This is a genomic window from Fibrobacter sp. (assembly GCF_045131395.1).
GTDB lineage: Bacteria > Fibrobacterota > Fibrobacteria > Fibrobacterales > Fibrobacteraceae > Fibrobacter.
This window is the reverse complement of the sequence record NZ_JBGUQY010000002.1, coordinates 1-57,671: the sequence shown is the minus strand read 5'-3', so window position 1 is coordinate 57,671 and position 57,671 is coordinate 1. Positions and strand designations below refer to the sequence as shown.

At 49.9% G+C, this 57,671-nt stretch carries 42 protein-coding genes, 1 rRNA gene and 1 pseudogene (1 of these 44 running past the window's edge); 11 read left to right on the top strand and 33 right to left on the bottom strand.

Features of this window, described 5'->3' with window-relative positions; genetic code table 11:
* From ACJMNB_RS00225 to ACJMNB_RS00190, 8 genes are all read right to left on the bottom strand, one after another.
* Nucleotides 1-40: the 5' portion of a glycosyl hydrolase family 8 gene (locus tag ACJMNB_RS00225; RefSeq protein WP_405337598.1), read on the bottom strand. 1,340 nt of this gene lie to the left of the window's left edge; 40 of the gene's 1,380 nt are visible here — the first part of the coding sequence; the start codon lies at nt 38-40; its stop codon lies beyond the left edge, outside the window.
* Between the two features lie 299 nt (nt 41-339).
* Nucleotides 340-1,329, bottom strand: a complete 990-nt coding sequence (locus ACJMNB_RS00220; protein ID WP_405337595.1) for a T9SS type A sorting domain-containing protein — start codon at nt 1,327-1,329, stop codon at nt 340-342.
* Nucleotides 1,330-1,435: 106 nt separating this feature from the next.
* Nucleotides 1,436-2,485 (bottom strand): glycoside hydrolase family 18 protein, encoded by a 1,050-nt coding sequence (locus ACJMNB_RS00215; protein WP_405337592.1) that lies wholly within the window; start codon nt 2,483-2,485, stop codon nt 1,436-1,438.
* A 14-nt stretch (nt 2,486-2,499) separates the two neighbouring features.
* Nucleotides 2,500-3,576, bottom strand: a complete 1,077-nt coding sequence (locus ACJMNB_RS00210) for a hypothetical protein (protein ID WP_405337589.1) — start codon at nt 3,574-3,576, stop codon at nt 2,500-2,502.
* 13 nt (nt 3,577-3,589) lie between these two features.
* Nucleotides 3,590-5,719, bottom strand: a complete 2,130-nt coding sequence (locus ACJMNB_RS00205; protein ID WP_405337586.1) for a hypothetical protein — start codon at nt 5,717-5,719, stop codon at nt 3,590-3,592.
* A gap of 12 nt (nt 5,720-5,731) precedes the next feature.
* Nucleotides 5,732-7,999: a hypothetical protein gene (locus ACJMNB_RS00200; protein ID WP_405337583.1), complete on the bottom strand. Its 2,268-nt coding sequence runs from the start codon at nt 7,997-7,999 to the stop codon at nt 5,732-5,734.
* 12 nt (nt 8,000-8,011) lie between these two features.
* The gene (locus tag ACJMNB_RS00195) at nt 8,012-10,243 is read right to left on the bottom strand and encodes a hypothetical protein (protein ID WP_405337580.1); all 2,232 of its coding nucleotides are present in this window, start codon (nt 10,241-10,243) and stop codon (nt 8,012-8,014) included.
* A gap of 11 nt (nt 10,244-10,254) precedes the next feature.
* Entirely contained in the window at nt 10,255-10,980 is a 726-nt protein-coding gene (locus tag ACJMNB_RS00190; protein ID WP_405337577.1) for a sugar-binding protein, read from the bottom strand.
* Nucleotides 10,981-11,196: 216 nt separating this feature from the next.
* Between ACJMNB_RS00190 and ACJMNB_RS00185 the strand changes: the two genes are divergently transcribed.
* Complete coding sequence (locus tag ACJMNB_RS00185; RefSeq protein WP_405337574.1) at nt 11,197-12,369, top strand: glycoside hydrolase family 5 protein; 1,173 nt, start codon at nt 11,197-11,199, stop codon at nt 12,367-12,369.
* A gap of 183 nt (nt 12,370-12,552) precedes the next feature.
* Here ACJMNB_RS00185 and ACJMNB_RS00180 read toward each other — a convergent pair whose 3' ends face one another.
* Both ACJMNB_RS00180 and lpxA read right to left on the bottom strand, forming a co-directional pair.
* Nucleotides 12,553-14,742, bottom strand: a complete 2,190-nt coding sequence (locus ACJMNB_RS00180; RefSeq protein WP_405337571.1) for a glycoside hydrolase family 5 protein — start codon at nt 14,740-14,742, stop codon at nt 12,553-12,555.
* Between the two features lie 179 nt (nt 14,743-14,921).
* Nucleotides 14,922-15,689, bottom strand: coding sequence for an acyl-ACP--UDP-N-acetylglucosamine O-acyltransferase (gene lpxA / locus ACJMNB_RS00175; protein ID WP_405337568.1), 768 nt, complete (start codon nt 15,687-15,689; stop codon nt 14,922-14,924).
* A 33-nt stretch (nt 15,690-15,722) separates the two neighbouring features.
* On the opposite strand from lpxA, the gene ACJMNB_RS00170 reads away from it, so the two are divergent.
* Nucleotides 15,723-16,826, top strand: a complete 1,104-nt coding sequence (locus tag ACJMNB_RS00170) for a glycosyltransferase (RefSeq protein ID WP_405337565.1) — start codon at nt 15,723-15,725, stop codon at nt 16,824-16,826.
* On the opposite strand, the gene ACJMNB_RS00165 is transcribed toward ACJMNB_RS00170, so the two are convergent.
* The 5 genes and pseudogenes from ACJMNB_RS00165 to ACJMNB_RS00145 form a co-directional block, all read right to left on the bottom strand.
* Nucleotides 16,827-18,119, bottom strand: a complete 1,293-nt coding sequence (locus ACJMNB_RS00165; RefSeq protein ID WP_405337562.1) for a CCA tRNA nucleotidyltransferase — start codon at nt 18,117-18,119, stop codon at nt 16,827-16,829.
* Between the two features lie 14 nt (nt 18,120-18,133).
* On the bottom strand, nt 18,134-18,574 hold the full coding sequence (locus ACJMNB_RS00160) for a hypothetical protein (protein WP_405337559.1): 441 nt from the start codon (nt 18,572-18,574) through the stop codon (nt 18,134-18,136).
* A 16-nt stretch (nt 18,575-18,590) separates the two neighbouring features.
* The gene (locus tag ACJMNB_RS00155) at nt 18,591-20,732 is read right to left on the bottom strand and encodes a gliding motility-associated C-terminal domain-containing protein (protein ID WP_405337556.1); all 2,142 of its coding nucleotides are present in this window, start codon (nt 20,730-20,732) and stop codon (nt 18,591-18,593) included.
* Between the two features lie 9 nt (nt 20,733-20,741).
* Nucleotides 20,742-21,128 carry a hypothetical protein gene (locus ACJMNB_RS00150; RefSeq protein ID WP_405338561.1) on the bottom strand — a complete coding sequence of 129 codons (387 nt, stop codon included), beginning with the start codon at nt 21,126-21,128 and terminating at the stop codon, nt 20,742-20,744.
* A pseudogene (locus tag ACJMNB_RS00145) lies at nt 21,129-21,362 on the bottom strand (RNA polymerase sigma factor); the annotation flags it as partial.
* Between the two features lie 180 nt (nt 21,363-21,542).
* On the opposite strand from ACJMNB_RS00145, the gene ACJMNB_RS00140 reads away from it, so the two are divergent.
* Entirely contained in the window at nt 21,543-23,330 is a 1,788-nt protein-coding gene (locus ACJMNB_RS00140) for a thioredoxin family protein (protein WP_405337553.1), read from the top strand.
* 79 nt (nt 23,331-23,409) lie between these two features.
* Here ACJMNB_RS00140 and glgA read toward each other — a convergent pair whose 3' ends face one another.
* From glgA to ACJMNB_RS00095, 9 genes are all read right to left on the bottom strand, one after another.
* The gene (glgA, locus tag ACJMNB_RS00135) at nt 23,410-24,639 is read right to left on the bottom strand and encodes a glycogen synthase (protein ID WP_405337550.1); all 1,230 of its coding nucleotides are present in this window, start codon (nt 24,637-24,639) and stop codon (nt 23,410-23,412) included.
* A 268-nt stretch (nt 24,640-24,907) separates the two neighbouring features.
* The gene (locus ACJMNB_RS00130) at nt 24,908-26,218 is read right to left on the bottom strand and encodes an alpha/beta hydrolase (protein WP_405337547.1); all 1,311 of its coding nucleotides are present in this window, start codon (nt 26,216-26,218) and stop codon (nt 24,908-24,910) included.
* Nucleotides 26,219-26,528: 310 nt separating this feature from the next.
* Entirely contained in the window at nt 26,529-27,098 is a 570-nt protein-coding gene (gene folE, locus ACJMNB_RS00125; RefSeq protein ID WP_405337544.1) for a GTP cyclohydrolase I FolE, read from the bottom strand.
* A 19-nt stretch (nt 27,099-27,117) separates the two neighbouring features.
* Nucleotides 27,118-29,259, bottom strand: coding sequence for an InlB B-repeat-containing protein (locus tag ACJMNB_RS00120; protein WP_405337541.1), 2,142 nt, complete (start codon nt 29,257-29,259; stop codon nt 27,118-27,120).
* A gap of 121 nt (nt 29,260-29,380) precedes the next feature.
* Nucleotides 29,381-29,971: a nitroreductase family protein gene (locus ACJMNB_RS00115; RefSeq protein ID WP_405338553.1), complete on the bottom strand. Its 591-nt coding sequence runs from the start codon at nt 29,969-29,971 to the stop codon at nt 29,381-29,383.
* A 28-nt stretch (nt 29,972-29,999) separates the two neighbouring features.
* Nucleotides 30,000-32,789, bottom strand: a complete 2,790-nt coding sequence (locus ACJMNB_RS00110; RefSeq protein WP_405337538.1) for a hypothetical protein — start codon at nt 32,787-32,789, stop codon at nt 30,000-30,002.
* 8 nt (nt 32,790-32,797) lie between these two features.
* Nucleotides 32,798-34,495 (bottom strand): hypothetical protein, encoded by a 1,698-nt coding sequence (locus tag ACJMNB_RS00105; RefSeq protein ID WP_405337535.1) that lies wholly within the window; start codon nt 34,493-34,495, stop codon nt 32,798-32,800.
* Nucleotides 34,496-34,628: 133 nt separating this feature from the next.
* Entirely contained in the window at nt 34,629-35,987 is a 1,359-nt protein-coding gene (gene argA / locus ACJMNB_RS00100; protein WP_405337532.1) for an amino-acid N-acetyltransferase, read from the bottom strand.
* A 214-nt stretch (nt 35,988-36,201) separates the two neighbouring features.
* A complete protein-coding gene (locus ACJMNB_RS00095; protein WP_072800367.1) occupies nt 36,202-36,594 on the bottom strand; it encodes an NADH-quinone oxidoreductase subunit A in 393 nt (130 codons plus the stop codon).
* Nucleotides 36,595-36,662: 68 nt separating this feature from the next.
* Here ACJMNB_RS00095 and ACJMNB_RS00090 point away from each other — a divergent pair, with 68 nt between their 5' ends.
* Nucleotides 36,663-37,601 (top strand): FISUMP domain-containing protein, encoded by a 939-nt coding sequence (locus tag ACJMNB_RS00090; protein ID WP_405337528.1) that lies wholly within the window; start codon nt 36,663-36,665, stop codon nt 37,599-37,601.
* Between the two features lie 67 nt (nt 37,602-37,668).
* Here the strand turns inward: ACJMNB_RS00090 and ACJMNB_RS00085 are convergent, their stop codons facing one another.
* On the bottom strand, nt 37,669-37,983 hold the full coding sequence (locus ACJMNB_RS00085; RefSeq protein ID WP_405337525.1) for a hypothetical protein: 315 nt from the start codon (nt 37,981-37,983) through the stop codon (nt 37,669-37,671).
* Between the two features lie 43 nt (nt 37,984-38,026).
* On the bottom strand, nt 38,027-38,893 hold the full coding sequence (locus ACJMNB_RS00080) for a hypothetical protein (protein WP_405337522.1): 867 nt from the start codon (nt 38,891-38,893) through the stop codon (nt 38,027-38,029).
* A gap of 98 nt (nt 38,894-38,991) precedes the next feature.
* On the opposite strand from ACJMNB_RS00080, the gene uvrC reads away from it, so the two are divergent.
* Nucleotides 38,992-40,851: an excinuclease ABC subunit UvrC gene (gene uvrC / locus ACJMNB_RS00075; protein ID WP_405337519.1), complete on the top strand. Its 1,860-nt coding sequence runs from the start codon at nt 38,992-38,994 to the stop codon at nt 40,849-40,851.
* 398 nt (nt 40,852-41,249) lie between these two features.
* Here uvrC and ACJMNB_RS00070 read toward each other — a convergent pair whose 3' ends face one another.
* From ACJMNB_RS00070 to ACJMNB_RS00055, 4 genes are all read right to left on the bottom strand, one after another.
* Entirely contained in the window at nt 41,250-42,014 is a 765-nt protein-coding gene (locus ACJMNB_RS00070) for a hypothetical protein (RefSeq protein ID WP_405337516.1), read from the bottom strand.
* 71 nt (nt 42,015-42,085) lie between these two features.
* Nucleotides 42,086-44,005: a glycoside hydrolase family 30 protein gene (locus ACJMNB_RS00065; RefSeq protein ID WP_405337513.1), complete on the bottom strand. Its 1,920-nt coding sequence runs from the start codon at nt 44,003-44,005 to the stop codon at nt 42,086-42,088.
* A gap of 180 nt (nt 44,006-44,185) precedes the next feature.
* Entirely contained in the window at nt 44,186-44,941 is a 756-nt protein-coding gene (locus ACJMNB_RS00060; protein ID WP_405337510.1) for a DNA alkylation repair protein, read from the bottom strand.
* The gene (locus tag ACJMNB_RS00055) at nt 44,938-45,846 is read right to left on the bottom strand and encodes a bile acid:sodium symporter family protein (protein ID WP_405337507.1); all 909 of its coding nucleotides are present in this window, start codon (nt 45,844-45,846) and stop codon (nt 44,938-44,940) included. Before ACJMNB_RS00055 ends, ACJMNB_RS00060 begins: the two co-directional genes overlap by 4 nt.
* Nucleotides 45,847-45,913: 67 nt before the next feature.
* On the opposite strand from ACJMNB_RS00055, the gene ACJMNB_RS00050 reads away from it, so the two are divergent.
* From ACJMNB_RS00050 to ACJMNB_RS00040, 3 genes are read left to right on the top strand one after another with little or no spacing between them, the layout of a single operon-like run.
* Nucleotides 45,914-47,305 carry a TrkH family potassium uptake protein gene (locus ACJMNB_RS00050; protein ID WP_405337504.1) on the top strand — a complete coding sequence of 464 codons (1,392 nt, stop codon included), beginning with the start codon at nt 45,914-45,916 and terminating at the stop codon, nt 47,303-47,305.
* Between the two features lie 28 nt (nt 47,306-47,333).
* Nucleotides 47,334-47,972 (top strand): FISUMP domain-containing protein, encoded by a 639-nt coding sequence (locus tag ACJMNB_RS00045; protein ID WP_405337501.1) that lies wholly within the window; start codon nt 47,334-47,336, stop codon nt 47,970-47,972.
* Nucleotides 47,973-47,985: 13 nt separating this feature from the next.
* The gene (locus ACJMNB_RS00040; RefSeq protein ID WP_072800294.1) at nt 47,986-48,642 is read left to right on the top strand and encodes a TrkA family potassium uptake protein; all 657 of its coding nucleotides are present in this window, start codon (nt 47,986-47,988) and stop codon (nt 48,640-48,642) included.
* A gap of 74 nt (nt 48,643-48,716) precedes the next feature.
* Here the strand turns inward: ACJMNB_RS00040 and ACJMNB_RS00035 are convergent, their stop codons facing one another.
* Nucleotides 48,717-49,304 (bottom strand): hypothetical protein, encoded by a 588-nt coding sequence (locus tag ACJMNB_RS00035; RefSeq protein ID WP_405337498.1) that lies wholly within the window; start codon nt 49,302-49,304, stop codon nt 48,717-48,719.
* A gap of 105 nt (nt 49,305-49,409) precedes the next feature.
* Here ACJMNB_RS00035 and aroC point away from each other — a divergent pair, with 105 nt between their 5' ends.
* The 3 genes from aroC to ACJMNB_RS00020 all read left to right on the top strand — a co-directional run bounded on the left by aroC (nt 49,410) and on the right by ACJMNB_RS00020 (nt 52,922).
* A complete protein-coding gene (gene aroC, locus ACJMNB_RS00030) occupies nt 49,410-50,492 on the top strand; it encodes a chorismate synthase (RefSeq protein WP_405337495.1) in 1,083 nt (360 codons plus the stop codon).
* Nucleotides 50,493-50,516: 24 nt separating this feature from the next.
* Entirely contained in the window at nt 50,517-51,392 is an 876-nt protein-coding gene (locus tag ACJMNB_RS00025) for a tetraacyldisaccharide 4'-kinase (RefSeq protein ID WP_405337492.1), read from the top strand.
* 63 nt (nt 51,393-51,455) lie between these two features.
* Nucleotides 51,456-52,922, top strand: a complete 1,467-nt coding sequence (locus ACJMNB_RS00020; protein ID WP_405337489.1) for a hypothetical protein — start codon at nt 51,456-51,458, stop codon at nt 52,920-52,922.
* A gap of 22 nt (nt 52,923-52,944) precedes the next feature.
* Here ACJMNB_RS00020 and ACJMNB_RS00015 read toward each other — a convergent pair whose 3' ends face one another.
* Complete coding sequence (locus tag ACJMNB_RS00015; RefSeq protein WP_405337486.1) at nt 52,945-57,222, bottom strand: fibro-slime domain-containing protein; 4,278 nt, start codon at nt 57,220-57,222, stop codon at nt 52,945-52,947.
* A gap of 330 nt (nt 57,223-57,552) precedes the next feature.
* Nucleotides 57,553-57,667, bottom strand: a 5S ribosomal RNA gene (gene rrf, locus ACJMNB_RS00010).
* Nucleotides 57,668-57,671: the final 4 nt, after the last annotated feature.

The following is a 57,671-nucleotide window of genomic DNA, read 5'->3' as shown; positions in this document are numbered from 1 at the left end:
TCAGGGCCAAACCGAGCATGGAAAGAATATACTTTTTCATAAAAATCCTTGTGAGATTTTGACAAACACTCACCCTACAATTTAATTAAAAAATCCAAAAAAATAAAGTAAAAACCCATTTGCATGTACACAAACGGAACCAATGTGAACTAGAACACAGCAATTATTGCACTGCGGAACTTTATGGCACATAAAAAAATGTTCACGCTTTGTTCTCGACGATTCGAAGATAAACAAAGCTTTTTTCAATGTACACTTCGACAAGCTCGGTGTTCTTTTACGCATATAAAAAAACCCTGTCCAAAGGACAGGGTTTTAAAAATCTACTTCAAGTAGAAATTACTTGAGGAGAATCTTCTGAGTGAGGTTGGCACCGGCAACGCGAACCATGTACACACCAGCGTCGAGGCTAGCGAGGTTCATTGCGGAAGCGGTAGAACCGCTCATAACAACCTGACCCTGGAGGTTCAGCACTTCAGCCTTGGCAGCCTTAACGCCAGAGAAGGAGAGGGTGCGACCAGAGAGGGTAGCCTTGGCAGAGGCAGCCTTGGCGATGCTACCGATAGCCTTAGTTCCACCTTCGCCGCATTCACCCGTCCAACCGAATTCCTTAATGGTAAGAGTACCCTTAACTTCAGCGGCGGTAGCGTTCTTCAAACGAATCTTAACAGACTTAGACTCTGCCTTAGCTTCGTCGAGAGTGTGCTTGTTGGTCTTGTCCCAGCCATCCTGCTTGAACACAGACCACGGGAGGTCGAGCGAAGCGAAGTTTTCTTCAGCCGGCAGAAGGGTGAACCAAGAGTCATAGCCCATGACAGAGCCATTTTCACCTTCTTCCCAACCGAGTTCCAACTGGAGAGACTGAGAACCGGTCCAGGAGTACACAATGCAGTAACCCGGATGTGCAGAAATGTCAATAGTAGTTTCTGCCTTGGTCCAGTTGAAGCCGATACCAGCGATAGCCGGATCAGAGGATGCACCACCAGCAGCAGACATCGTCACCTGAAGACCAACACCTTCAATGAGGTTGCCGTTCGGGATGATGGAACCATCTTCTTCATTGGTAGTGATGAGCTTGTAGGTACCGTCGTCGTTCGTGGTAATCGGGTCGAAAGACATGGTCTGGCCCTTGTTTTCGTCACCGACGTAAGCGAACCACCATCCACCAGTGTTCTGGTAGCAGTAGCTATAGTCATCTTCAGCAGGTGCTACGCAAGTAGCAACTTCAGGAACCTGAACCTGATATGCGTCAACATCCATGTTCCACAGAGAACCTGCAGCCATGGAGACGCTAGCGGCAGCGAGGCCAAAAATAGCAAGATTTTTCATAATTCTCTCTCTTTTTTAAGGTTTATTGTTTATGTGGCTATAATATAATTCAAAAAATGACATTTGTCTCGCAAAAAAAACTTTACAGATATTTCTGTGGGCAATATCACTTCTTTTTAGCATTGTACTTGATTGCAGGTCTCAACACCTGGCCGACCGTCACCAGCAAAGAGACAATCGGTTCCTTGTGATCGCCAGCAATATCATACAAAGCTATTCCGCCAAAATCGTTGTCCTTGACAAAAGTCGCCAAAGACTTCATTGAAGGAATTCCGTTGAAAACGATCGTTTCCGAAGAGCTCACGGCCACTTCACTCTGGGTAGCCTCGTCAAAGGTCACCTGGTAGTCCGGCGTATCGAAAACAGTCATCAATTCTTTATAGGTCAGGTAACCTTCGTTACCGCTACCCGTGCCTTCGTGGCTGGAGCCAAGACCTTTCGCATTCAAGAAGGTTTTACCGTACAGGGGCACCACAGGCACCAACTTTGCAGAAGAAACTCCCGCATCGGCATATGCCTTGAGAACTTCCTGAGCAAAGGCAAAGTCGGAATTCGGCTTCACAGTAGATTCCTCGGCACTCATCTGGTCTGTGAGCATGACCATCACGTTAGCGGCCTTACCGAGAGCTTCGCTAGAATAGGACTTAGCGGCATCTACAGAACCGATTACAGAAACCGAGACGTTTACGCCGGCATCGGCCACGGCAGAAACCAAAGCGCCATGAGCGGCAAATTCCTCTTCTTCAGCCGGCATCCAATCGATTTCGATAGAAGAAACACCGTTGCCGTCGACAAAAGACTTAATCGCTTCGGCAAAGGCACTACGAGCTTCTTCGCTCATGGCGACTGCCTTCATGGCTTCTTCGTTACCCGAGCCACCGACAACAACCTGAAGGTTCACCTTCTTTTGCTTAGCCAGAGAAGCCAAGGCGTCAAAGTTTGCATTGTCGTTTTCATCGGCGTTGGCAATAGAAGAACCGTCTTCACTAGGAACAAAATACCCGTAATGGATATCCGTCAAGAAATCATAACGGACATCTTCAGGGGTAAACTGGGAATACTGCAACCAGTTCGGGTAATAGGCACCGACCTGAAAATCTGCCGCAAAAAGTAACGCGGCCGAGCATCCCAATGTAGTAACAAACTTCTTAAACATATCGTCACCCTTTCTTAATTTTCAGGAGTTTCATTAGAAGGTTCTGCAGGAGCAGCTTCTTCGGGAGCAGCTTCGCTAGGAGTTTCGCTGGCAGCGGGTTCTTCGCTTGCAGCCTCGGCAGGTTCAGTCGTTTCACCTTCTGCAGGTTCAGTTGCAGCGGGTTCTTCGGCAGAAGCTTCGGGTTGTTCCGCTTCAGCAGCCGGAGTTTCAGACTTTTCAGCCTCGCCAGAAGGTTCGCTAGCAGCAGGCTCTTCAGCAGGGGTTTCTGCAAGGAGGCTATCCTTGACAGTACGAATCCTGTCAAGGCGTTCCGCACCAGCCTCATTCCAAATAGGATAAGTACGGCCATCGGATTCGTTCTTGCAGAAGTAATAGGCGCTGTAGTCCATCATTCTCGGCCTTGCACCCAGCGTATCCGCCAGATTCACAATCGTCACCAAAGGCTTGGCGTCAGATTCTTCCTTCGAAACAACCGTCTTACCGGCATTTGCATACCCGGCCGGGATCGTGATGTCATTCTTAGCGCAACTGCGGTAGGCACGACCTTCAAGAATACCAAAGGCGGCGTAATGCATCAGGTACAGTTCCGGATCATACTGGAAGTTGTCAATATAAGCCTTGTCGTCAGCGCTATTGGGAGCACCACCAATCTGTTGCTTATTGAAGCGAAGAATGACAGCCTTCTGTTCCTTGTTAAGCGCTTCGGAACCAGCCCACATGGATTCTGAATACCCAGCCATCAAGAAAGCCTTTTTCGCCAAAGCCTCATCGGCAAGGAACGCATCATTGTCGGCGTTATACAGAGCAGTGGCTTCGACCTTGGTCTCAGCATTCTGCATCGAATCCAGGCGGGGCTTATTATCCTGATTGCGAAGCTTATTGATGATCTGGTAATATTTCACATCCGGATTCAACTTTAGATAAGCATCCAAGTCGTAATCTTCGGGCAAGGCATAATAAGCGATATCGCGTGTACCATTACCCGCATTGGACGTCTTGACCATCATGTCATCGGAGTCTACAGAATAATCTGCGCAAGCACCCATTATCAGGGAAGCTCCGATCAGTGCGAATTTTACTTTTGTATTCATTTGAAAATTCCCCTTAGAAATTGACCGTCACGTCAGCCATGATGATGTTCTTGGAAATGTCAAGCGAAGCGGCCTGTGCAGCCATATCGCGGAAGTCAATGGTATTCTTCATGCGACCGTATTCCACGGTGGCGTAGGCACCGGCACCAAGCTTGTAGCGAAGTCCCGTCAGGAGCAACATTTCGGAGGATTTGTCCAGAATACCAAGATAGGGATTACCGAAATCAAGAGACAGCATCTGGAAACCCGTGAGCAAGGAAAGCTGCTTCCAGGAGAGATCCAAGCCGGCCATGATACGGGAGCTAGAACGTTCCAAGCCTTCCTTTTCTTTAGTCATTTCAAAGGAACCACCCAGCTTGACACCGAAATCCTTGGCAAGATTGGCCAAACGAGCTACATCCACGTTAACACCACCGCCAGCACGCATGTACTGAGTTCCAGTCACAAACATAATCGAATCAGTCATCGGGTCGTACTTGTCGGCATTGTAGAAACCAAACACGACGCGAAGGGCCACGGCATCGTTCCACTTGCCATTCAAGTCAATATCGCCACCCTTGCGGTTCGGTGTTGCATAGCCATAAGGCAAGGCAATATTGGTAGACGGATCCAACACCGTTGTCGTTCCAAGCAACTCGGCACGTTTCAATGTAACATTGTTGTAGCCGTTACGATAATACTGGGCGTACTTATAGTTGTTGTAAAGACGGTAGAACTCAGATTCGTACTTGGACGGATCGGTGAGCATCATATTCGAGGAGTTCAGCGGAACCGATTCGTACATCGTAAAGTACAAGTTTTCCAAGGAACCCGAGCGAACGCCCGACAACAAGACATCCAAGGCAGAAGGTGCAAAAGAAGCATCGCTATTAAGGACCGGGATATTACTCAGCACGGCAGGCGTCATAGCCTGTTCTGCCTGGTAATCCTTATCTACCATGACCCCATGAGCCTTGGCATCAAAATCGATGGAACCAATCGTCGCGTCGGCAAACAAGTCGACCAACAAAGCGCCCTTATTATGAGCAGCTGCAACCTGGTTCATTTCCGGATTAGATTCGGTAGTGGTCTTGTAGCTGAAATAGCCACGGTCCGTAAGCAGTTCACCTTCGGAATTCACGTAAGCCGACGTATCAACCACCATGAGCTGCGATTCCGTCTGCACAAACGCATCACGGATATAGCTCCAATAGGATAAGGCATATTCAACATTGGCTCCGAAATGGAACTTACCGGGCATCAGACGCTTGGAATCAAACCCAAGTTCAAAGCTCAACACGTTGTTACGATCATAATAAAGGGTGTCAGCATTTACGAACATGTTGATCGTGCGGGAACTGCGAACGCGATCGAACGTATAAACGTCATTCACGCCGAGAGTAATGCCAGCCAGGTCAACACTTCCTGCAATACCCGTCAAGTAACGGTCGGAATTGTCAAAGTCAAAGAAGACCTGACCTGTTTTCTTACCCACGTTGCGAATGCGGGCCAACGTTCCATGGAACTTCAGGTCGTCCAGAGCACCGAGCTTTCCCGTGGTCACTTCCACGTTAGCACCCTGCATCAAGCGGCCATTGGATCCATCCAGATTCTTGTCGGCCATGACTTCTTGACGGTGTTCGGCAAGAATCGTGGGTTCAAAGATGAAATCCGGCATCGGCTGGTACACGGTCAACGGGGTGTAGGCGACGCGCATGTGGCCCAAATTGAACTTCATGTGCTTATTGACGCCATAACCATCGTAAGACCACCAGGTCGTAATGGGAGAATTGTTGCCTTCGCGGTGGGCATTCTGCCAATCCTTGTGGAAGCGCAAGTCAAACCTGGCAACGCTTTCGGAACTGGGCCTTACCGAGAACACCATATTCATGCGGGTATAAGCAGAAGCTTCACTCAACTGGGAATCGTCCGTCAGAGCATCAGAAGAAATCGAAGAGTGCAAGTAACCGGCCTTGGCATTACCGTTAATGGCAAAACCTATGGCGTTGGCTTCGTAATTTGTCAGCTTTTCCAGCAGACTGAGCTGACGGCTTTCAACAGAAGTAGTATCCTTGACTTCTTCTTGAGCGAATGCCACAGAAGCTGCAAGCAGCGAAGAAAGGAGGATTGTTTTATAACCCATAAACTTCAAATCGTTATTCATTGTTAGCCTCCCTTAGAACTCTACGTTGATTGTAGCCTGAAGGACGCTACGGGTGAATTCATGTTCAACTTGACTTGCGGTAGACTCACGATTTTCGATAGCTACGTAGTCAGGAAGGTTGGTTTCGGTTGCCGGAACAAAGGAATTGTCGGAAACGCTATATTCGCCTCCCAGCAAGGAACCCTCGAGACCCACGACCGAGTAGGTATTCTTGACGGTTGCCTGTCCATAGTTGATCGCCAACCAGGCATGGGGTGCAAGCGTATAGTCAAGACCGACCATCCACTGCATCTGCTTACCCTTCATCACCGGAGCCATAGAGACTTTCAGGTTGCTCATCGACATTTCTTGCAAGAGAGCACCACTCTCATTAAGTTCCGCGTTAATCATCTGGAAACCGGCCGAAACACCGAGACGCTTCCAGTAGCGGGCATAGATGCCGGCATTAATGAAGTCCGTCTTGAATTCTGCACTAGAAATAGAACGTTCGGCATGCTTGTAGCTACCGCTCAGTTCCAGCGGCAAGCTGAATCCGAGCAGGCCAAGGACATCCACCTTGGCACCACCGCCAAATTCCGTATAGGAAATCTTATCCGAACCAATAATAGCCGCGACCTGATCCATCTTGGTGAACAAACCCTGGACTTCAATCATGTTGTCCTTGCCGTAGCCAGCCACCACATTGGCACGGACACCGGTACGGTTCGTCGTTGCAAGGCCATTGGGCAAAGCCATCTGGACATTGGCATCGGACAGTTCGTCGATGAGGGCCAGTTCCTTACGGGTGTAAGTAGCCGTAGTGTAAGAAGTCTTGGAATAGGGAGCGATGTTATAGCTCTTGGTCTGACCGTTTTCCATACCAGCATCATCGTTCGTCATGTACTGGGATATGGGAGCATGTTTCGGCGTAAAGAAGTAGAGAGCGTCGAATGTGGAGTACAGCGGAGCGTACGGGCCATATTTGGTCAGGTTACCATCCTTGTCAGAGTTCATGACGCGAGTAGCGATGAACGAGGGAGACTGAGCCAAGGAGTTGTACCAGCTAGAATCGTTGCGGATGTAATCCACAGAGACCTTTGCCATCCAGCGATCCGTCTTGTAACCCACATTCAGGTTTGCGTTAAGTGCAAGGCCCTTTTCGATTTCGTCTACCGATGTAACGGTACGAAGCGTATCATAGGCGAATCCGGCTTCATCAGCCAAGACTGCAATAGAACCGTCTTCAGCAGTAACCGGGATTGCCGATTCCGCATAAATCTTGTCCATCGAATAAGCAACTTCACCCGTCAAATCCGCAATCAAGCTCTTATTGCCCATGAATCCGGCGACATCGGCACCGAATCGGCCTGCAAACACTTGAGTGGACTGGGGAAGTGAATCGAGGAAGTTCACCGGTTTCCTGATGTAGTTATAGGTAGGATCGGTTCCGCCGACAGCGATATAGCCATCGTTCTTATAGTAGGTGTAAGCCTTGGAATCCTTGTCGTCCCAGACATCCAAGAAGGTCACGCCAACCATCAAGTTCTTGTTCAGCGGATACAATTCCAAGTTGGCGGCCACGGCATACTTGTCAAAGGTTCCTGCCTGAGAAGCACCCCAGATGTCTTCGCCCGGGAGGAGGTTACCCTCGGCACCGGTCGTATCGAGGCGTTCGGCACGGCGGAGTCTTGCAAAGAAACCTTCGGCGCGAAGTTCACCCACAGTGGGGCCCAAGTCTGTACGGAACTGCAAGTTGAGACCCTGCAAATTGCGCTGGTTGCCTTCAATAAAGGCTTCCTTCTGGGCCATTTCGCGGTTGCGGGCAAAAATCATGGGTTCATACATGATGTCAACACCAGGCATGTACACAGTCAGCGGAGAATACTGCTGACGGAAGTCTCCGGCCGTCCAGTGGAACTTATTGCCGATATTGCCTTCAAGGTTAATCCAAGGAGCATTTACCGTAGTGGCCGAATTCGCAAAGTAGTCCTGCATACCTGCACCCAGGCGCAGCACGATATTTGCACCGACAAAATCCCAGGGGCGGAAATGCATATCCAAGTCCAACTGGACAAATTCAGCAATTTCGCGATCCGGAAGCGTATTGAAGGCGTTGACGTCTTGCTTTGCATCCACATTGGACTTATTGTAAACGGCACGGACCGTACCGCCAATATCGACACCCTTTCGGGATTCGATGGCATCTACGGTACTATCTATCTTAGCCTGATTGTCGGCAATTGCGGTAGCAGAAGCGATTGCGGAAACAGAGAGCAAACCAAAAATGAGTCTTTGTAACATACTTAACCTCTACTAGAACCACATCTTTGTTTCAACAGCGAAGTAATGGCCTTTCCAGTCGTTTTCCGGAAGGAATTCGTCGGAACTGGTCATCCACTTGTAGCGGAAGTGCAGACCTGCACGGGGAGTGAAGTCCCAATCGAGGCCGAAACCAAGAGCTGTCTGGGTGATATCAATCGGAGCCTCTTCATAAATGAAGGCACCCTTCTTATATGCAGCCGGATAGGCCGAGCCCGAAACCGGCAAGCTAGCATTAATAGTGCGAATCACATAAGCGTTAGGAGCGCAAATCTTTTCGAGACCCAAAATCAGCAAGCCATGAATGGTAGAAGTAATGGCCACGGCCGGTTCAGACTGGACGAACCAATCCCAGGCAAGCATATCCTTCTGGTTCGGGCTATAGGCAAGCGGAGAGAAGGTGGTCGACACACCGGACAGGGCCGTGTAGACAGACATCATGATATTGCGCTGGATTCCAAAGAAGTGACCCACTTCGTAACCGGCATCAAGAACCAGGCTGACGTTCCACTTGGCATGCTGGGGAGCATCTTCTGCAGCAGCCTCTTCGGCGCTGTTGTACGGGACAAAGCCTTCCCACAATTCCCAGGTACCACCACGGAGACCACCTTCACGGTTGTTGAGCTTGTCCGTAGACTTGGCACCCACACGGGCCACATTACGAGCCTTGTCGCTACCGTTACCGGAGTCAGCCGTGAAGAGAGTCTTGAACTTGGTCCAGGAATTGGAAGATTCCCACATGGCGCGACCATTCAAGTTATACTTGAAATCAATCATGTCATCGCCCTTTTCAAGCTGGCGATGGATACCGTACTGCACGTCAAAGCGACCCAGTTCAATCTGCGGTTCCACCTTGATGTTGGCACCAACCATGTTCGGACCGTAACGGAAGGTACCGGCACCCACATAGAACTTATCCTGGCGCCAAGTACGATAGCGAGACGGATCCGTCATGCCAAAGGGTGAATAGAAATCCGGAGTTAAGTAGACAGCTTCAAGAGTAATGGGTTCCCAGTGCTTGTCCTGAGCCTTGATATACAAGCCGAAAGCCGGAGTGGAATTGCTGCTGGAATAGAATTCCTTTTCGTTCTTGGCGTAAATTTCTTCGCTTTCAATCGGCTTGAACCTCGTAGAGTCATCCCAACTCAAGGCGAGATCCATCATCAAATAGAACTTGGGAGTCAAGTTACCCTTGATGTCGATAGAAGCCACATGGTTGTCAACAATGTAAGGATTTCCGTCGGCATCCTTGAATGTATATTCAGGTTCGTAGATGGCAGTGTTTTCAAAGGTCACGCCCAAGTAGTTTGCACCAACCGTCATGTCGGCGCCGGCCACCTCGATTTTTTCCTTAGCAACACGGCCATGATAAACCATACCGTCAAAGTCATAAGTACCGACCATTTCCAGTTCACCCGGCTGACCGCCCAACATTCTAGTACCGTCACGGGTAGCAATGTCGGCATCCATGGGCTGGGACAGCATGAACTGAGCCTTCATGTTATACGGAAGCGTGTGGACATCCAGGAACAGGCCACCGAAGGAGCGGTTCGTCCAGAAAGCACGGCCACCTTCCTTAACAGGGTGGAAGTTCTTTTCTTTATAGTAGGTACTCACGACCTTTTCGTCTTCGAAGGTTTCGTACTGCGAAGCGAAACGGGCCATGGTTTCACGTTCCCACATGGTGAGAGGGCTACTGTTGGCCCAGATAACGCCACCGGCCTGGAAGGTAGCACCGAAACCGCCTGCACGGACATCAATACCGGCTAGCATATTTTCATTGGTCGCAATACCATAGTAGTCTGTCCAGTGACCAAACGGGACGCGTTCAGCGTGGTTGAATTCACCAGAGTTGGGCTGTGTTGCATTCGAATTCTGGAAATAACCGGAGAAGTCGAAGGGCAAGTACAAGTTGGAGAACACCGTCAAGAAAGAAGACGGAGAAACAACGATACCCACATTCAATGCAGACTGAACAATCGTGCGTTGCTGGTCGCTCATCTGCAAATCGGACGATTCGTAATAATCAAAATGCTTGAGACGCATGGTCAGGTCACCCGAGATGGCAACCGGACGGTCATCTTTACCGACAACGGTAGATGCGGCATATTCAGCCAGGGAGTCCATGCGGGCGTCCACACGTTCCAGTTGTTCTTCGGGGGTTTCAACAGCCCATGAAGCTGCAGTCAACAAGCCCAAAGCTAAGTAGCTTATTCTTTTATGCATGAACATCCTCATTAAAACTCATTACGGAACGGATAGTTTGCCGGACCCATGTATTCAGGCTTAGTCTTCTTGATGACGATATCATCGAGCCAAACCTTAAATGCAGTATTTTCGTCTTTACGGACTTCGATACGGAAACCCTTGAAGTTTGCCCAGCTGAAGGGAAGCATGACTTCACGGGTGTTCTTGGCATCCCAGTACACACCGGTTTCACCGAATGTCTTGAGGGGGATGCTGAAGTGTTTCCATTCCTTGGTGATATCACCAAAGCTCTTGGAACGAAGCTTCACCTGGAGGGATTCGCCGTTGCTCTTGACACCGTCATCCAACAACACGAACAAAGCGTTTTCACCACCTTCGGCCCCCTTAATCCAGAATTCCAGGGCACCGTCTTCGAAATACGGGGTCAAGTCCACAGAACCCGCAATACAGATAGCCACACCGGAGTAGTCGCTAGCAATAAGTTCGACCTGCATTGCCAGATCGCCTTCCATGGCGCCGGCGGCGTCGGTCATAAAGGGTTCGGGGTTTTCACGGGGGTACTGGTAGGTGTATCCACCACCGCGAGGAATGCCTTCGCGCATCACAATCGAGGCAACGTCCTTATTCTGCTGGAACGGCTTAGGTTCCTTGGGGGTAAAACGCAACACGTCACGGTCACGATAATCACTAAAACTAGCCGAAGCAATGGACACAGATGCCAAGACTGCAGCGATAGCAAAAGATGGTATTCGCATAGAAAATCTCCAATCATGCGGAAATTTAACTTTTTTTTTGACGAAAGAATGTTAAATTCGCTTAATATGCTATGATTCCGCACTTTTAGCAAAGGTAAGTATAGATTTTTAAAGCAATATCATCGTATCTTACCGCCCAATAATCGTTTACACACGTAAACCCGAAAAAAGAAAAACAGCAATTCTCCTTGGTAAAAATAAATCTAGATTAGGGGCATGAATATCAAAAAGACACCTTTTATTTTACTTGTCGCGCTCGCGTTCTCGCTGAACGCCTGCGGCGGTTCCGATAGCGAAGGCAACATTACCACCCCCACGACGAATTCCTCGGCCGAGGAAGCCGCCCCTACATCGTCGGGATCATCGACACCAGCCGTAGCCATCGACTATACCAAGGGAAAGTTGATGAACGCACGCATCGGCAAGGGCATCAACATGGGAAACACCTTCGACGCCACCTGTGAAGCCTGCTGGGGCGCCGGTCCCGTAGAACTCGAACAAGTTCAGACTATAGCCGCAGCTGGATTCAATTCTATCCGCCTCCCCGTCCGCTGGGACGACGAAACGCTCCTAGGCGAACCCTACACCATCTCCGCCACCTATCTGGCTCGCGTCAAGGAAGTGGTCGGCTGGATTAACGCGGCAGGCCTTGTCGCCATCATCAACATGCACCACCACCAGTCATTCCTGACAGATGTCGCCAATCCCGATGCCGAAGTCAAGAACCAGAAGCCGAACCTGGAAAATGCCGAAAAGCACCTCGCCCGCATTGACGCCATCTGGACACAAATCGCCAACTACTTTGCAGACGTTTCAAGTGAAAAGCTCGTCTTTGAGCTGTTTAACGAGCCGAGAGGAGGCGTCTCTGCCGATCTCCACAACCAGATGATCGCACAAGTATTCCCCATTATCCGTGCTACGAGTCCAGATAGAACCGTCATGTTCGGCTGTAACGACTACAACGTCTACACGGGAATCCGCACCCTGAAGCTCCCCGCCGACGGCAACATCATCTTTACCCCGCATTACTACCGTCCCACCAACTACGCCTTGCAGGGAGAAAATTACAACTGCCCCGCCACAATAACGACATGGGAAGGAACAAAGGCGGAAAAAGAGACCATGGAGAAAGAGTTCGACGAAATGGTCAAGCTAGCGAACGAGTACTATCCGGGAATCCCTATCAACATCGGGGAATTCGGAGCTACAGAATGTGGCGGGATTCCTTCAAGAGTCAAATGGGTAACGAATTTTGTGAAACTGGCCAAGGAACGCGGAATCAGCTGGAACTACTGGGGATTCACCAATGTGGGCGGCTACGAAATCTACGACAAGGACGTCACCAAAACGTGGTCTGACACCGAAACCCTCAACGCCCTACTCAAGTAAAAGAAAATCTCCTATTTACACGCACCCAGGCTATCGCCGGGGTGTTTTTTTTCGTTGTGGATTGCTTCGTCGCTTCGCGCCTCGCAATGACGTCCTTTGGGAGTTTCCCATCATCGTTGTTTACCTATAACAAAATAAGGCTCCCCGAGGGGGAGCCTTCGCAGAAAAGTCTTTAAGGACCAATTAGCGGTTCACGAACCACTGGGATTTGACGGTAGAGCCCTGGCGCATACGCACGATGTAGGTGCCAGCCGGAATGGTCGAAGCATCGAAGCCGACAGTATGCACACCAGCCGAGAGATTCTGGTCAAGGACAGTCTTGACACGGAGACCCTTGACGCTATAGATGTCCACAACGACACGGCCAGACTTGACAAGGCCCAAGGTCACATTTTCGCGGCCAACCTTCAAGCTAGAGCTGATAGCCGGAGCAGCAAGCTGCTTGATAGCAACAGGCGGAGTATAGCCGGGAATAGTCGTCGGGGCAGTCACAGAAATCGGAGATCCACTACCCGTCAAGTTAAACACCGCAATACCAATCTTGGAATCGGCAATGCCATCGGTCAAAACGCACAAAACAGTGACACTACCCGTATGAGCGCCATCAGGGGTATATGTCAATGTCGTGCTGTCACTGCTCAGTTCCAATTTACCCGGATAGTCGGGGGCCAAATAGCCTGTTCTGAACTTGACAACATCGCCATCAGCATCGCTTGCACGCATCGTCGTAAGGGAAATATCGATAGGATTCGTATTGGGCTTGTTGCCCATATTCGCCTTGGCATAGATGTTCGGAGCCATATTCTGGCAAAGAAGCTTTATCGTAGCGGTCGCCGTACCATTTACATTCTTGACGGTATAGGTCAAAGTAACTTCACCCTGACCGGCAGGAGTAAAGGTAAGGGAATCTTCCTTACTCGTGACAGTACCGGCAGAAACCTTAGCGTCTGTCACAGAAATGGACTTTGCCTCTCTAGATTCCGGGTTAGAAGCACCCAGCTTAGCCAAGGTAAACTTAGTCGGGTTCTTGTAACTTACCGCAATAGTCGTATCTTTAAGAATCGGCTTACGCTTGGTCATCTTGACCACGATACGTTCCTTGACAGTGACATCACCCTTCTTAACACTATAATTAATAACAACCTTTTCGGGAGAGCCATATTCAGCGCTCTGGAAGGTAATGGAATTATCGGTCTTGGTCACCGTACCAGAATTGGACGTAACTTCAGAAATAGCACCGCTGATTCCCAGTTCCGAGGAGAAGGTCTTGGAGGAACCTTCATCGAGGCTCGTGGTAATAGAATTACCCATCGGATGAGAAGAAGGAACAAAAGAGGTCCACTTGTTGGTGCTCATGTATTCAGCGAAAACGCCTGCGGTCGAGTTGGTTCCCGAGAATTTGGACTTGGCAGCATCCAAGTTCGTCGTATTGGTGCCTTCGGGGAACATGGCAGAAGACTGCTTATCCGGACCGGCAAACCACATACAGCCGCTAATCTTGTTCTGGTCCATCCAAGAACGCCAATCAGAAGCACTGCTCACGCCGCCATCGCCATTAGCACCGGTAGCGCCCCATTCCGTGACGAAAGTCGGCGTACTGGTAGCCTTGTTACTCTTGTAACTGCTGTGAGCCCCCTCTCCAGCGTAAAAATGCAGGGTATAGGCGATATTCTTATAAGTGTTATGCAAGCCCTGTGCTTCCTGTTCACTGGGCTTGGACGAGTAAAAATTCGTACCGACAACGATCAAGTTCTCATTGCCTGTGCCACGGATAGCGCCAGCCACGGTCTTTGCATAATTATTAATATCACTAGCAGAAGCACTGACAGGTTCGTTATAGATTTCCCAAATCAGGTTCGGGACATCCTTGTATTCCGAGGCCATTTCCTTGAAGAAATTGGCCGCTTCGGAGGTTTCGGAATGGGCGTTATGGGAATGCCAGTCCACAATCACGTAAATATCGTTTTCGATAGCAGCATCTACAATTTTCTTGATCAGGGCCTTGGTCAAACCCTTGTATTCAGAACCCGTAGAAAGGTAGCCATAACTGGTCACACCCTGGTTGCCATCAGACTGAGAAATCGGCTCCTTGTTTTCGCCATAGTACTTAATGGCCATCGGGGCACGGATAACGCCAATATTGAAGTTGAGAGCAAACCATTCAACTGTAATGGGGTCGAACAAAACGGCCGGATCACCCGTAGACCAGAAAAGGCTAGGTCCCTTGAGCTGAATAGGAGTACTTGTACCCGTCTTTTCACCACAAATATTGGCCCCGCAAGAAACGAGCTTGCCAAAATGGCTTACTGGTCCCGCAAATGAGCACAGGGATGCAGTCAAAAGAATCCCGGTCAATTTTTTTGCTATCGACATAAAAACCTCATTAAAAAATTTTCTCAGTAAAAATAATCACTTATTTTTCAATTAAAAGCCTTTTTTTGTAAAAACTCTGTTTCTTACTGTAAACAGCAACCTATTTTCCGTTTTCAAAGTGTTCCCCGTGATATAAATCACCCCGGTTTCCGGGGCATACTTTTTCAAAAGTTTACAATTCACGGGCGCACAAGGGATCCACCCCAATGCTCGTCGAAGAAGGAACGGAACAATGTTTCCGGCCCATTTTTCAGTTCTTCGATAACTTCGGCCACGGGGCGGCCACTACGGTAAAGTTCGCGGTAGGCACGAGAAAGGGCCTGGATGCGTTCTTCAGGGAAATCTTCAGGATGCAGGCGCAGGGCATGCAAGTTCAAGGCTCCATAGCGGATGGGGTTTCCCGATGCCTTGGTGCATGGGGGAACGTCGCGGTCCACCTTGTGGGTACCGCCCACAAAGGCGTAGGCGCCCACCTGGTTTCGCTGCTGAATGGCGGTCACGCCCCCGATGGTCGCGTATTCGCCGATGCGCACATGACCACCCAACTGGCAGCTGTTTGCAATGACAACACCCTTTTGAATATCGCAATCATGGGCAATGTGGGAGTAGGCCATCACCAACACTTTGTCTGCAATACGGGTGCAACCACCCCCTTGCACCGTTCCCCGATTGAGCGTACAATATTCGCGAATTGTGCAATTTTCGCCAATTTCAAGACGGGTGGGCTCGCCCGCATACTTCAAATCTTGGGGAGGACCCCCGAGAATAGCTCCATCGTAAACATGGGTGTTTTTACCGATAGAAACGCCACCATAAACGTGCACCCTGGATTCCAAAACAACTCCTTCGGCAATTTCAGCACCAGAATCGACTAAGCACCAGGGGCCAATAACGGCCGTTTCGTGGACTTTAGCTTGCGGGTGAACAAATGCGGAAGGATGAATCATGGCCCAAAGATAGTTTTTTCTAAATTTCCAGACATGGGTGGTATTATCATTGCATGCCTTACCGCACTATACGTGCTGTTGTTCCTATTCTTCATAATAGGGGTCATTCGCACACACCGATACAGGGGCCCCAAAGCCACGCCCAGCGTTACGGTGGTAGTCCCCATGCGAAACGAAGAAGAATTCGCGCAACGCACCCTGGAAGCCCTTGCCGAACAGGATTACGCTGGCGAATGGGAAGTAATTTGCGTAGACGACCGTTCCACCGATTCTACCCGCGAAATTCTTGAAAAATTCGCAACCACCCATCCGAAATTCAAGGTTCTCGCCCTTTCGCCGGACTTGCCCCAAATTGCAAGCCCCAAGAAACGCGCCCTGGAAAGCGCCTTCAAGATTGCAAAATACGACGTGCTTTTAACCATGGACGCTGACTGCATTCCACGCAAGAGCTGGATTACGGCCATGGCCGGCCGATTCACCGACGGCATTTGCATTGTACAGGGCCCCAAGCAGAACAACGGCAGCCGTACGCTCCCCCATCTTTACCAGAAACTGGAAACCCTGGGCTATACAGCTATGGAAGCAGCCGGATTCAGCTGGGGTCACCCCATTGTGGCAAGTGCAGCCTGCCTGGCCTACAAGAAAGACCTGTTCTTTGCAGTGGGCGGCTTTGGCGACCTGGTGAACCTTTCCAGCGGCGATGACGACATGCTCATCCACAAGATGATGAAGATTCCCGGTACCAACGTCTGTTACAACCTGGACAAGGATGCCGTAATAGAAACCGCCCCGGTACACACTTGGAAGCAACTCTTCAACCAGCGCGCCCGCTGGAGCAGCAACGGCACCAACTACGAGAGCAAGGCGTACATCCTGATGCTCACGCTGATTTACACCTACTACATCTGGATGTTCATCAGCCCCTGGTGCGTGCTCTTTCTGGATTGTCCGTGGCAGTGGTGCGTTTTCAGCATTCTGCCCAAGATTCTAGTGGACTTCGTATTCCTGATGATCGCATCCTGGAAGCTGCATGCCAAGCGCAAGATGCTTGCATTCTTACCCACCGAAATCATTCAAGTCCCGATGATCGTGTTTGCGGTGCCCGCAGGGATTACAGGAATGTTCCGCTGGAAGTAATTACGACAGGCGCGATTTCGCCCAGGCGATTGCTTCTTCAGTGTTGTTGATTTTGCCATCAAGCTGTAGCTCGAAACTCTGCTTGATGATTTCGCCCATCTGCTTACCCGGCTTTACGCCCATATCCATAAGCATTTTACCCATCAGGTAAGGCTGCGGGGCGGCCTCCATCAAATCCAGTTCACTGGCTGCGCTCCACAACTTTTCGGCGAAGTTTTCACCTTCTGCGGAACCGGCATAGAATTCACTGGGTGTGCACTTCACTAGCAGACACAGAAGCTTTAATCCGCCGAGTTTTACGGCAAGGCGACGGAGCGCAGGGGCATTATTCACGATGGCCGTATCAAGTTCCTGGTAGACTTTCAGCAATAGCGGGACCACCTTGAGCAAATGGGTTTCGTTGGTGATTCTTTCCAGAAACTTGAGCGAAGTTTCCGCACTTCCGCAAAGAAGGGCGGCAAAGGCGAATTCCATGGCCTGAGCTTCGGAAAGGCCGGAACCGTCCCGCAAGGGGACCATGTTGTCGAGAATTGCACCAAGGGTTTCCCATGAATTCTTGAAAGGTTTGATTTCAGGGAAATATTCGTCCAACTTGATATCTAAAAACGCCTTAAGGCCCAGCGAAGGCTTACCCGGCTTCAGGAGCCACTTCTTGAATTCTTCGAACAGGCGTTCTACGGAAAGATCGTCCAACGAAAGGGTGCGGCAAAGCTCCACCGTAGAAGGTGCCAGCGTGCAACCGAAACGGCTAGCAAACTGTACCCCGCGCAAAATACGCAGGGAGTCTTCAGCGAACGCCGGACCCACATGACGCAGAGTATGGGTTTTCAAATCATCGATTCCGCCATAGGGGTCGCAAAGCGTGAGTTCCGGCAGCTCCATGCCCATGGCATTGATGGTAAAGTCACGGCGAAGGGCCGCTTCTTTAAAACTCAACTTCTCGTCGGTATGCACCACGAATCCGCGATGGCCATAGCCCACCTTACTTTCGGTACGGGGAAACGAGAAATCCAAGGAAAGGCCCTTCATGGCCAAATGAATGACGCCGAATGCCTTGCCCACCAAGTTGGTGCGGCCGTACTTGGAGAGTATGGGCACAAGGGCGTCTTGGGCCATGTCGTAGACTTCCACGTCGTAGTCGCGACAGGACTTTCCTAAAAGGGCGTCGCGTACCCAACCGCCCACCAAAAAGGCGCGACCGCCCGCTTCGCGGATATCGCCTGCAATTTTGAGGAGGCGTCCCGGCAAATCCGGTTCGAACCATTCACCCGAAAGCGTCTGAATTTTTGCCATCTACAGAGACCGCCTTACTGGAAACTTTCCGCATCTGCAGCGGAGGTGTCTACCGGAACTTCGGCAGCCGTATTTTCAGCCGCAGGTTCAACAGCCTTGTAGCGGTCATAAATGCTGGTCGTCTCGACACCAGAAGAATCTTTTAGCGCCTCCGAAACAGAAACGTCCTTGCTGGTAGAATCCGCAGCCGCGGGCTCCTTCTTGGAATCCCCATTAGATGTCATATAACGGTCATAAATGCTCTTGCGGGCCGCAGCGCCTTCCGCTTTCTTTTGTGCTTCCTGCTCACGGCACACGCGCAATTCTTCCTCGGCGTAGGCTCGCTGGTCCGGGGAATAGGTCATGGTATTCAAGCGATATTCCATTTCTTCGCACACAAAGCCCTGGCGTTCACCGGCACAACCAATGAATGCTACAGCGATGCCCAAAAACAAAAGCGTCACAGCACGATTCATTTAAAACCTCAATACATTAATGGATAATGATGAACTTGCCCTTCTTGACCTTGGAGCCACTCTTGACAACATAGTAGTAGACGCCAGGGGCCACAAGCTTACCGGATTTTTCATAGCCATCCCATTCAATCTTTCCACCCAGGACATCCTGGTTGCTGAAAGATCTAATGAGAGCTCCGCCCCGGTTGAAAATACTCACCACCGAATTCTCTGCAATGCCATCTATCGTGAACAAGGCATGGACCTTCGGCCTAAACGGAATCGGGTACGCACGTACATCCACCTTGGCAGAATCCGTCATATTGTCACGGGCATCCTTGAGGTCATTGCGGCGATAGTAACTCACTCCTTTTTCGTGAGCAAACCATGCCACACCAAGCACCGGATCAATGGCCACATCGGAAACATTGTTGTCTAGCAAGCCGTCTTTTGTGGTAAAGCGCTTTACGGTCAAGGTATCCGGGGAACCCTTCCTGGGAGTCAAGCGGAATACGCCCTGGTTGGTCGTGCCCACCCACAAGTTTCCATGAACATCGACATCGATAGACGTGAATTCAGTTCCAAGCAAACCATTTGTAGAAGACGGGGTCAGAAGCGTGTCTGATTCTTCGTCCAAATAGGCAAGGCTCGACATGGAAACAAGCCACAACCTCTGGCCCACGGAATCATACACCATATCGATGGGAGCCGGACTAATTCCACGATATGTTTTCAGGACACCGTTGGAAAGTTCGCCGCCATTGGACTTCGGCGAGGGGAACCTTATGACATCAAGCCCACCTTCGTGCGCAAGAGCCGTACCGATTCTGCTAGCCACATATACAAGCCAATCGTTTCCATCAATTCTGGAATACATGACGCCGGGCACCGGATTTTCACCGATCCGATTGGCACAATGGACTTCACCGTCCTTGGTAAAGTAAATCACTCCATAACCATTGTTGCTACCCGTAGACGTCAGGAAACCGGAATTGTCGGGAGCGGCAATTGTCGCAACAGAGATGACATAGTTTTCTATATAGTTTTCAAAGCAGTGACCGTCTGAAACCGCAAAAGTGTAATCAACGTTTGCACCCCATCCTGAATACATCAAATAGGCAAAGCCCCAAACATGGAAAAACAGGTGACCATCGGGCAAATAGGACAAAGCTTTGATTCTTGACGAATAACCGCTACCGCCACTTGCAATTGTACCATAAGCATACTGGGATACACCCCACCCGCCAAGATTGCCGTAACTCAGCTTACCATCGACAGTGGCCGCAAAAACACCTCCGAGAGGGATTGCACGCAATTCATAAACCTCTCCGGGAGTATCGCCTGGGGTCTTTGTAAAGTCGCTAACCTTCTTTTCACCATTCCTGCAAAAGAAAATATACTCTGACCCCACCAAATAAACACCATCTTTAGTCTTAACTTGCCACTTGACCTTGCTGGTTCCGTCGTCATGATACAATACAGGGTCCGTCAAGGTAGTGGATCCTACCACCACCTTTGAAACGGGCTTCTCGAAACCATCTACCGCCACATCGTTCGGGACCTGGGCCCAGGAATTGGGATCGCTCAAGCGTTTGTCTGCAGGAAGCCCCTTCCAATCCATTTTGCGAACATAGACAGCATTATCCATTCTGACATAGAGGGAATCCCCATGCACCAAAAGTTCACGAATAGGCGAAATCAACAGAGACTTGGAACCGATACGATCAATCGTCAACACGGAACGATTCTGCGACAGGTCAAAAAAAGCCAAGCGGTCTTCAAAGACGATCGTCAGAATTTTTTCGTTAATGACCGTGCCACGAGGTACCACGCGAATATTGTTCTTTACATAGGAACGGTTCAAAACATTCCAGGATTTCTGACCGCTGCCCACAAAAGATGCAATAAGGCCGTATTCCGAAATGGCATAAAGTCCCGCATCCGAAGAAACCACAGCAAAGAACCTGGACGTTTCTAGCCCATGTTCAGAATGGAACACATTGTCTTCGGTGGGAGAGCGATAACGAATACCCCCGTCTGTCGCAAGAACAATGCCATTGTCGCCCCAAGGAGCCACATCTCGAATAGGGAACGGGTCCGAAAACGCGCCCCATTGATCGGTTGCGCCAACGAATACTGCCAAAAGCAGCAAGCATAAAACAAGAGATTTAAACTTCACCTCCTAAAATTACGAAAATTCACTGGCCCGCGTTAGCAAATCGTCCAATTTCAAGCAGGAACTTTCATTTTTTTTAAACTTTGACATATAGACTTCCTTCTTTTTTCGCATCTTTTTCAAGGCGACCTTTTTACGGCTCAAAAAAGTACCCCGGTTGACACCGCAATAAAGACAGGCCTCGGCAGCGCGAATTTCGCCAATGCAGTGGAATTCCACGGCCATGCGCTCGGCAGCCGTAAGGTCTTTCATCAGGTAATCCAATTCCTGGCGGACAAAGAGGCTCTTGCGCTGTTCCTGCAATTCCTGGGCAATATTTCTTTTACCGTTCATGTCGTAGGGCACATTGGCATCTGACAACTGCGAAAGGGGAATCACAGGCAGTAACCTTCGATTCATATCGAAATAGGTATTATGGACTACTGCCCGTAACCACGGATATATAGGCTTGCTCATGTCCAAAGAGCTTGCAGACCGGCATAAACGGAGTGCAACCTCTTGAAAAAGGTCTTTTGCTCCGTCGTCATCGCTACTCTGGGTCTGGCAGAGTTTGTAAATTTGTGAGGCATTCTTGCGCCACACTTTTTCAACCCATTCGGGAGGTTCTTCTGTTAAAATTCTTGATTTTGACATATTACAAACAGGAACTTTGACAGCGAACTTTCAGTTGCGATAAAATTTATGAAAATAAAAGCGAAAAAACGGATTTTGGGAAATTTTGCAAACAGTTGTTTGCAGCTATCAACAGTTTTTTTTAGTCTGGCTCTATTTTTAGTAGTTTATCCACAATCTGTCAACGCGCAAGAGTTCAATATGAACTCCATGCCGCCCCCGGAAATGCAGATGCAATATAGCGCGGGCGCATTGAAAGACGGCGGAAAGCTTACTGTATGGGTAACCATTCCCGAAAAGTGGCACGTGAATGCCAACGAAGTTACCGACGAATTCTTGAAGCCCTCTTCAATCGTGGTGAAGGCCGAAGGAATTGAATTCGGTGATGTGGTGTGGCCCCAGCCTATCAAGGAATACAACGAAGCCCTTGAACTTGAAATTTTGACCTTCCGCGGAGAATTCAAGATTGAAATTCCGGTGAAGGGTATTGCCAACAAGTACGATAGCCTTGGAACCGAGGCGACCTTCCATTACCAGGCCTGCGACAACTCGATTTGCCTTGCTCCTGCAAGCAAGACAATTTCACTCAAGGAGAATTCCGCTTCGGCAAAAAACGCTTCGGTCATCGGGAGCGCAAAAAAAAACGATTCTGAAACTGAAGTAGCCACAAGTACGGCAGACAACGAAAACTTAAATGCAAACGCCGCAAGCGCTGCGGAAAACAGCGCCGCGTCAGCGGGGATTATCGCGCTCCTCTTTTTCGCCTTCCTCGGCGGAATGATTCTGAACTTGATGCCCTGCGTGCTGCCGGTGCTTTCGCTCAAGCTATTCAGCTTGATTAAGCAGGCAGGAGAAAGTCGCGGACGGCTCCTCGCTTTGGGAGGAGCCACGACGGCGGGCATCTTGTGCAGTTTCTGGATTTTGGCCGCCGTCGTCGCCGCCGTCAAGGCCGGCGGCGGGTCCGCGGGCTGGGGCATGCAATTCCAGAGTGCAGGCTTCATCGCCTTCATGGCAGTTATCCTGACCGCCTTCGCCATGAGCTTCTTCGGTGTCTTTGAAATTTGGCTCCCGTGGAGCGCCACCACCAAGATGGATGAAGCCGGTCATAAGGCAGGCTTTGCAGGCGCCTTCTTTACCGGTGCTTTGTTGGTGCTTTTAAGTACGCCCTGCTCCGCCCCCTTCCTCGGCACCGCCATGGGATTCGCCTTTACCGCAAGCACCCCAGTGCTATTCCTGTTCTTTACCGCGGCAGGCATCGGCCTAGCGCTGCCCTACATGCTGGTGAGCGCCTTCCCGAGCGTGCTCAAGGTATTCCCCAAGCCGGGCGCCTGGATGGTAAAACTCCAGAAGGTCATGGGCGTACTCTTGCTCGCTACCGTGGCATGGCTTTTGTGGATCGTGAATGAACAGGCCGGAATGGCAGGCGTCGGGCTGTTCGCCGTCATCGTGACCGTAAGCATCGCCGGAAGCTTCGTCGTCGGCAAATTCGCGCCGCCGGGAGTCGCCTTCGGTCGCGAAATCGCAACCCTCGGCGGAAGCATCGTTGTCATTGCAGTCGTCTGGTTTGCAGCCATCGCCCCGCAATACGAAAACGCCGCTACGGAACATTTTAACGCCCGCATGCAAGAGCAAATCACTGCCGACGGCTGGTACCGTTACAGTCCCACACTCATCAAAGAATTTGCAAAGGCCAAGCGCACAGTATTCATTGACGCTACTGCCGACTGGTGCCTCACTTGCAAGACGAATGAAGCCGCCGTGCTCAACCGCGACGAATTCCGCCGCGCCATGGATAGCCTCGGCGTCGCTCTGGTAAAAGCCGACTGGACTCGCGAAACTCCCGAAGTGAATGCACTCCTCAAGAGCATGGGCAAGTCAGGCGTTCCCGCTTACGCCATCTACCCTGCCGGCGATGCATCCAAGCAAATTGTATTGCCGGAATTGCTGACGACAAACGCAATCACTGAGAAAATTTCTTCTGCAAGGTAAAAGAAAACCTCCCCAAAGGGAGGTTCAAGAATCTTTAATTTATCACAAGAATTGAAGGAAACCAAACGGTTTCCTTTTTTTATCTCTTGCCTTCGCGCTTGTAGCGTTCAATGCATTCCTGGTAGAAGTCGTAGGTCTGCTTGGCGATAGCCTTCCAGCTGAACACGTCAATGGCGCGCTTGCGGCTGACTTCACCCATCTTCTTTGCCAGTTCCGGATTTTCGAGAACCTTGTTAAGCTTGTTAGCGAAGTCGGTCTGGAATGCCTTCGGGTCGGCCGGTTCGAAGTCCGTTTCGGACTTAGCCTTCAACGGCACCAGGAATCCGGTTTCGCCGTCCACGATAATTTCGGGAATGCCGCCAACCGCGGAACCCACCACCGGAGTGCCGCAGCTCATGGCTTCGAGGTTAATGATACCGAAAGGTTCGTAGAGCGAAGGCGTTGCAAACACAGTGGCATGGCTGTAAAGCACGCGGAGTTCTTCATGCGGCACGGCTTCTTGAATCCAAACCACGCCGTCACGAGTCTTCTGCACATCTTCAATCAAGGCCTTGCATTCATCGGCAAGTTCAATGGTATCGGGAGCGCCGGCGCAAAGCACCACTTGGGCGCCCTTGTCGATCTGCGGAATCGCCTGGATCAGCTGGCTGATGCCCTTCTGACGCGTAATGCGGCCCACGAACAGCACATACGGACGCTTCGGGTCAACACCCCACTTGGTGAGAATACTTTCATCAAAAGTCGGTGCGTAGAAATCCGGATCGATACCGTTGTAAATCACCTTCACGCGGTCTTCGGGGACACCATAAAGCTTCATCACGTCGCGCTTCATGCCCTCGCTCACGGCGATCACGCCGTCGGCAGCCTCGTAGGCGGTGCGTTCAATCCAGCAGCTCATGGCGTAGCCGCCGTCACCCAGCTGTTCAGCCTTCCACGGACGGTGCGGTTCCAACGAGTGAGTCGTGAGAATCAACGGACACTGCAAAAGACGGCTAGCGAGAACGCCGCCAAAATGGCTATACCACGTATGACAATGAATTACATCAATGTTGTCGAGCGCAGCAGCCCACTGGAGGTTGATATCCAGCGGCTTGAAAATTTTCTGGAATCGGTCGTCATGGGGATTCAATCCCAACTTGCGGGAAAAACCCAAAGCGCGAATATTGTCCTTGTCTTCGTCTTGCACGCCAAAGCAACGTGCTTCCACATGACAAAGCTTTGCCAATTCCTGGGTAAGGAACTTAACATGGATACCTGCGCCGCCATAAATTTCCGGCGGGAACTCATTCGTCAAAATTGCTGCGTTCATGGAACTAAACTCCGTTTACTGTATTAAGATAGCTTTGTTTTGTCCACCGGACAAACCCATAAGAAAAATGTATGCTGAATCTTCGAGAAAAATGAATTGTCTCCGTTATGCGGCATAACCGAAGCCAATATTCAAAAAAAACACCCAAGCCGAGAGTCGCGGGCAAGCTTGCTTGCACATGACTGAGGCACAGTGTTTTGAAATGACTCCGTCATTAAAAAACACCCCGCCCATTCGGACGGGGTGTAAGGAGTGAGTGTGGAGTATCTTAGAAGTTCTTGCACTGGCCTTTCCACTTGCCCGGCTGGCCAATGATGGCGCCGTCAATGTACTTGCCAGTAGAACCTACAAAATCAGCCTTGCGGAAATCTTCGCCACCGAGGTGCCAACGCATCCATGCCACCGTAGCAGCCATGCCGCCCCAAGGACCAGAACCATGGCCCCAGCCGCATTCGCCCATCTGGCATTCTGTGCCCTGGCCACCCGTCATCTTGAGGAGGCATGCGGGAGCCCTGACACCCTGATTATTGTAATCTGCTTCGGCGTTCGGGCGTTCCATGCCGCCTTCACCGTAGACAACGCCGATAGTCTTATTCGGAGAAACCTGACTCATTGCCGTATGTCCAAGGTCACCGCTGTTGTTGAGCATAGCCGTAATCACACGGTTGTCCTTGATCACCATCTGTTCGGATTCGAGACCGCCCATGGAATGGCCGGAGCAGCCCACCTTGGTCATGTCGAGCTTGTTGTACAACGGATCGCTCGGGTCGTTATTCTTGCTTTCGAGCCAGTCAAGGGCAGGCTTGCCCTGAGTAGCATCACCCGGAGACTGGGGAATGGCAACCACGACAAAACCATGGGAAGCCAAACGCTTGATTATTCCACCATAATCCTTGGGATCGGAACCGCCACCGGGGCCCCACATCACGACAGCATGCTTCTTATCAGAAGAAAGGCGCTTCGGGTAGGCGAGAATCTTACAGAGGTTCCTGTTGTTTTGACCGTCCCAAATACAAGGCTCGATATTCTCGATGTACGTAATTTCCATCTGGTCCTTGTTTTCGTCGGTACCTTCGGCAAGGAAAATGCCGCCCTCAGCCTTGGCTTCACTGGAAGAGGATTCAGCCTTCTGCTCTTCGCTAGAAGAACTTGCCGGTATTACAGCTTCGCTAGAACTGGACTGAGCGGGATTATTCGGGCCAGTCACTTCAGAGCTGCTGCTAGATTCAGAATCAGTCGGATCAATCACCGGATCGGTACCCGGATCAGTTTGCTGTCCCAGTTCAGTTCCCTGTTGGGCAGGATCGGTTGTCGGATCAGTTACATTCTGGCCCGGGTCGGCAGCGGGGTCAGCCGGATCCTGAGACAGGGAAGGCTCTGTTCCCTGCTGGGCAGGATCTGTAGCGGGATCCTGGGCCGGATTTGCCGTGCCTTGGCCCTGATCAGTCAGATACTGGTCCTGAGCATCGGAAATCGCAGAATTCACCTTATCGGTAGCATCTCCGCAATTTGCGAGAGCAAGGGCGGCGCTTACGACAACGAGACCCTTCGCCAAATTCTTAAAGTTGATTGATTTCATTTTGACTCCTTATTTTACCAACACCGGTAATAAAGATACCTCGTTAAAAAGGCGAAAAACCTTGTTGGAGCGGAGTTTCCATGGATAAAAAGTCCAAACGTTATGGACAAAAAATCCATAATTTGAGCTAAAAACGCCAATTTCAGTAAATTACTTTGTTCAAAATTTATCCACTATGGACACGCTTATTCTTACACAAGCACAATCCCAATTTTTCATTTATTTCCCATAAAAAAAAGATTCCCCCGATTGAATCGGGGAAAACAATTAGAAAAAAATAACACGCTTTCTGGTAAAAAAAAGAATCTACTTACCTAGGGGCGTAAATCCTGGACATGAATTCTGCACGAGTCTTTTCGTCCGTCTTGAATCGGCCCAAAAGCTGTGTAGTCACCATGGTAGCACCCGGTTTCTTGACGCCGCGCATGGTCATGCACATGTGGGATGCTTCCAAAACCACGGCAACACCCTTCGGGTTCAATTCCTTCTGAATCAGTTCCGCAATCTGGCGGGTCATGCGTTCCTGGATCTGCGGGAAGCGCGCATAGAATTCCACCACGCGGGGAATCTTGGAAAGACCGACAACGCAATCGCCCGGAATGTAGGCCACGTGAGCCTTACCGGTAAAAGGCAGAAAATGGTGTTCGCACATGCTAGCAAATTCGATATCCGGCACGATGATCATTTCATCGTACTTCTCGTGAAAGCGAGTCTTGAGGATATCTTCGGCGCGGGTTTCGCCCGAAAGGCCCGTCATGAGTTCGGCGTACATCTTGGCGACACGCTTGGGCGTATCGATGAGACCTTCGCGGTTCGGGTTTTCGCCCATACCTTCCAGAATCATCCGGAAGCCGTCTTCCATTTTCTTAAAATTCATCATAGGACCAAAGATAGAAAAATCAACGAATCGTGACAGCACGAGTTTCGTTTCCGTAGCGAATCAGGAAGCGTCCCGCCTCCATAAAGTCCATCAACATGGTCGATTCCGCTCTTTCACGGCGAAGCAGGCGCCCCTGAAGGTCATAGACAAAAATCATTTTGCCTGGAGCCAGCCCGAACAAGCTAACGCTCTTTCCACCTACAACAGCGCGCCATTCACCCCTGAGGGCACCAGACTGGGCAAGCATAGTGCCGCCAGCAATAAGGAAGTTGTCGATGTAGCCAAATTCCTGGACATACGACTTGTTCACCCTGACGTTCACCACATTCTTGTAATTGCTCACATTGCAGAACATTCCCGCAAGGACATGCTCCTCGCCGCAACTACTGCTAGCAAGCAATCCTGTAATGGAATGCCCGTTTCCCGAGAAAGAACCTTCGTAATCCCAAATGGCATCCCAAACGAAATAGGTCGTAGAATCATCAAGATCCAGCACAGAATCTTTCAATACATTTTCGTTAATGACAATGTCGGCTTCGAGGGAGGCGCAGGCCTTCGCATCGCGAGCGATACTGTCCAGAGTGCCGTTGACAAGGCCAGCGAACCAGTACAATTCTTCTTTAGTTTTCAACAGATAGCAGCCCACAGAATTCTGTTCCGGCTTTTGGGGAGCCGGGGTCCATTCTGCAAACAGTTCATAACTTTTTTTCTCGGCCAGCTGGAGCACAGAATAATAGCCGAGCCTATCCAATGTCCAGCGGTTGAATTTTGCACCTGCACGCACAGGCTCCTTAAATTCAAAACCCACGGCAGCAGCATTGAAGGCCGTCATATTTTCAAGATTGTTTTCGCCGCCATTCAAATGGTAAGTAATCGTATATTCCGTGGTATTCCACTTGGCATATACCATAAGATCTTCCGTATTGCCAGCAGGGATTTCCGTAATCTCCTGTTCCAGCAGCGAATCTGCATACCAGCCCGCAAATTCAAAGCCGGACCAGTAAGCCTTGCCCAAAACGTAGGCCGCGGAATCCGCCGACCACTTGACTACATGGGGCTTGTAGAAATTAACTCCGTTATAGAACTGGCCGCCGTTCATTTCGACATCGACAACAAAGAAGCTCTTCCATTTTGCGTAGAGAGTCCAATCACCATAATGTTCCGTCTTTATGGTATCGATTCTTTGCGTGAAGTCCTCATCCAGATACCAACCCTCAAATTCGTCGTTTTCTTTTTGAGGCGCCGCCAGCACAATGGCAGAGTCGCCTTTCATATAATTCGACGGATTCAGTTCGCTATTCTCGCCACCGTTCAATACATAGTGGATTTCAAACTGGACGCTATCGGCAGGGACGTTACCGCCTACAGAGCGGGTTCCTTGAACAGATACATCAGCATAGACATTCTTCATCTGGACAAGGCCCACAACCTTGCCGACGATTTCCCCGGCATTACTGCCCGAGAAATAGGAATCCGTAATACCCAAATTCCTTACGACTGTAACATTCTTTCCCCATACGTCATTTTCGTCACCGAGGGTTACAAAGAAACCGTCACCGCCACGCAGGCCGGAAATCTTGTAACCGTTACCTTCGAAAACGCCCTTGAATTTTAAAGGAACCCACCATACATAATCTTCCCTAGACAAGTTGCCGGTGGAATCCAGAAGATTCTCGTTCACCACGATATCGTTCTGGAGCGAAATGCAACCTTCAAAACGGAAATCGTCTTTTTTAGAGAATGCGGTAGAATCTGCGATAGAAACAGTGGCAATGCCATAAAGTTCTTCGGCGGTATAAATCAGATAACAGCCGCGCTCATCTTGCTGCGGCATTTTCGGAACAAGCCCCCACCTTGCATATACGCTGAAATTCCCAAGATAATTCGCAAGGACGTACATGGAGTAATCTTGATATTCCCCATAGTACATGTTGGGCGGAACATCCACCCCTTCGGAAAATTCAATATACCAACCCAAGAAAGAATATCCTTCGCGCGAAGGATCTTTCAGATTGAATCGCCCCGCCACTTCATCATAACTCTCGGGATTGTCCGGATGATTAATGCCACCGTTCAGGTTATAATTAATCGTGTAGGCGTCGGCCGATACGACAGCCAACAACACAAACAGCCCTAGCACAATGTAAACGGAACGGAACATTCTTCTCTTCATCACTCGAAGTGACAAGATGAATATATATCAAAAAAAATCCGGATTCTCACGAAACCCGGATATTACCTTGATATTAAACGTAATTTTACAGAATTACGTTATTTAGAATTTACACGAACACGACTTCGTTCCCTGTACGGGGTGATTGGTTCCGGTTCGGAAGTCCGCTTTCGGTATCGGCATAGCCAAGGGCCACCGAGGCGTACACGCGTTCACTTTCCTTGAGGCCGAGCGAACGCAAATATTCAAGCAGCATCGGATCTTCGTTGAGCCACTTGAGCTGATTGATATAGCAGCTGCCGAGATCCAGTTCGTTGGCGGCAATCATCATATTTTCGACGGCGCAAGCGACATCGGCCATGTTGTTGCCGTATTCCTTCTGGCTCGCCACCACGATTAGCGCAGGGGCATTGTAGTTGAACACGTACGAGCCCTTCTGCGAAAGGCGAATGGAATTCTGCAAGCTCTTGTATAAATCTTCGCGGAGCTCCATGGCAGCAAAAGCGGACTGCACCAGTTCCACCAACTTCTTAAGTACATCAGGATTGCTAATCACGAAAAATTGATTGCTCTGGCAGTTGCCGCCGGTAGGCGCGAAACGGCCCGCATCGACGATGGTCTGCAACTTTTCAAGTTCCACCGGTTTTTGCTGGAACTTGCGAGTACTGCGCCTTGTCAAAATAGCTTCGAGTGTATTCATCATTAAACCTCGCTGTAAAATCTACAAATCATTCATCCATCATGCACATCACCTGCACCATCGGGTACAGATCTTTGGGGCATTCCACAATGCGATGCGCCCTCTGTTCCGAATCCATAGCCGTTTCGTAGCAATATTGCGTACCAGAATCTTTCTCGGAACTTGTCCAGAACAAGTCTGCATAAACCCTATAATAAACACTGCACAAGTTCCGTGGCGGGTCCAACGCAAAATTCCATCTTATCGGAGAATCATTCCGAAAACCTTTTTCGGTCGTTTTAAACTTGAACGCATTCATAAATTCAGTGGAATCAGGAATATGGTAACCCTTGGGGCAGAAGGTTTTCGCCTTTTCATAATCCATATAAGTATTTTCGTTATACATAATCACCGAAACACTTGAATCCTGAACTTCAACTCCACTTCCGTTACAACGGCAATCGTCACTCACCCGTTTTTTCCAATCTGCATAAAAATCACCAAACGACGAACTCTTTTCTTGAATGGAACTTATAAGAAGAGAATCTTTCCCACGTTCACCATGCAGAAAAAGGTGACCATTATACGCATACGCATCGTATCCTATTCCATCAACATCCATGTGTCTTAATATCAAGTTATACACATTGATTGTAGAGTTCCATTTATATATGTCAAACAAATAATCTACGCCATCAACAGTCACTTTATACACAGAACCTGTAATATATTCTCCTGCGATTTTTTTGCGGTCTATAGAAGCCGGTAATGTATAAGGACTTGTCCCGACGGTAATTGTACGCCACTCGTAGACGCCATCCATAGCCGTGCAGCCCACGAATGCGTTTTCATTTTCATTCCAATGAAGAACCATTTTCGATATGGTATCGCAAGAGCCCAAGCTATCTCGATACAGAACAGGCAAAAACTCGGATGCTTTCAACACTCGCCACTTAAAATTTGTTTCGCAGGTATAATAATTGCTGCCATATCTCCTGACAGCCCCAAATAGAGAACTATCACAAACAAGGCCATCCTGTTCTGGAACAGAAAGCATATCATTGTCAGCTACGCGCCATTTTCCGTCATCACATTCGTAGAACACATCATCATAAACGACCTTTCTATTTACTGAAGATGTACACCAATCCAAATTTTTTACAGGCGGAATCAACTCAACATCATCCATCTTGCGCCAACACCCTTTTACAGAACAATTGGCACTAGCATAATTATTGGTAAATCCAGACGGATCTAATTCACATATGAAATAGTCATCGCCAAATTTCAAAATTTCATTTTCGTTGTCTGTAAAACAAATCGAATCGTAATACGCCGGGGCAAGAATTTCTTCCCAATCATGCGCCCAGGGAGAATCATCGTTACGGCAACCGTAATAGACTCCCAGATGTTCGCCCTTGTTATTTGTGTAAGTACAATCCCCTAAATAATAATTCAAGGAGTCCACCTCTTTCCATTTATATTCGGAGCATCGCACAAATACGCTGTCGAGCGGAAGTAGCAAACCGCTGTTTAAATAGTCACACTCCCCGTACTCCGCAATAGCCTTAGCACTCAGAACGGCCTCATACCATGAATCGTCTCTCGAAAAAATCTTAGTCGCATACTTGTCGCTCCAGGAGCAGCTCTTACCTTCGCACTCACAAACAAACAAGGAATCATTTACATAAAGAAGTTTTCCCATGTTATGATTCACCGAACATTCACCATACTGGTAATTGAACAGGGAATCTCGATCGGTAACAGCAACCCACATATGGGAATTGCTCCTACATACGTATAATGTATCGTTGCGCTGAACAGATTCAGAAGATCTAAAATTAACCATTCCAGCCAAACAAGAGCCCAAGGAATCTTCCAAGACCGATTTCAGCCGCCACCATCTTGTCATTCCATTATTTTTCACATATTCAGTCCAAAGCAAAGTCCTTCCATAAAAGGCACTCGCCTTGTTGTCAATTTGGACAGAGTCATAAGAGGCATCGGTATCAAGCGTTATTCCATAAGCCCGCTCAAAAAATTCCACATTCAGCCAAATTAAACCATTAACAGTATCCCTCGACACACTTTTAAAGAGGTAATCCACCGGGTTCCCAAGAATTTCAAAAGTAGAAAGCCATGCATCCGCAGCTTTTACAATCCACAAAGAATCAATCTTGCCTTTTTCAGCAAACGTACTACGAAATTTCTTGAAATCATCGTAGAACACACTATCCGAAATTTCATGCCGACAATAAACAAACGGGGCGCGATCCATCAGCCGATGCGTATAGTAGAATTCGTTATAATACTCATTACTGACCGATTCCAAATTATTATCGAAAATTTGGTCTAATTCATCAAGGGCCTGATTCTCAGCTTCATCAAAACTTTTTTTCTTCTTTTTGACAAGATACTTGATTCGATCCGCAGCCAATGCCGCATATATATTTTGCCTTAATTTCGTATTGTTGCTGGACAAGTGCACGTACTGCGCAAATTCCATTGTCTTTTTATCTTCGGCAGGGAACACCGTCACGATTTTTACATATGGATATTCATAGTCGCGAGAAGGTGCAAAAAATTCTTTTTCCGACAAATTCTTTACCGCAACCTCAAAGGAGTCAATCGGATTCAACTTGTCATCCAGCCTTACGACACGCATCGCCTCGGGTTTCATCGAAGGCAGGTATTCGACGGAACCCTGCAATTCTGTCGGAGAAAAAGCATTTCCATTTTCATCGACACGAAGAACCACTTCACCGCTGCTTTCGTCATCGCAACATGCCACAAGTAAAAAAAGCACAAACACGAACGCAAGAACTCTTTTATGCACCATAATTCGACCTAATCTTCTTTAAAGCGAGCCACTTCCAGGGAATCCAGTTTTCGCCAAGTTCCAAAGCCCCAACAGACATCTTCGGGGGCCGCATCTTTGCAGGCATCCGATTCACAGATATAATAGGATTTGTCGTACTCGACTACCCTGCCGTCATCGAAATTCGTACAGGTATCGCCAAAATAAACCGGAGGAACAACCTCTGTCCATACATAACGCGAATCGTCTTTCAAACACTGGTAATACTTACCCAAATGTTCGCCAAATTCTTCTCTATGGCTGTAGTAACAATCTCCCAAATAATAGGTGAGAGAATCTATCGGAGTCCACCAAGAACCGGAGCATTCCACAAAGATATCATTGATTCGCTTTCTTTCGCCATCAAGAAGGTCATCCCTCACGCATACACCAAAGCGGCGCACAGCCTCTTCATTAATAGCCATTCCATAAAGAGGATCATCCTGGGTAAAGTCTTCACTTCCCAATGTTTTTTTCCACGCACAGGAGCTATTATCGCCATAGACAAAATCCCCGGTGCATCGACAGGCATATAGCGAATCCCCTATATATTCAAAGTGGTTCGCACAGTTCCAACTACATTTACCATAGCTATAAGTCAGCAACGTATCGACATTTGTTTCCTTTATCCATATATTGGACTGGTCCCTACAAAGATAATTTGCACCCTCATAAGACACCCTCTTTTTTTCGCTATACCGGCAAAGTCCAATTTTATCTTCCAGCAACGATTTTAGGCGCCATATATTGTCCATCACAAAAAACCGCTGGTAATACGCACTGGACTTTTCAGTTATTTGAACGGGATCAAAGGAATCCCCTGCCGCCCACAGGAATTCTATCCCATACGCCTCCTCAAAAAAGGTATAAACCGAGCTTCTTAAACCATCAAGGGTATCTCGCGATTTACTTTGATAAAGAAGAGTCACTCCATCATCAAAAGCGCTTTCAAAAGTCGAAAGGTATGCATCGGCTGCACGTACCAAAAGCGACGATTCTATTTCACCCTTTTCAGCAAAAGCGTCCCGAAGTTCCTTAAAATCATGGTAGAACACACTATCCGAAATTTCATGGCGGCAATACACATAAGGAGCCATTCCTTTCAGCCCCATTCCACCTTTGAGCCCCGAAGTCCATGGATCAAAAGATTGGTTATTGATATCGCTTAGATCAAGACCGAAAAACTCTCCCAATTCTGCAAGGGCTTCTGCCTCCGCATCATCAAAATCCTTTTTCTTCTTTTTTACCAAGGTTTCAATGCGGCCTGCAGCAAGGGCCGCAAACACATTCAACTTTAACCGAGCATTATCACCGGAAAGATGCACATACTGCGCAAATTCCATTGTCTTTTTTTCTTCGGCCTCAAAAACCGTTACGATTTTTACATACGGGTATTCAAATTCGAGTAACCCCGTAGTAAAGCGATACGGTTCATAGTAATAGGCCATTTCCGCTGGAACTTCAACCGAATCTATCGAGTTCAGCTTGTCATCTAGACGGACCACCCGCACCGTTTCTGCTTTCATTGAACGCATATATTCAATAGTCCCCTGCAGATACGTAGGCGAAAAAGTATTGCCGTTTTCGTCGATACGGAGAACAACTTCTCCGCTGCTAGAATCATCAGAACAGGCCGCAAGCCACAGCAAGAAAAAAGACGATGCTATTATTTTATGTAAAACAGACATAAGTTCTCCGTTCCTAGACAATGGCTAGAATTTACATAAATTAACAGAAAATCGAATCTTTAGGACACAATTCACCGACAAACGGCCATTTTTGCTAGACAACTTGACCAAGCCCCACAGGATTTGCCCGGGGTTACTTGTCAAGCGGAAGCATCAATATACGTGAATGCCTTTTCTGGTTGTAATGGTCACGCTTGGTAGGCGGAAGTTCATCCACCGTGCCATCCACAAATCCGAAATGGTAGAACCAGTCGAGCGCCTGCGTAGTCAGCAAGAACAAAGTCTTGTAGCCCTTCATGCGGCCCATGGAAATCAAGTGGCGCACAATAGCATCGCCAATACCCGACTTGCGGTAGTTGGCGGCCACCGCAATACCCGCCACTTCGGCCATTCCGTTTTCGAATTCGTGCAAGGCGCCACAACCGTGAATGCTGTTGTCAATGCTATAGACAACATAATCACGCAGCTTATCGGAAATGCTTTCCTGCGTACGCGGCACCAAGTAGCCCTTGTCGATGTAGTCCTGCATAATCCGCAGGATATCCGGAATGTCTTCCACGTTTGCGGGCCTGATACTGGAGTACTGGTTGGCGTACACCATGGTACCATCACCGCGGGCGCTGAATACTTCTTGCAGCACACTACCCTGGAATTCACCGCTCAGGAGGTGGACACGGTTCGCACCTGCCTCGCAAGCATGAATGGCGTTCATCAGGTAGTCCATCTGGGCAAAGTCCAGCTGGTCGGAATTGAGTTCCAAAAGTTCTTTCGCCTGGTCCACGTCCATTGCCGAGATAACCCCGGATTCCGTAGGTTCCAGGTACTTGGTGTTCTTGCCTGTCACCAGACCTTCAAGCTTGATACCGTTCTGATTACCGATGAAGAACAGCTTGCCCACCTTCATGTACTTGCAAAGTTCTGTAGCAAGTTCGGTGGAACTGATGTTGTAGGCATGACCCAGCTTGTTCCAACCGATAGGCGGAATAATGGGCACGAACTTTTCATCTAAAAGCTGTTCCAGAATGTCGCGCTGAATGCGTTCAATACGGCCGGTACGCATGTAGTCCACACCGTCAATAACGCCCATGCTCCTAGCCAGCACCCAGTTGCCCTGAATGCCCCTAAGACCACTAGCCGTCAGGTGACTCATAATGTGCTGGGCAACACCCAGAGAGGCCTGCTCAATATGGGGCAGGGCTTCTTCGCTGGTCAAGCGCACGCCGGCATGAAAAGTAGATTCCAGTTCCCACGCCTTGAGCTGGGCATCGATACTGTTGCGCGTACCCGGCACAATGATAATGCGGATACCCGACTTGTGCAAAATGGCGATATCGCGCATGAGCACCGGGAAAAGGGGGTGACTCATCAGGTCATCCTCGATTTTCAGCACAAACAGCTGGCCCTTGAAGCGTTCCATGTAACCGAACACTTCGCGAATAAAACCTGCAACCTCAAAATGTTGCGAATTAAAGTCAGGCGTTGCGTTATTCATACTAGATAAGTTAGAAAAAATCGCTTACGCGTATCCTTCTCTGTTGCCGAACGAAGGCAACAGGCTGGCAGCCTGTTGTCGGAGTGAAGGGCGAACAGCGGGTTGCTAATCCTTTTGGAGTCCTCTTATTCCGCTGTTCGCGTTTATATAGAACAAACGCGGCCCCGTAGGACCGCGTTCGTTTAGTTGAGATAGAATATTCTTTTCCCGAATCCTAGTCCTGGATTCGAGTCCAGTTGAGGATTCCCTTCTTGACCAAGTAGATATAGCCCGCTTCAAGAATCACGAGGAATCCAAGCAACACGAACAGCAGGTCCCAGCCGCCCTTGAGGAACTGAACGGTCCAGGGGTAGAGGAACGCCACTTCCAGGTCGAAGACCAGGAACAGCATGGCGACCATGTAATACTTTACAGGATATCGTTCGCCCGAGGTACCGGAAACATGGGCGACACCGCATTCATAAGACGTACCTTTGATGGAGGTCCCCTTGATTTTACCCGGATGCAGGAACCAGTTCGCTACCAGGAGGGCGGTAGGAACAACGAGTGCAAGAACCACGAGAATGGTCATGGCAAAAGTGGTATCAAAGATTTCAACGTTCGTCATAGTGCTCCCAAACATAGTAAAATTCTTTTTTCTAGTTAAGTCCGAAAATGTAAACTATATTTAGATGCATGAAAAAGATCACTACATTTTTGGGATGTGTGGGTGTGGTGTGCTTATTCTGGGGGTGCTCCTCTGACAGTGACTTGCTGTCTCCTGGGAATACACTTGCAGATGAACCCGCTATTTCCTCGGAAGCAGAAACCCCGGCAAGTTCTGGCTCTACATCAAAAAACTCTTCTAGTTCTGTTAAGGTGGACAAAAACAATCCGACCTCTTCGGCAGCCGGAACTGCCAAGCCGGATACCATAAAAGAGCACCGCTACATACAGGACAGTATCGCTATCGAAACTCCTAACTACCTCGACAACCCCTTCTTCTGCTGGGACGAAAACAGCGAATCCTGCAAAGCAGCAAAAGAAGCGGCTGCAACAATCCAGTCTTCGTCTTCTATAACGATTGACATCGGCGGAGAAGGAGGCGGTACGCAAATTGACAACAGCATAGAACCCTCCATTAGCGGCCTGCAGATGACCGACATGCGCGACACTCAGAACTACGCGCTCATTAATGTCGGCGGCAAGCTCTGGATGGCCCAGGATATCAACATCGCCCTCCCGAGTAGCCAGTGCTACGATGAAAACGACGCAAAATGCTCCACTAACGGAAGACTCTACACCTTTAGCGCCGCACAGAGCGCCTGTCCTAAAGGTTGGAGACTCCCCACCCGTGAAGAAGCCCAGGCTGCGCTTGATGACGAATCATACCCCTGGAGCTACAGCGGCCGCTGCAAAGACGGCGAATGCAGTTTCATGGGCGACATGGGCTTCCATTGGACTTCTGCCACACCGCAAGAATCCGATAAAAAGTACGGCGAAAACCAAGGCGATTCTTACACCGTCATTATCGTAGAAAAATCTCCTGACTACGGAGATAAAGACGACGTGAAGAAATTCTTCCAGGTGGACTCCAAGACCAAGCGCTTCAGCGTACGCTGCGTCCAGCAATAAGAAGACAATTTCATACAAAAGAAAAACCCGAGCGCAACGCCCGGGTTTCTTTTTTTAATGCTTGTAATTAAAGCTGCTCGACACGGTCCATGCCTTCGTCTAGCAAGAGCGTAAGGTTCTGGACTTCCTTTTCCATCTGGTCGTAATATATTTTCGCGCGCCCCAACTGCTTGCGGAGTTCCATGATTTCGGACGTAAGCTCCACGGCAAGCAAGGCCATGCGCTTACGGTTGTCCATCTGGAATTTCGCCGAGCGTTCAAACCGCTGGTTGATACTTTCCACAATTTCAGCCAGTTCCGCATCGGGCAAGTCGGTACGAATCTGAATGGACTCCTGGGCAACGGAAATAGTTACCGATTTCAAAGGTTCGATACTAGCCATTATTTTATCCCTACGCCGAATGGATCATCATCCATCAGCATCCTTATCCGAAAAAATTTGTCTGCGAGCCCTCCTGCCTGCTCGCGAACAAATCGTTGTCATTTTCGTCGGCCCCATGAACTTCGATTGCCGGAACATCTTCTTCGGATTCCTGTTCCTGAGAAACAGATTCGTCAATCTGAGGTTCCTCGGCAGCTTCTTCTGCCACTTCGGCGGGAGCTCCTTCAGAAGTTTCGGACACTTCTGCCGGTTCTTCGGCAGCAGCCTCATCTGCGGAATCTTCCACGACAGGTTCAATGGCAGGACCGTCTTGATCAAGATCGATATCGGTACCCAGTTCGCTTTCGATGGTTGCCACCAGCTGATTGAACTTTTCCTGGGCTTCGGCAATTTCTTCGTTCTGGGCCTGCAGCTGTTCGTTCAGGTTTTCCACCAGAGCGTTCTTTTCAGAAAGCTGATCCATGAGGCTTGCAATAGTCGCATCCTTTTCGGCCACCTGGGTGTTGAGGGCGCTCAGAAGTTCCGACTTTTCGTTCACCTGACCGTTCAACAAGCTGGACTGTTCAACAAGTTCACGTACCTTGGCTTCCAGGCTGGCAATGCAACCGTCTTTTTCCACAAGCTGCTGGCCGAATACGGTAACCCGTTCATTCAAGCCTGCAATTTCGGATTCTTTCTGGTTCAGCATTTCTTGCTGGGCGTTGGCCTGGTTGGCGCGGGCATCAAGGGCAGCCTTGCAGTCAGCAAGATCGTTCTTGGCCGATTCCAGCAACAGGGCCTTGTCTTGAGCCATGGCATGTGCCTGGGACAGTTCACGCTTGATTTTTGCATTTTCTTCTTTGAGGGTACGGACCGTTCCCAATACACCCTCAATTTTCTGAGATAAAACACTCATCTTTTCTAAATTCATTTTTGCTCCGTAGAATGAGTTTTAGAATTTTACAATATTAAGATAATTAATTTTCGCCCCATAAGACAACTTTTTTGAAATTTATTATAAATAGAGTCGTGATTTCGGTAAACGAACATATACAGCGCAGGCTTTCGGAGCTCCCTGACCGACCGGGTGTTTACATCATGAAGAACGCCCAGGGGAAAATCATCTACATCGGCAAGGCGAAAGTACTGAAGAACCGCGTGCGCAGCTACTTTGACGGAAGCGACCATGCGGGCCACCGGGCAGCAACGCTGATGCTACCCCACATTCGGGACATCGAGTGGATTATTACCGAAAGCGAAGAAGAGGCGTTGATCCTCGAAGCAAACTTGATTCGAAAGCACACGCCCAAGTACAATGTGCTTTTGAAGGACGACAAGCATTTCCCCTACCTGGCATTTTCGGTGAAGGAACCGTTTCCGCGGCTTTCGCTGTCGCGCTCGGTCAAGAAGGACGGCCGCCAGTATTTTGGTCCCTACATGAGTTCGCGATACATCGACAAGCTGATCGACATTTCGGCGAGGCTTTTCCGCATTCGCGAATGCTCTATGGAGCTGCCGGCCAAGCACCCGGTGCGCCCGTGCCTGAATTACCATATCGGCCGCTGTAGCGCCCCCTGTGCCGGGCTGATTACGCAAGAAGAATACGCCCGCGATGTAGAAAGTACGCGCCTGATGCTGGAAGGCAAGCGCGACGACCTGATTGACAAATGGCAGCGCGAGATGGAAGAGGCCAGCGCCAACCTGGATTTTGAAACCGCCATGAAGCGCCGGGACGCCATTCAGGCACTACAATCTACCGGCACGCGCCAGAAGACGGATACCAGTGACCCGAACTTGTCGCTGGACGTGGTGACGCTCCGACGCAATGGCGACATGGCCGCGGCGGTGATTCTAGAATACCGCGCTGGCGTGCTGCTCGGGCGGAGACATTACCGCCTGGAATGCAAGCTGGAAGACGACGAGACCGAAATTTTCAGGCAGATGATTCTGCCATGGTACATGGATGCGCCCATGATTCCCGCCGAGATTGCCACAGATATTCCCTTGCCCGAAGACCGCGAGATTCTGGAACAGGCCCTTTCTGAAAAGGCTGGAAGAAAAGTGCGTTTTTCTAGCCCCCAGCGCGGCGAAAAGCTCGGGTTCCTGAAACTTGCAGGCGCCAACGCAGACATGATTCTTGTGGAAATGCGGGCCGAGGTACAGAAGTACAGCGAAATTGACCAGAGCGTTTTCGAACTGCAGAAAATTCTCGGACTCAAGAAGACGCCCTTCCGCATCGAGTGCGTGGATATTTCGCACCTCTCCGGCACAAACACGGTGGCAAGCCTCGTGGCCTTCAAGAACGGGCGCCCCGACAAAGCGAACTACCGCAAGTTCATCATCAAGACGGTGGAAGGCGTGGACGACTTTGCCAGCATGCGCGAGGTGATGACCCGCCGCATTCGCAGGCTCGAAAACGAGGGCGTGCCCATGCCCGACTTGTGGGTATGCGACGGCGGCAAGGGCCAGGTAGACGCCACCATGCAGATTCTCAAAGAGCTGGGGCACGACCAAGATTTACCGCTGATAGGGCTTGCCAAGCGCCTAGAAGAAATCGTGTTCCCCGATGACCGTAAGAGCATCGTTCTGCACCGCACAAGCCCGGCACTAAAGCTCTTGCAGAACGCCCGCGACGAGGCGCACCGATTCGCCATCACCTACCAGCGCAGCAAGCGCAAAAAAGACCTGGAAGTGGAGTGGCTCAAGATGCCTGGCGTGGGTCACGAAACCCGCGTGAAGATTTTGAGCAAGTACAGAAGCGCCGAAGCGTTCATGGCTGCGCCCATCGAAGACATCGAAATCCTGCTGGGAAAGGTCCGCGGAAACAATTTGCGCGATCAGGTCGCGAAGTACGTAGCAGATTTTATCACTACCGATACAGAAGGCTGAATATTCCAAAATGGACTAGGGCTCGTTTGTATAAAAAAGGCCTTTCTATACAAATTTCGCCACACATAGATAAGAATTATTTACTTATTTAACATTTAAAATTGCCGAAAAATTTTTTTTCGTTTTTTCGCTTGCTTTTGGGTTTCAACTTGGCTATATTACGGGTAGGCATCCCACGGATTAACGCCCGATCTAACAGTATTATTAAAGCTCGTCGCTCTTGGTGTTCAGTTTAGGCGCGCATCGACGCGAAAAACAAAGCCCCGAGGCACTGCTATCATTTTTAGATGAGTAGCTTCGAGTGTTCCACCGTGAGGAATGCCTTTTTTTGTATCCTCAAAAAATGGCATTAAAAAAACACCCTAAAAAGGGTGCTTTTTTATTGAATATCTGTAGGCTTATGCCTGAGGTTTTACGCAACCGCGAATGAGCATCAGCTGGGCAGGCACGTACAACCACCAAATAAAGTTATTCGCGATTTCAGCAACCGACTGCAGGGCGCTGTGGTCATCACCGGTCACCATGGACAGGCCAACGCAAACATCTCCAAAGAAGAAGGCGACCATGCCCCAACAGATAAGTTTTGCATTTGCTGCCGGGAAATAGCCCTTACGGGGAACAAGGATACCCATGACCAAAGAAGTAATGACAAAAATGCCATAAACCACAACTACGGCAACCGTGAGACCCAAGGTCCCCGTGGCAATCAAGGCAACGCCCGCAATAACGGCTACAGCCAACAACCAGTAAATCTTGGGAAGGCTCTTGTCCGCTTCGGAGGTGCGAGAATGCCTGTAAATCAAGATCGTCTGGAACACCATGAAGAAGGTGATACCGAGAACCGTGCTAATGGTGCCGGCATCGGCAACGGTGGCCTTGAGCAGGCTGAAGCTGTAGTCAGCCAGCAGCGAGAATACGAAAGCTGCACGGAGCAGTTTGCCGTCTCTGCTAGAGAATGCGCCGGAAGCTGTCACGAATGCGAGCACGGTGAGCATGGTCGTCATGATCGACTTCGTGTAGAGCTGCAGGGTTCCCGCGTCGGAGAGGCACTGGCTTACTGCGCCACAGGAATAAAAGTCAAACCAGTCCTTGCCCGTCGTCACCAAAAGAGCGACAGCAAGAAGGGAAAAAGCAACTTTTTGAGCGGTTGTTTGTAAAAGCATGAATAAAGGATAGTAAAATTCACGCCCATTCGGTAAGCTTTTTGTAATTTTCGTAAAATAATCGGCGCAAACTACCGAATTCGTACCTGACGCAAGTTTTTACCCTGCCGGACAAGGTAAGTTCCTGGAGCAAGCTTCAAAGAACGCCCCAAGAAACGCCCTTGCATGTCAAAGACCTGCATAGATTCGCCCTCAAGCAAGGGGAAATGCGTACCATCGGCAGCAAATCCGCGACGCCCGATAGCAGCCGTAGAATCCTCCTGGGTGGAATCCGGTTCTACATACGGGTGATCCGGATCATCGACGATGACCTTGAAACTTACGGAATTTTCGCAACCCACGGCATTGGTATAATCCGCCTTATAGATTCCGCTCATGGTTCCGTCCATATTCTTGAGACGGACTTCGCGGCCCACCTGACTGAAGTTTTTCGGGCCGCTCCAGACCCAGCGACCGCCCTCCCAAGGGTGCGGGCCGATGACCAGGGAATCTCCCTTCTTGACAGAAACTTCAGTGGCTTCGTTCCAGCCACCATCATGAATCTTGACATAGGGAATGATTTCGCTGGGCGTGCAGACGCCACCTTCGGCGCCGTCAACGACCATCGTGGTAATCGTCTGCGCAGGCGCAGTCATGGAGAGCGCCTTGCCCGAAACCGCAATGTCGGATTGCGCCGTCAGAGAACCCGGAAGTTCAAAGCGATAAACCTTCGCACTTGAGCCGATTTTATCAAACCCGCTCAAGTCAAAACTGTACCTGGCATCGCTGGAGCCGCCATTGCGAACCACCAGCACCAAGGCGCCATCTTCTCGCAGCGCCGCAAGCGTATTGCCGTTATCGCTATCGATAATGCGTGAACCCGGGCGAATGAACCTGCTGAATGCGGCATGCATGTAATAGCGGGCATTCGGAGTAAAAGTCTGCTTGCTGTGATTCAACGCGAGGCTACGCCAGTTTTCGGCAGGGTCGCCAATCTGCCAGTCTACCCAGGCACTCGCCTTCATGTCACGCAGGTCCTGCATAATCACGTCGGCCATCCAGAGTGCGATATTGTCATCACCACTTTTGTGGAGCGGACCCGTCTCGGACTGCCATACTTTTTTATTCTGGCCGAAAGCCGCGTTAAAAAGCCCCTTGCGGGAATCGCCGCCAGAATAACTGTGGGTGTTCACCTGGAACATGTAAGAGAGGGCCTCCGCGCTGTAGCCGTTGAATTGCTTAAGCGCATCACCAATGTTCGTTTCGTCGGCGGCACTCACTGAAGTTTCGGGGAAAAGGCCCTTCTTCACGAGAGCCTTGCCCAGCTCTACAATCATCTGGGTCTGGTTGTTCTTGAATCCGCAACCTTCTTGACCGCCGTTGGCCATCCACCAGCCAGCACTAGGTTCGTTGAAAGGTTCCACCGTGCGAAAGGTGATCCCCCATTCCTTTTTAAAGTGGAGCGCCACTTCGGAAAGATAATCTGCGAAGTCGTCAAAGTAGTCGGACTTCAAATTGTCGCTGCCGTCGCTACTGCCCGACACGCAACCGCTCTTGGTCATCCACCACGGAGGCGAATTGCTGAAGGCCTCGAAAATCGGGTCCTTCGCACGCTTGGCAAGTTCCAAAGCAATCGTACGCTGGTACGGGTCTGCAGTCCAGTCGTAATCACCAGTTTCCGTGGGCTTGTAGCCAGGAACCGCAGCGCCGCCATCACCCTTGTCCAAATGGTTATGGCCCGGCTGATCGCCACCGCCAATATTGTAGCGGAAAATCGTGTAACCAAGGCCCGTGTCCGGATCGGCAATGGCACCAATCAATTTACTGCGATTGGCTTCGCTCCAGGCGCCCGCCTTTACAGCCCACCAGCAAAGGCTGGTTCCCCAGCCTTCGAAAACCTGATAGCGCTTACCAGGGTCAACAACCACCTTAGTCTGCGCCTGCGACTGAGTTGCGATACCTGCGAGACCCACAAGTCCCGCCACCATGACTTTTTTGCCAAATCCCATCATGCTCTTAAATATACCCTAACAATTAGGGATTGTCAAATGTAGACTTTTTGAGGCATTTATTGCTTACAGAGACCGTTCGGCTCTATTTCTGCAAAAAAAATATGACATCGCCTCACTCTCGCAACCATGCCTCGTCAATACGAGGCATTTATTGCTCACTGAGACCGTTCGGCTCTAGAATTACTTCAGTTTACGCAAGATTTCTTTTTGTTCTGCCGTGATGCGGTAGCTTTCGCAGGCTTTCTGGATTGTTTTCGCGTGAGTCCATGTAGAAAGTTTGCGTCCCTTAATATAGGGGAAAGCAGCATCCCATTGCTTGGCAAGTGCCGTGGCAAAATACCAGGCAATTTCCATTTGCACATAGTAACGATCCGTAGGGCATTCCGCGCGACCGTCATCATTAAACAATGATTCATCAATGCCGGTGACCCATTTCAAAAAACGCTTGTCGAACCGTTCATCCAAGAAATAATTCATGAGCATGTTCACGCCGAAACGAGCCGTGTACGGGTGATTCGACTTGACCCAAGCCTGGATTCGTTCCAAGAATCTCGCTTCATCCTTAAGCAGAGCCTTCGGTGACTTACCATCACAAACAGCCCAGTTATCAATATAGGGCAAGAACTGTTCGATACGGTGCAGGCATTCATCATAGTCCTTGATGCGCTCCACCACAAAAAGGTGCACCTGATTTTCTTCGAAGTATTTGTGCGGAAGCTTGTCCAAAAAGTTCGCGACATCCTTCGGCATGGTTTTTGCGGCACCCTTCGCATCCTTCGCCGAGTCCACAAATTCCTTCGCAATCTTTCTCATCGTAGGAACGCGAACGCCGATAATCGATTTCTTGTCGATGTTCGGCAACAGCGATGCATGGAAATCGCGGTACTTAAGGTCCTGTTCAGCCAAAAGGCGTTTAACAAGTTCAGCGGGGGTCATTTCGCGGAATCCTTCGGCTTGATTCTTGCACTCAAATAACTGAGCACCAGGTTCTGCCACACCACATAGCAAGTGGGGGCAAGTGCCACCACGGGGCCCGCATACAAAGTAGCAATCCAGATGACGAGGGTCGTATTTTTCTGACCCATGCTCTGCGCACTTTCAATGGGACGCCGGTTCTTTTCGACATACCAGCCGAGGGCATACAAAAGAATGCAAAGAATCAACGAAATACCCGCCATCATCGGGAGCTTTCCGCTATTCCACAAATCCCAGAATCCCATTTCGCGAATGTCGTAGCTAGCCTTCGCCAAAATCACGAACACCGAGAACGTCCACACAAACATGGTGTACTTCTGGAATTTCGCGGCACGGTCAGCAAGTTCCGGGTAAAAGGCGCGCAGGCCCAAGGCAAATGCCAGCGGAATGCTAATGATGGGCTGAATCGTATTGAAAATCTTCATGGCGATTTCGGAGAGGCCCGCATCGGTTCCAGTCAAGTAACCGAACACAAGGGGAATCGAAAAACACGCAATCAGGTTTCCACTCAAAAAGATCTTGAGGGCAAGCGATGCCGAACCGCCCAACATTTTTGCCATGGCAGGGGCCGCATTTGCAGGCGGGCAAAGCGCAATAATCGCGCCACCCAAAAGGACTTCGCGCGGAAGGTCAAACAGTTTTACAATACCAGCAATAATGGCAACTAGCAACAAGCTCACAATAAGGGCGCGAATTTCAATTTTAAACGTGTAACCATGAGTCTGTGGCGGAATTTTAGTCACAAACGTCAAAAACATCATGGTTCCGATTAAAAACGGCATTAATGGCGAAAGCACATGTGCCTGCGGGAGCAAAATCCCGAGCAAAATGGCTATCGGCATCAAAATGGCACGCAAATTCTTCATACGCGCCCAAATGTAGAAAACCGCCCAAACCTAGGCAAGATAGGGATTAATTTCTATATTGTAGCCTATGTTACGTTCAAGGTACGAAGCATTTGACTTCGTGGAAAAGAAGGCCGAAGTCAAGAAAAAGTCGGGCAACCCGATCTTGATGATTGTGTCCGGCTATCTCGCGCTGGTTTCTTTAGGGGCACTCCTTTTGTCGCTCCCATTTGCCCAGCGTGAACCGGTCGGCGTACTCGACGCCTTCTTTACGGCCATGTCTGCCGTGTGCGTCACGGGTCTTTCCACCATCGATATCAGCGCCAGTTTTACCACCTTCGGCAACTGGGTTCTTGTGGTCCTCATGCAAGCGGGCGGTCTTGGAATCATGACGATTTCTACCGTGATTATCTTGCTTGCCGGCATGCACCCGGGTTTCAACCACCAGTCGGCACTCCTCGCCAACTACACGCAGGAAGGTAACGTCGACGCAGGTCGAATCCTCAAGGCAGTGCTCCCCTTTACCTTCGGGCTCGAAGCTATCGGCGCAGTCATCTACTTTACGCAGTTCAGCGACATGGAACTTTATGACCGCCTTTTCTGCAGTCTGTTCCAAGCCGTCAGTTCTTTCTGTAACGTGGGCTTCACCTTGTTCCCCGATTCTCTGGTTCGCTTCCAGCTGAATCCGCTCATGAACATCACGACCTGCGTGCTCGCCCTGGCAGGCGGCTTCGGCTTCCTGGCCATTACCGAAATTCGCTACCTGTTCGACTTTAAAAAGCGCGCCATCCGCAAGGTGTCGCTGCATACCCACATTGCCACGGGCTTTACCCTGATTATCGTTCTCGTGAGCATCGCCTTCTTCATGTTCAGCGAATGGAGCAACACCTTTGCAGGCCTGAACTTCGGAGAAAAGCTGGAATCCAGCGCCTTTATGGCCTTCACCAGCCGTACCGCAGGCCTCAACAATATCAACACCTCTGCTCTGAGCGTGGGTTCGCTGTTCTTCTTTGTGATTATCATGCTCATCGGTGCGAACCCCGGTAGCTGCGGCGGCGGTATCAAGACCACGACCACAGCCGTGATATTCCTGCTGGGTTTCAATCGCCTTTTGGGCCGTAATAAAACCCAGATTCTGGGCCGTACCATTCCCGAAACCACGGTCGATAAGGCGGTGCGAATTTTCGTGGTAGCTATCGTGGTGGTGGTCGTTGCGACCCTCGTGCTTCTCGAAACCGAGGCCGCCGGCAATTCCATCGAGCAGATATCATTCCTTAAGGTATTCTTCGAAGTGGCCAGCGCTTATAGCACCTGTGGACTTTCCATGGGTCTTACCCCGGATCTTTCAATTCCTGGCCGAATTGTAATCTGTACGGTGATGTTCGTCGGCCGAATGGGCCCGCTGTTCCTGATTTCTGCAGTGGCTAAAAAGCAGGAACAGGGCATGTGGTACGCCGAAGAAGACATCATGGTGGGCTAGTTCAAACAAAAGTGGTTTAGGAGGCCAAATGAAATTTGCACTTATCGGGTTTCTTTTTGCCGTGGCTATGGCCAACGCAACCTCGGTCTGGGAACGTTCCCCCTGGGACAATTCCCCCATGAAAACCGAACAAGATGCAGTACCCCAGGCCGTTCAAGAAAACCAGGCGGATATCAAGGGCGATCCCAATACCTTTGTCGACACCCGCGACCACCAGTTATACAAGACCATTACGGTATACGGCGTGACATGGCTGGCCGAAAACCTGAATTACGAATCAGGCACAAGCACCTGCTACAGTAACAAGCCCCATTGCAAAAAAGAAGGCCGCCTTTACGCATGGCATTATGCACAAAGGGCGTGCCCTCCGGGTACTAGGCTCCCGACTGTGGCCGACTGGAAAAAGGCACTTGGTGCCAGCAATTTTGAAAATACACTGACCTTGACCGGTTACCGTTTCTTTAACGGCGATTTTTACGATTATGGCAATACAGGGGCCTATTGGGCCGCCGAAGAAAAAGAAGACTATGCCGGATACGCCTATTTCTTTAAATACAAGTTCGGCGACTGGCAAGAAGAGGCCTTTTACAAGGAACAGGGCAATTCGGTCCGTTGCATTGTAGAGGGTTCCAAAACATCAAGTTCCCATACATGGGGCGACCAATAACTATCTTTAGGCCATGGCTTCTAAACAATTTGTAGTTATAGGACTGGGTAACACGGGCTACTTTCTGGCCCGCCATTTGACCGCACTCGGACACGACGTGATGGTCGTAGACCCCAGCCCCGAAAAAATCCAGGACATTTCGAACCAGGTGGCCCAGGCCGTGGTTGCCGACGGCACCCGCAAAAAGCAGCTGCAATCCCTCCCCCTTTCCAAGGTGGACAGCGTTATCTGCTGCATCGGCGAAGACCTTCAGGCCTCGCTCCTCACTGTCCTGAACCTCAAGGAACTGGGCGTCAAGCACATTATCGCCAAGTCCAGCAGCCCGGCCCATACCATTATTCTGGAAAAGCTCGGCGTGGCAGACATCTTCCACCCGGAACGCGACATGGCCATTTCGCTGGCAGAACGTTTGAACCGCCCGAACATGCTGGACTACCTGCCCTTCATGGAAGGCTTCTCCATCGTCGAAATCGCCTGCCCCGATGCATTCCTCGGTAAGACACTCAAGGACCTGTCCCTTACCCACAAGTACGGCATCCAGGTGATCGCTATCCGCGACCCGTTGGAACCCAAGCCCAAGATCGGTAACATCGCCGACTACGTGCTCAAGGAAAACGACGTGCTGTTCGTGATAGGCCCCAACGAGGCCCTGGACAAGCTTAAGACCTAATCTTGCAAAAGAACAAAAAAATTTAAAGCCGGCGAAATTCGTCGGCTTTTCTATTCGATTTTGTTTTGAACAAATTAGAAAACAGGCTTGTTGGAAGTAGCGCGTTCCGTGGCGCGGCCCGAGCCCGAGGTCTTTTCGGTGGCAAGCTTACGGTGAGTCACGGCGCCTACTGCAAAGTAACGGCCATCCTTCTGGACCAGTCCCGTATAGATGTTCAGGACTTTCTGGGAGAACCACTGCTGGTACAGGTTCAAAATGCTTTCTTTAAGGGCCGAAGTTTCGTCGATAGCCGGGTTACCCGAGGGCTTGCCGTACTTGAGCGTAAACTGTTCGGACATATAGGCTACAGCTTCGAAAGACTTGTTCAAACGGGCGCGTTCGACACGACCGGTACGAATTTCAAAAGAGTAGAACTTGTCGTTCTTGTTAAAAATAAAGTCAACCTGGACCGGCAGTTCACCGAACATAAAAACGGGAATGACGACACGTTCGCCTTCACCACTTTGACCATAGGGCTCATAACCGAGCTTCATCACCTCTTCAATGACGGTCTCGCGGGAAGCACCGAAGGGAATACCCGCAAAGTCATTATAACGCTGGGCGGCCGCTTCCAGAGAAAGCAGCAAAGTCAAAATCGTTATAATAAATCCAAAGTGTCTCACAGGATTCTCCTAGAATCTTTGTAAAAGATAGTAAACTTTGCCATGTTGGTAAGTCCTTATCTGATATTTTCTTAGAAAAAACGCCGATTATCTATATTTTGACTCATGGCAAGCACTTTTGGCAAAATTTTTAGCGTTACTACCTGGGGCGAATCCCATGGTCCGGCCGTCGGCTCGGTCCTGGATGGCTGCCCTGCAGGCCTCGAAATCACCGAAGAAGAAGTCCAGGCGGAACTCAACCGCCGTCGCCCCGGGCAGGGTAAAATGACCACCGCCCGCGACGAAAAGGACCAGGTCAAGATCCTCTCGGGCGTTTTCGAAGGCAAGACCACCGGAACCCCCATTTCTTTCGCCGTCTTCAACGAAGACCAGCGCAGCCACGATTACGCCGAAATCCAGAAATGGTACCGTCCAGGTCATGCAGACCTGTGCTACGACCTCAAGTACGGGTTCAGGGACTACCGCGGTGGTGGACGCAGCTCTGCCCGCGAAACCATCGGACGCGTTGCCGCAGGTGCCGTAGCCAAGAAACTTTTGAAGCAGGTGAACGGCACCGAAATCATCGCCTGGGTAAACTCCATTGGCGAAGTGGATTGCGGCCCGCTGGACCTGAACAGTCTCACGCTCGAACAGATTGAAAAATCCCCCGTGCGCTGCCCCGACCTGGACGCCAGCGCCAAGATGGAGCAGGCTGTGCTCGACGCCCGCGCAAACGGCGACAGCATTGGCGGCACCGTATGCCTCCTGGTTAAGAATCCGCCCATCGCCCTCGGTGAACCCGTATTCGACCGCCTAGACGCCCTGCTTGCCCAGGCCATGCTCAGCATTCCCGCCTGCAAGGGTTTCGAAATCGGAAGCGGCTTTGCCTCTGCCCGCATGCACGGCAGCAAGCACAACGACGAACTTTACTTCGATGGCCACGCCTACCACACCCGCACCAACAATGCAGGTGGAAGCCTCGGCGGAATTAGCAACGGCGAACCCATCTACTGCCGCATGGCCTTCAAGCCCACCGCCACCATTTCCCAGGAACAGAAGACTGCTGGTCGCGGTGGCGAAAACGGAACCTTGGCCGCCCGTGGCCGTCACGACCCCTGCGTCGCCGTCCGCGCCCCGGTGATCGTGGAAAGCATGGCAGCCCTCGTTCTGGCCGACTTGTTCTTGCAGCAAAAGCGTCATTGTCTGTAACGGCACTCGCAGTCGGCTAGTTCCATGTTACGTTTACTCGCCGCATTCTGCTACCGCGCCGTATACAAATTGCATCACGCGCTCTGCCTGAGGCCGGGTGCGCCTCTACAGAATTCCAAGCTGATCGTAGTCGGCAGTTACCGCACCGGTGGTGCCGGAAAGACTCCCTTTTGCATCTGGCTTTGCAAGCACTACGCCGCACAAGGCAAAAGGGTGGCTCTCCTCGCCCACGATTACGCCTTCGACGAAACCGCAATGCTCCGCCAAATTTTTTCGGGCACCGAAAGCATTCAAGTCTTCGCAACCAAGAACCGCTACCGCCTGGCACACGAACTGGACGAATCGCGCAAGTTCGATTACATTGTCTGCGACGACGGTTTCGAAGACAGCCGTCTTACAGGAGCAGTCACGTTGCTTTTGAACTGGGAAAGCGCCCCCACAAGAATATCGGAACTCTGGCCCTGCGGCAAAATGCGCAGCCTCGCCAAAGACCACAGGATAAATTCCTCCAACACAATTCCGTTAATGTGCCATGGCGAAAATCCCGACATTCGGTTTGTTATAGACAAAGTATTGCATATCGCGACAAAGACTGAATGGGACGGCGTATCCAAAGCGAATATTGCATGCGGTATCGGAGACCCGGAACGGTTCTGCAAGGACATTCAAAATTTCGGAATCCACATCGGGCAAACCTACTTTTTCAATGACCATTGCAAGACATTCTCTACTGAATTCGAGCAACATCTCCAAGACCAGCTGCAAGACTCCTTTATCATCAGCGAAAAAGATGCAGCCCGGCTCCCTGCTGAATTTATCCAAAAAAACGTAAATAGACAAATTTTTGTCGCCTTCCAGACCACAAAAATTTCTCCTGAAACGCTTCAAAAGCTCCCTTAAAAAATTTACCTATTTAAAATTCCTTCATCAGTTTTTATATTTCTGCAAAAGAAGGAAGAAATCATGACGCTCACCTCCCGTATCCAGAACTTGATGCAGGCACTTTGCCAGGAATTTCCCGAAAGGCAAGACAGACTCCAACTGGGCTTCCTCGCAGCCATCAACAACGAGTCCTTTTATCTGTATGGACGTTCCGGTTCGGGCAAGAACTTCATGATTGGCCGACTGCTTTCGGCATTCAAGAAAACGCGCCCTCTGAAAATCGGCACGCACCTTCAGGAACGCCTGGAGAACTTCGAAGACTACGACTTTATCTGGTTCAAGGATTTCAATCCTATCGATGACATTACCAAAGATAATGTCCGTCATGCCCTTCAAGACAGAAAGAACTCGACCCTCATTCTCAGTAGCGATGTCAGGCCCGAAAACGCCATGGGCCGCGCCGATATTGCCGACGACATCACCCTGACCATTTACATGCCCGATAATCTTTCTTCGGACGCCCTGTGCACATTGCTCCAAAACTACAAGCTTAATGACAGCTTCAAGGTTCCCGAAGAATACACCATCTCAGAAGAAGAAAAGGCGGCCTGGGCCGACGAAATCAAGAAGGTGACCCTTTCTCCGGACACCATGGCCATTATCGGAAAACTTTCGGAACTCTGCATCCAGAATGCCATTTACGTTCCCATTAGCAAGTGGCTTTCTTTGGCAAACATCGCCCGCACCATCGCCTTCTTTAACGGGCGCAGCGAAACGAATTTCTCCGACACGTTGTTCCTCGGCACGCCCATATGGGGCCGCTCCACATCGAACAACGCCATTATGGAAAGCTTCAACAACATTGTCAAATCGGTCTTGCTCAAGGATCTGGCAAAAGTTGTGGAAACCACCTACGATGCCCAAGCCCTTTACCGTAAAGTCAAGGGGCTCCTGAACAGTTCTAATAATTTGTACGAAACCAAGGAATTCAACGGTGGTCCCTGCATCAGCTACCGCATTACCGTTGCCGGCGAACAAGTCCCTCTGTACGTGCCGCTCCACTTTGTAGAAACCGACGAAGATTTCAACCCCTACAACGAGCTCCGTCAAGTCGAGAAGCACGTACGTTGCAACTACCATGGAACTTCCAGCTGCACCATTTCCATTGATTCTGCAGTCAAGGGAATTGGCCTGCGCAACAACAATTCCAGAAACGGCAACAACACCCCCGGAAAGTTCGAAGACTTCGCAACGCTTCCCACGTACATTCTTCGCGAAAACGACCCCGAAGTGGCCAAGAAAAAGAAGACTGAACTGGAAGCCAGCCAGAAAGAAGCCCAGGCACAAATGGAACAGCAGGCAAAGATCTTGCGCTCGCTGCGAGACCTTTACCAGTCCAACAAGACTTTCCGCAACGACCTGTTCTGCAATCTTGAAAACTTCGACAAGATCCAAGGCGACTTGAGCGATATTTTCAATACCATCAACGGTGTTGCCACCAAGCTAAAAGAAACGCTCGAGCTGTACAATACGACAGCCCGAGCCTAATCCTTTAAAACTACAACCGGCGCTAGAATTTTTTTCCGCGGCGAATACCTATTGTATAGGTGTCGTCGCTGCTTCCCGCCTTTTCGCGGCCATTCATGATCTTTACCTTCATCTTGGTAATGTAGGCTCCTGTACCCACGACACGACCTTTCTCGCTGCGGGCATTCCATTCAAAGAACAGGTTGCCAGGATTGTCATAGCAATTAGACAATTCCGGATTAGAGGCGTTGTAGAATACCGTTTTGTCGTTGCAGGCAATCGTCCCGCCAGCCTTGTTTACGAAGTTTCCCAAGTGGGAGAAATAGTAGCCATCCCAATTGATCCGTATGAGAGCTAGTGCCGAATCCTTATTGGCATCGCTAGGCAAATCCATAAGCAGCGTGGTGGCCAATTCACCGATATTATAGCTCAGCAGCAAGCCTGGCATACCCACACTGTCAATAATATCTTGCAGTGACTTATTGGACGGCACCACCATGGGAACAATAGGCTCCTTATGCGGCCAGGCCTCGGGATTACTGGAAATGGTCACGACTCCGGGAGCCTTGATTTCAGTACGCTGTTCGCCTACAATGCGAACCTTGGGATTATTCACGTGTGCGGCATTTCCACTCCGATCCTTCAGTTCACCCGGCAACAGCCTTACATAATCTCCAACTTCCGGAAGCGTTGTTTGCGCAGTCCGCTGGAACATTACACGGAATACATTTCCCTTCGCATTCATGTCGGATTTCACGATATAAAGCGAATCCATAAAACTTGCCGAATCCCGATAGAACACAAAGGCGGTTTTTCCGTCAATCGTATTGTCATCGGTACCTTCGCTCAAGTTGATTGTCACCGCACTCAGATCTTCGGACACAGGCTCAATTACGGCACTCAGCACAATGGGTGCCACCTTGTCCTCAATCAAGGTGTTCATCGAAAGCTTGACTTCTTCACCGGACTCCTCGTCGGTATAGGTGTAATGGTACAAAAGGGAACCCGAATAAATCTGGTCCGAAAGGCCGGTAAATACATCCTTGCGAAGACCTTCCGGATTATAAAGGGTAATCACCGAGTCCATCACCACGAGAGGCCAAATATTCCCCTGGCCGGCAGTTGAATGGAATTCAGTGCCGCCAAAGGCCCACGAAATGGTATCAGGTACCACGTCATCGAAGGGCTTGCTGAACGGCACCGCCAAGCTATCGGGAATACCGTCGCCATTCACGTCGTACATCCTAGCCCGCTGCGCAAATGGCACCGGGGGTTCCTTGAAATGGATGTCTTTCCAAATCAGCACGTTGTTCACGCCATTACTTTCTATCGTAAAGTAGGCATCGACCATGGCAGAATCGCCCACCACATAGAAGCTCACGTAACCCGTCGAGTCGGTGGAAACCGTTGTCACACGCTGGTTATTCTTATCCAAGAAACTCAACGGAAATTTTGTATTCAGGTTCAGTTCCTGCACACAGTTTATATCGGCACCGGCTGCCATTTGCCCACAAGGAGTCGTTCCAAAAAGAAGGGCAATCTTTATAGGCACCGTATCCGGATACGTCACATGGGCCAAAAGCGTATCGTTCTTGCCGCCGTTCAATCCCATTACATCGCCACGCAGCGTATATCCTGCCGGATCGAAGAACGCTGAATCCGTCACATGGAAAACATCCACAAAGGCAATATCAGGGAGAGGATATTCCGGCACCGTAAAGGTAATCACCTGGTATTGACTGGGGTCAGAAGCAAGCATGCAATACAAGGCGTACTTACCAGGGCTAAGCTGGCGGGAATTCACGAAGGCAGAAGTATCAATGGAGACACCCGCCATATTTTCGCTAATAAAGATACCGCCATACTGCAGGCCCGTTTCCAAGGTCACGCCTTCAGCAGGGAGGTTTCCACCCTTCAGAATAAAGATGGATTGAGCCAATTGGTCGCGGGCACTCTGCACACTGGATACATCGCAACTGATAGCCTTGTCAACCAGCAGCTGATGGAATTCATACTCCACGGAACCGTCCAAGTCCTCTTTCATCTTGGAGAAATAGGTTCTCTGGGTCTGCAAGTTGATCGATGTGCGCATCTTGAAATTCGAACCCGTGGCATTGCGTTCCGAGAAGAAAATATGGAAGGGATATTCAACGCCTTCAACCAAGCCGAGAGTATCCAGATTCACCGCGCCCTCGATAGGACTATGGCAACCGCCAATGTCCACCACCAGGCGGTTATTGATATAAACCCAGACGTCATCGTCACCGCGGAATTCGAAGTACTGGCCCTTCACATACTTGAACTGGGCAGAAACCTTCATGGAGAAGCTGTAATTGTGCTTCTTGCCGCCAGCCGTCAGCTGGTCATCCCAGTCAAATTTCGGATTGCGCACCGTCTTTGCGGAATCAAGGAATTCCAAGTCGTCGATGGGGAAAAATCCGCCGTCTTCATGGGATTCCGAAATGTCAGCCAACCAGAAACCTTCTTCATCCAGGACCAGGTCAATATCACGACAGACGGCATTGGTATATTCCTTGCCATTTGCATCTGTAGCCACAACCTGGGGCACAAACCATTTTTCAATTTCATGGGCGGCCGAACACTTGCTCCAGGGATACACTAGAGAATCCACACGGGCAGGAAGACCATTGACCAATGTGTCCTGAACCATGCCCGTCACCAGATTTTGACAGCTCTTGTATTCCACAAGTGTTCCCGTAGAATCAAGAACCGTTACGGTAGTATATTCGTTACCGTCATAAATGCCGCCAAAATCCACATCCTGGCTAAAGTCCGTCACGCGGTTGTATTGGTCAGCCCCAGCCATCTTTACGCCTTCACCGGCCCAGTCAAGCACCAGGGCAGAAATCTTCATGGAAGGGCACACGCCCAGCAACTTCGGGTACGCACCAGATATGCGGAAGGGAATGGACGTAATCCACGCCGTATCGGTCTCTGCAAAAATGGAATCCAGATTAATCATCTCGCCAGGGATAGAATCAAGCCCGGTCCTCGAGAAATATTCAAAGCCAAAGGCCTGCCTAAAATAAACATCCCAGGAATCGATATGCTTATACGATACACCTTGGTACCAACCGCAAGTATCACTATGGAAAGGACCCATCTTGATCGTATCGCCTTCCACAAACATCGTAGGCGTCGTATTGTCCCAAGGACTCATCAGGCGAACCACCTTCGGTTCAAGGGGACTAAAAGAAAGATCCAAAGTTCCGGCACTATTGGTAAACAGCCACGTTTCATAGACACCCGTCGGGAAAAGAGCCGATGCCAGCGGGCGGGACGCTTCCTTAAAATAGGTCACCTGCGGCCATTCGTTCTGACGGCGATAAATATTGAACTGGGCCATGAAAGAACTCCAGTTCGCAGACTTCACCGTCGCCGGCTCAAATTCATAACGGTACCAGTAAGGGTATGTATCCTTTTTGGTCGCTACAGGGTTGTTCAAGATGTTGTTGCCTACCGTAATGTAGACCACACTATCCTTGTACGTGGAATTGGTACGCCACGGATGGTAAATATGCAACACATGGGTCGAATCAAAACATTCGCCCAGCGAGCCGAATTTGTCCGTAAACACGGGAGAAGCCCCGGTTCCATCGATAAACAAGGTGTCCATCACGGCAAAGTAATCTGCAAGCTCCACCGTTCCCGAAGCGGGGAATGACATATAGGGCGTATTCAAACGAATAAAGTGCGCAGTCTGGACAGGATTGCGCTTAATCATCGCCGGCGAAACTGCACCATAGAACCAGCCGCAGCTGGACTTGTCATCGTAGGCAAAACGCATCATCACAGAATCGTTGCCAAAAATCATCTGCGGCAGAGCCTTGTTCCCCCAAGGGCTCTTGAACCACACCATCTTGGAACCCGGTGCCACAAACGACTTAGTATAGCTCATGTCAGAAGGATCGGTATAAAGCCACACTTCAATATCAGTCCCGAAAAGGGCACCCATCTTGAACTCGCCAGCCGCCTTCCACTGCTCTCCGTTATTATTGTTAAAATTCTGGTCGGCCGTATTCGGGTAAATACCTACCGTAAAGGATTCCCAATCCTGAAAATCCGAAACATTCTTGTTCCAGGTATAGCTGAACCAGCCATCGCCTTCGTCAGTAGTAATCGTTGGAGAAGTCGCTCCGAACACCGCATTATAGGCCCCAGTAGCACCACCCAGAATATGCAGGAAATACCCCTCTTTCGAGGCATCGTTTCTCCATGGAGACTGGATATGCACCGTTAGCGCAGCCTGTGCGACAGCAACCCATACCAACCAAACAAAAAACATTAACGTGTGCTTCATTAAACACAACTCCTTTCAACACAAACAACTCCAGCCTATAAAATATATTCCATATTCCAAATCGGAATAAATAACAGAATAATAGCGGAAAAACGTTGTGCTGCGCTCAATAAGCAAATGTTTTCAGACAACAAAAAAAGCCCCGCTCGCCGTTTGCGGCAAGGGCCGTGAGCGACAAGCGACTCGTACAGACGAGTCGTGGAGCGACCTTTGGCCACTTAGCGCTTCAGCGCTTACGTGGACATGGCCACCTTCAGGTGGGAGCGAAGCCGGATAAGCGGTACATAATAAGAAAGGGCCCCTCGAGCGTCAAGCTCAAGGGGCCCGTGAATCCAGCAGCGACCTACTCTCCCGGGCCCGTGGGCCAGGTACCATCGGCGATGAGGGGCTTGACTTCCGTGTTCGGAAAGGGAACGGGTATGACCCCCTCTCGGTAACCGCTGAAACAA

Excerpts from the sequence above, each read along its gene's own strand:
- ACJMNB_RS00115 (WP_405338553.1), bottom strand. The coding sequence starts at position 29,971 with ATGAATACACTCGAAGCTATTTTGACAAGGCGCAGTACTCGCAAGTTC.
- ACJMNB_RS00070 (WP_405337516.1), bottom strand. The coding sequence starts at position 42,014 with ATGCTTTTACAAACAACCGCTCAAAAAGTTGCTTTTTCCCTTCTTGCT.
- ACJMNB_RS00025 (WP_405337492.1), top strand. The coding sequence starts at position 50,517 with ATGTTACGTTTACTCGCCGCATTCTGCTACCGCGCCGTATACAAATTG.
- ACJMNB_RS00040 (WP_072800294.1), top strand. The coding sequence starts at position 47,986 with ATGGCTTCTAAACAATTTGTAGTTATAGGACTGGGTAACACGGGCTAC.
- ACJMNB_RS00080 (WP_405337522.1), bottom strand. The coding sequence starts at position 38,893 with ATGAATTTAGAAAAGATGAGTGTTTTATCTCAGAAAATTGAGGGTGTA.
- ACJMNB_RS00215 (WP_405337592.1), bottom strand. The coding sequence starts at position 2,485 with ATGTTTAAGAAGTTTGTTACTACATTGGGATGCTCGGCCGCGTTACTT.
- ACJMNB_RS00165 (WP_405337562.1), bottom strand. The coding sequence starts at position 18,119 with ATGGCAAAAATTCAGACGCTTTCGGGTGAATGGTTCGAACCGGATTTG.
- ACJMNB_RS00085 (WP_405337525.1), bottom strand. The coding sequence starts at position 37,983 with ATGGCTAGTATCGAACCTTTGAAATCGGTAACTATTTCCGTTGCCCAG.
- ACJMNB_RS00190 (WP_405337577.1), bottom strand. The coding sequence starts at position 10,980 with ATGCGAATACCATCTTTTGCTATCGCTGCAGTCTTGGCATCTGTGTCC.
- ACJMNB_RS00205 (WP_405337586.1), bottom strand. The coding sequence starts at position 5,719 with ATGAATAACGATTTGAAGTTTATGGGTTATAAAACAATCCTCCTTTCT.
- ACJMNB_RS00110 (WP_405337538.1), bottom strand. The coding sequence starts at position 32,789 with ATGGTGCATAAAAGAGTTCTTGCGTTCGTGTTTGTGCTTTTTTTACTT.
- ACJMNB_RS00195 (WP_405337580.1), bottom strand. The coding sequence starts at position 10,243 with ATGCATAAAAGAATAAGCTACTTAGCTTTGGGCTTGTTGACTGCAGCT.
- folE (WP_405337544.1), bottom strand. The coding sequence starts at position 27,098 with ATGATGAATTTTAAGAAAATGGAAGACGGCTTCCGGATGATTCTGGAA.
- argA (WP_405337532.1), bottom strand. The coding sequence starts at position 35,987 with ATGAATAACGCAACGCCTGACTTTAATTCGCAACATTTTGAGGTTGCA.
- ACJMNB_RS00105 (WP_405337535.1), bottom strand. The coding sequence starts at position 34,495 with ATGTCTGTTTTACATAAAATAATAGCATCGTCTTTTTTCTTGCTGTGG.
- ACJMNB_RS00095 (WP_072800367.1), bottom strand. The coding sequence starts at position 36,594 with ATGACGAACGTTGAAATCTTTGATACCACTTTTGCCATGACCATTCTC.
- ACJMNB_RS00180 (WP_405337571.1), bottom strand. The coding sequence starts at position 14,742 with ATGTCGATAGCAAAAAAATTGACCGGGATTCTTTTGACTGCATCCCTG.
- ACJMNB_RS00065 (WP_405337513.1), bottom strand. The coding sequence starts at position 44,005 with ATGATGGGATTTGGCAAAAAAGTCATGGTGGCGGGACTTGTGGGTCTC.
- ACJMNB_RS00050 (WP_405337504.1), top strand. The coding sequence starts at position 45,914 with ATGTTACGTTCAAGGTACGAAGCATTTGACTTCGTGGAAAAGAAGGCC.
- ACJMNB_RS00015 (WP_405337486.1), bottom strand. The coding sequence starts at position 57,222 with ATGAAGCACACGTTAATGTTTTTTGTTTGGTTGGTATGGGTTGCTGTC.
- ACJMNB_RS00060 (WP_405337510.1), bottom strand. The coding sequence starts at position 44,941 with ATGACCCCCGCTGAACTTGTTAAACGCCTTTTGGCTGAACAGGACCTT.
- aroC (WP_405337495.1), top strand. The coding sequence starts at position 49,410 with ATGGCAAGCACTTTTGGCAAAATTTTTAGCGTTACTACCTGGGGCGAA.
- ACJMNB_RS00170 (WP_405337565.1), top strand. The coding sequence starts at position 15,723 with ATGGGTGGTATTATCATTGCATGCCTTACCGCACTATACGTGCTGTTG.
- ACJMNB_RS00210 (WP_405337589.1), bottom strand. The coding sequence starts at position 3,576 with ATGAATACAAAAGTAAAATTCGCACTGATCGGAGCTTCCCTGATAATG.
- ACJMNB_RS00120 (WP_405337541.1), bottom strand. The coding sequence starts at position 29,259 with ATGTTCCGTTCCGTTTACATTGTGCTAGGGCTGTTTGTGTTGTTGGCT.
- ACJMNB_RS00185 (WP_405337574.1), top strand. The coding sequence starts at position 11,197 with ATGAATATCAAAAAGACACCTTTTATTTTACTTGTCGCGCTCGCGTTC.
- ACJMNB_RS00140 (WP_405337553.1), top strand. The coding sequence starts at position 21,543 with ATGAACTCCATGCCGCCCCCGGAAATGCAGATGCAATATAGCGCGGGC.
- ACJMNB_RS00200 (WP_405337583.1), bottom strand. The coding sequence starts at position 7,999 with ATGTTACAAAGACTCATTTTTGGTTTGCTCTCTGTTTCCGCAATCGCT.
- glgA (WP_405337550.1), bottom strand. The coding sequence starts at position 24,639 with ATGAACGCAGCAATTTTGACGAATGAGTTCCCGCCGGAAATTTATGGC.
- ACJMNB_RS00160 (WP_405337559.1), bottom strand. The coding sequence starts at position 18,574 with ATGAATCGTGCTGTGACGCTTTTGTTTTTGGGCATCGCTGTAGCATTC.
- ACJMNB_RS00130 (WP_405337547.1), bottom strand. The coding sequence starts at position 26,218 with ATGAAATCAATCAACTTTAAGAATTTGGCGAAGGGTCTCGTTGTCGTA.
- ACJMNB_RS00055 (WP_405337507.1), bottom strand. The coding sequence starts at position 45,846 with ATGAAGAATTTGCGTGCCATTTTGATGCCGATAGCCATTTTGCTCGGG.
- ACJMNB_RS00150 (WP_405338561.1), bottom strand. The coding sequence starts at position 21,128 with ATGAATCGAAGGTTACTGCCTGTGATTCCCCTTTCGCAGTTGTCAGAT.
- lpxA (WP_405337568.1), bottom strand. The coding sequence starts at position 15,689 with ATGATTCATCCTTCCGCATTTGTTCACCCGCAAGCTAAAGTCCACGAA.
- ACJMNB_RS00020 (WP_405337489.1), top strand. The coding sequence starts at position 51,456 with ATGACGCTCACCTCCCGTATCCAGAACTTGATGCAGGCACTTTGCCAG.
- ACJMNB_RS00090 (WP_405337528.1), top strand. The coding sequence starts at position 36,663 with ATGAAAAAGATCACTACATTTTTGGGATGTGTGGGTGTGGTGTGCTTA.
- ACJMNB_RS00045 (WP_405337501.1), top strand. The coding sequence starts at position 47,334 with ATGAAATTTGCACTTATCGGGTTTCTTTTTGCCGTGGCTATGGCCAAC.
- ACJMNB_RS00220 (WP_405337595.1), bottom strand. The coding sequence starts at position 1,329 with ATGAAAAATCTTGCTATTTTTGGCCTCGCTGCCGCTAGCGTCTCCATG.